The sequence below is a fragment of the Saccharopolyspora soli genome (assembly GCF_022678645.1).
GTDB lineage: Bacteria > Actinomycetota > Actinomycetes > Mycobacteriales > Pseudonocardiaceae > Saccharopolyspora > Saccharopolyspora soli.
The window spans coordinates 56,424-114,094 of the sequence record NZ_JALBWV010000025.1; the positions used below are offsets into that span (position 1 = coordinate 56,424).

The following is a 57,671-nucleotide window of genomic DNA, read 5'->3' on the forward strand; positions in this document are numbered from 1 at the left end:
CCGCCACGAATGCGGCACTGCGCGCGGCAACCGACCACCTCGTGTCCATGACCACCGAAGGAATCGCCCCCGAAACCCTGCACGAACACCGCGAACGCCTCGCCGATGCCCTCCGCCGCGTCACCCGACTACCCACCCGCCGCTAGGCGACGTCCTCGAAGTGGGTGCGGGTGGCGCGCTGATCCTGTTGGCGTGGAAGGCGTCGGCGCTCCGGTGTCTACAGTGGATTTCTGGCGCGCAGCCAGCGGCGCAGGCCCGCCCCGACCGGCGCGACGAGGTTGGCCATGTCAGATCCGCAGTCCCGTCCCGTGCACGCCGTGCTCGTCGATCTGGGACAGCTCCTCCTCCGTCAGCGGCGGGAATTCGAGCGCCTTGACGTTGTGGTCCAACTGCCACACCGAGCTGGCTCCGATGAGCGCCGAGGTCACCTGCGGCTGCCGCAGCACCCACTGCAGCGCCAGCTGCGCCAGCGACTGGCCGCGCTGCTCGGCGATCTGGTTGAGGGCGTTGGCCCGCTGCCGGTAGGTCTCGTCGATGACGTCGGGCGAGAGGAACGTGCTGTTCTGGGCGCGCGCACCCGCCGGGACGCCATTGAGGTACTTGTCCGTCAGCAGTCCCTGCGCCAACGGCGAGTAGACGATCAGGCCGAAACCGTCCTCGGCGGCCAGCTTGAGCAGACCGCCGTTTTCCGGGCCGCGGTCGAAGATCGAGTAACGCGGCTGGTGGATCAGCAGCGGAACCCCCGCCCGGCGCAGCAGGTCGGCCGCTTCGTGCGCCCGCTCCGGTGGGTAGTTGGAGATGCCAGCGTAGAGCGCCTTTCCCTGTGCCACCGCGCTGACGAGCGCGCCGACGGTCTCCTCCAGCGGCGTGGTCGGGTCCGACCTGTGGCTGTAGAAGATGTCGACGTAGTCGGTGCCCAGGTCGCGCAAGCTGCGCTCCAGGGAGACGAGCAGCGACTTTCGCGAGCCGCCCTTCTGGTAGGGGCTGGGGCCGATCGGGTTACCGGCCTTGGTGGACAGGATCAGCTCGTCCCGGTACGGGGCCAGGTCCTTGCTGAGCACTCTCCCGAAGAACTGCTGCGCGGCGCGGTGCGGCGGTCCGTACCGGTCGGCGTTGTCGAAGTGCGTGATGCCCAGGTCGAAGGCGTGCAGCACGATTTCGCGCTGGGTCTCGTACGGGTAGTCGGTGCCGAACTTCTGCCACAGGCCGAAGGAGAACGCGGGCAGGTCGAGACCGGAGTTGCCAGCGCGTCGGTACTCGATCTGGTCGTAGCGGTCTTCGGCCGCCGCGTAGGTCTTCTCGATGGTCATCGGCTCCCTTTCGGTCGTCCAGTGGTTCAGAAGAGCCCGGTCGTCGGCGGTTCCTCGCCGGTCAAGTGGTACGCACCAGCCACCGCGGCTTTCCACCGCCGGGGGTTGTGGTTGGCGACCGTGCGGGCATTGCGCCAGTGCCGGTCGAAACCGAGATCGCGGTTGGTGATCGAGCCTCCCCCGACGTCGAAGAGCAGCTCGGCGGCGCGCAGCGCGGACTCTACGGCGATCACGCCGGTCTGCGCCACGGTGACCGCGGCCTCCGCGCCCACAGCTCGCGCCCTCGGTCCGGTCAAGCCGTGCACGCGAGCCAGCACTTCGGCGGCGAACAGCACCGCCGCGCGGGCCGCCTGCGCACGGGCGGCGATCTCGCCCACGGTCTCGCGCACGTACGGGTCCTCGACGCTCTTGTCGGCTGTGCTGTGCTTGATCGGTCGTGCCTTCTCGCGGGCGAACCAGATCGCGTCGTCGAGCACCGCGGCGGCGATACCCGCTTCCACCGCCGCCAGGTAGAGCTGGGCGAAGGAACCCGGCCACGGGCTGTCCAGCCGGGTGTTGTCGCGGACCTCGACTTCCTCCGCGTCGACCCGCACGTCCACCAGCCGCGTGGTGCCGCTCGCGGTAAGCCGCTGGCCGACCGCGTCGAAGTCGTCGAGCCGCTGCACGCCCTCGCGGTCCACCGGCACCGTGAAGCCCAGCACGGTCCCGTTCTCGTCCTTGGCCGAGCCGGAGAACCACGAGGCGTAGAGCCCACCGGTCGAGTAGTACTTCTCCCCGTTGATGACGTACCCGTCAGCGGCGCGCCGGATGGTGGTGTTGACCGACCCGCTCGCCCCGCCGGTGCGCTCGTTGGCGGTACCGGCGAAGAGATCTCCGTTGCGCAGCCGCCGCAGGGTGACCGCCCGGTTCGGCAGGTCTCGCAAGGTGGCCACCCGGTTGGCGACGAGGAAGCTGCTGCGCAGCGCTTGGGCCACGTTGGAGTCGGCGCGGGCGATGGCCATCACCAGGTCGACCACGTCCCGCAGCGAGCCGCCCGCGCCGCCGTCCTGCTCGGCGATGCCGATCAGCGTGATCCGCTGCTCGGCCAGCGCCCGGACGTCTTCGAAGGCGTACTCGCGGGCGCGTTCCCGCGCACCCGCAGCGGATCCGATGCGCTGCAGGATCGGAGCCACTGCGGCGCGGATGCTTTCGACGGTGTACCGGGCGCGCGTAGGGGGCTCTGCCGTGGTGCTGGTTTGGGTGTCGACGAGTTCTGCGCTCACGTCAGCACCTCCGCGACCTCGCGCAGACCGAACGCGGTCCGCAAGGTGGGTGGGAATGCGGCGGGGTCCACGATCTGCGTGACCAACTGCCGCAGCATGGCCACCACCGCCGCGGCGCCACCCTCGGGAACCAGCTCGAAACCGTTCAGCCGGTGTTCGGCGGCCCAGGCTCGGAGCTCGACAGCTGGGGTGTCCGGGCCGACCTCGACGCGGCCGAGGAGCGCGACGTCCTCCCGCGAACGGCCGACTTGCCGCAGCGCCACCGCGAGCGCGGCGTCGGCACCGGCGGCACGCTCCCGGTCGACCACGACGACATCCGCGGATCGCGCCACCGCGACCGGGTCGAGGGTGCCCAGGTCGGCCACCAGAACCGGGCGTCCCTGCGCCGACGAAGGTCCGTCCAACGGACCCGCGACGCGGTAGAAGGCGGCTTCGTGGTTGATCGGTTCGATGAGCGCGTCGTCGATGACGAGGCCCGCCGCCTGGTCTCCGATCAGCGCCGCACGCGGGAACGACTCCCACAGCCGGGTCAGCACCAGCGCGTACTCCGTCCAGCGCTGGGTCGGATCGGTCGCGCTGGGGTCCGGAACGGTCGCCTCGCTCACCTCGTCGCCGCTGCCCGCGCGCAGGGCGATGCCGGTCCGGCCAGCGGTGGCCCGGTCCAGGGAGAGCACGCGGCGCGCGGTGTTGTAGGGCGCGTTGTGGGTCGTCGGGACCTCGGCGACGTAGCCGACACGGCCGTGGATGCCAGCGAGGTAGGCGCCCACAACCGTCGGGTCGAGCGTGCGGCCCGCTCCACCGTCGACGAGCCGGATCGCCGCGACCCCGACCTCTTCGGCCACCGCCGCGATGGCGGCCGCGTCGGCGAGCTGGACCGGCGACGCGCCGACCGCGAGGGCGAGTTGGATCGCCTTGCTCACGAGGAGATCACTTCTCCTTCTTGGGACTCGGTCAAGCTGGTCACCGGGCCGCTACGAGCTCGTACGCCGCGGCCGGTACTGCGCCGAAGATCGAGCCCGAGGTGCTCGCGCAGCGTCGTCCCGTCGTACTCGGTCCGGAACAGGCCGCGACTCCGCAGTTCGGGAATCACGTGATCGGCGAAGTCGTCGAAGCCCGATGGCAGCACGTCGGGCATCACGTTGAAGCCGTCGGCCGCACCGGCGCGGAACCACGTCTCGATGTCGTCGGCGATCTGCTCCGGTGTCCCCACGACGATCCGGTGGCCACCGCCGCCGGAGAGCTTCTTCAGCAACCGGCCGAGGGGCGGTCTGTCCCGGTCGATGATTTCCCTTACGACTCGGTAGAAGGTCTGCGAACCACCGGCCTCGTCGGGGTCGACGAGCAGTTCGATCGGGATCGGTTCGTCGTCGCGCAGGCCGTCGAGGGAGATTCCGAGCTGCCCCGCCAGCCGGTTGCGGGCGTACGCGTCGGGGAGGACGTCGTCCAACAGCTCGCGTCGGGCCTCGGCTGCCGCCTCGGTGCTGCCCACCACGGTGGAAAGCCCTGGCAGCACCACGATTTCCTCGGGATTGCGCCCGAAGTCGGCCGCACCGTTGCGGATTTCGGCGCGGAAGGCGCGGGCGTGGTCGATGTCCTGATCCGCGGAGAAGATCACCTCGCCGACGCGGGAGGCCAACCGTCGCCCGTCGCTGGAGCCACCGGCCTGGACGACGATCGGCCGCCCCTGCGGGGAGGTGAACTCGCGACGCTGCGCCCAGTCGGCGATGACCCGCTCGGCGAAATCAGCGGCACGGCGGTAGCGCAGCGCGTGCTCGGGCTCTTGGGTCCGGCCGAAGTTGCGCGCCGCCACCGGCCCCGCCGTGGTCACCACGTTCCAGCCGAAGCGGCCGCCGCTGACGTAGTCGAGGTCGCCGAGCCGACGCGCCAGTTCGACCGGATCGTTGTAGGACGACGACAGCGTTGCGATCAGGCCGACCCGGTCGGTCTGGGCGGCGATCCGCGCCAGCACCGTGGTGGGCTCCAGGTCGTTGCCGGTGCGGTACTTGGTGCTCGGGTCGAGCGATGGGCCGTCCGCCAGGAAGACCGCGTCGAGTTTGGCTTCCTCGGCCTTCTTCGCGATCGAGGTGTAGTGCTCGATCCGGTAGCTCGCGGTGCCGTCGGTGTGCGGGAATCGCCACGAGCCACCGAACACGCCCGCGTTGAGGATGTTGACGTTGATGTGCAGTTGACGTGACATGCGCATTCTCCTCAGCGCGCGTCGGCGGGGGCTAGGCGGGCTCCGGGGATCGCCGCCAGCAGTTCCCGGGTGTACTCGTGCCGCGGGGAGCGGAAAACCCGCTCCACCGGGCCGGTTTCCAGCACGGCACCGTCCTTCATCACCGTGACGTCGTGCGCGATCAGGCGGACGACGCCGAGGTCGTGCGTCACGAACACGTAGCTGAGCCCGAACTCGGCCTGCAGGTCGACCAGCAGCTGCAGGATCTGGGCTTGGGCCGAGACGTCGAGCGCGCTCACCGCCTCGTCGAGGACGAGGACCTGCGGGGTGAGCGCGAGCGCTCGCGCGATCGCGACGCGCTGCCGCTGGCCGCCCGAGAGCTGGCTGGGCAGGCGATGCAGGTAGCTCTCGTCCAGGGACACCGCCGTCAGCAGCTCGACCACCCGCGCCGTGCGCTCCCGCCTGTCCTTGGCCAGCCCGAACGCGCGCAGTGGCTCGGCGATGATGCGGTTGACCGTGAACCTGGGATCCAGGGAGGTGAACGGGTTCTGGAACACGAACTGCAGATCCCGGCGGATCTCCCGCAGCTGCTGGCGACGAAGACCGGTCAGCTCCCGGTCACCGATGCGCACCGTGCCGGTATCCGCGGTGGCGAAAGCCGCCAGGATGCTCGCCAGTGTCGACTTGCCCGCACCGGACTCACCGACGATCGCGTGCGTGGTTCCCCCGCGCACCAACAGATTCGCGGAATCCAGTGCACACAGCTCACGGCCGCCCCGCAGGCGGTAGGTCTTGGTCAGCTCGCGCGCCTCCAACACCGTCGGCGCGGCGTCGGGAACCGCGCCCGAGGTCGGTTCGAGCCGACCGAGGTGGCGGGCGGGCGCGGAGTTCAACAGGCGGCGCGTGTAGTCGTCCTCGGTGTTGCCCAGCACCTCGTCCACGGAGCCCGCTTCGACGATTTCGCCCTGCCGCATCACCAGGATCCGATCCGAGCGGTCCAGCGCGACACCGAGATCGTGGGTGACCAGCAGGATCCCGATACCCAGTTCCTCGCGCAGCCGCACCAGGTGGTCGAGGATGACCTTCTGGACGGTGACGTCCAGTGCGCTGGTGGGTTCGTCAGCGAGGATGAGTTTCGGCTTGCCCGCCAAAGCGATCGCGATCAGCGCCCGTTGTTTCATACCGCCGCTGAGCTCGTGGGGATACTGGCCGAACACCCGCTCGGCGTCGGCGAGCCCTGCGGTGCGCAGGCTCACCAACGCGGCTTGTCGGTGCTGCGCGGCGCTTCTCGTCTCCCGTTCGTTGAACCGGACCGCCTCGATCACCTGTTGACCGATCTTCTTGACCGGGTTGAGCGAGGTGTTGGGATCCTGCGGGATGAAGCCCACGTGGTTGCCCCGCACCAGCGCCATCCGCTGGTCGTTCCAGCCGGTGACGTCGACGCCGTCGTAGACGATGGAGCCGGACCGGATCCGTGCGGAGCTCGGCAGCAGGCCGAGCGCACCCTGGACCACGGTGGTCTTGCCCGAGCCGGATTCGCCCACCAGCGAAACGAATTCACCCGGCGCCACGTGCAGGCCGACCCCGCGGACCGCCCGAGTCCACCTGCGGTGCCCGGTGCGGTAGTCGACCGCCAGATCTGTGATCCGCAGCAGCGCCTCGTTGTCCTCAACCGCAGTGGTGGTCATCAGCCGTGGTCCTTCCTGAGCGCGGTGCTGATCCGGTGGGTGGCGAGCACGACTACCGCCAACGCCGCCCCCGGCATGAGCGAGATCCACGGGTAGACCGCCACGAAATCACGCCCTTCCGCGACCAGCAGCCCCCACTCCGGTGTCGGTGGCGGTGCGCCGTAGCCGAGGAAACCGAGACCGGCAACGGCCAAGATCGCCTTGCCGATCTCCAGCGCCGCCAGCGCGAGCACCGAGCTCAGCGAATTCGGCACGATGTGCCGGAGCACCACGCCGAGCCGCCCGACGCCGAGCCCGTACGCCGCGCGCACGTAGTCCCGGGAGACGACGGTGAGCACCTCGGCACGCATGACCCGCGCGAAGGCGGCGATCGAGGAGATTCCCACTGCTAAGGCGATGTTGTTGGTGGAGTAGCCGAGCACCGACACGATCACCATGGCCAGCAGCAGGTTCGGGATGGCCAGGAAGACATCGGCCACCCGCATGATCGCGGTGTCGATCACGCCACCGGCGAATCCAGCGGCCAGCCCCACCCCAGAGCCGATGCCGAACCCGATGAGTACCGCGAACAGCGTCGCGGCCAGCGTGGTCGCCGCACCGAACACGCTGCGCGCGTACAGGTCCCGGCCCAGCCGGTCGGTGCCGAACCAGTGCTCCGCGCTCGGCGGCACGAAGCTGGCGGCCGGATCGCCGACCAAGGGACTGTAGGAGGTGAACGCTGCGGGGAACAGCGCCCAGCCGAGCGCGATTAGCAAGATGATCCACGCGAGCAGCAGTCCCGGCTTGCGGAGGAGCCCACCGAGCCGGGTGACCACACCACGGACGAAGTCGGAGGACCGGCCAGGTGCGGTCAGCGCGTTGGTATCGACGGTCATCACGTTCTTACCTCCGCGGGACGACGGGCGGGGGCGGTGGAGGCGGCGAGGGTGGCGCGCAGCCGCGGATCCAGCAGCGGGTAGATCAGGTCCACGGCCAGGTTGATCAGCGCGAAGCTCGCGGCGACGAACACGACGATTCCTTGCACCAGCGGCAGATCGAGGGTGCTGATCGCAGTCTGCGTCAGCCGTCCGAGCCCCTTGCGGGCGAAGACGGTCTCGGTGATGACCGATTCCACGATGAGGTTGCCGAATGTCACCCCGGCGATGGTCAGCGCGGGCAGGCTGGCGTTGCGGAAGACGTCACCGATGATGACGCGGCCGCGGGTGGCGCCCTTCGCCCAGCTCGTCGTGACGTAGCCGGAGCGGAACTCGGTGGCGAAACAGCGCACCAGCAGTTGCGCGATGGGACCGGAGACCGGGATCGCCAGCGTGATCAGCGGCAGCACCAGGCTCCGCCAACCCTCATCCCCGAACGCGGGGAACCAGCCGAGCTGGAAGGAGAAGACCTGCAACAGCAGAATGCCGGAGAGGAAGACCGGCACCGAGACCGAGGCCGTCGGTAGCGACTCGACCAGGTTGCGCAGCCACGGGTGCCGGGTCGCGGTCGCCACCAGCGCGGTCAGGAACGCGATGATCAGCGCGAGCAGCAGCGCCCCGACGGCGAGTACGAGGGTGTGCGGCAACACGTCGAGGACGGCGGTGCGCACCGATTGGCCCGACTGCACGGAGGTGCCGAAGTCACCCCGCACCGCGTGTCCCAGCCGGTCGAGGTACTGGAGCAGGACCGGCTCGTTGAAGCCGTAGCTGTCCGCGACCTGTTCGCGCACCTCCGGCGGCACGGCGTTGAGCTCGGCCGGATCGAAGAGGAGATCGACCGGATTGGCCGGGAGCACGAACAACAGGATGAAGGTCAGGGTGAACGCCGCCCACACCACGAACACCGCCCGGCCGACCTTCAGCGCGACATAACGCAGCACGACAACTCCTTTCCCGGCGCGCGGTTCACTTCCCGTTGCTCTTCCAGGTGTTCACGAAGTGGTTGCGGGACTGGGCGTCGAAGACGATGCCGTGCACGTACGGCGCCTGCGCGATCACCTGAGCCGGGTTGTAGACCGGGTTCACCAGCGCGTACTTGTCGAGCAGGATGTCTTGCGCCTCCTTGGCGTACCGGGCGCGCAAGGCAGGGTCCAAAGTGGTCTCCAGCTCGCCGAGCACCTGCGTGACGTCGTTCACGTCGACTCCGGTGGAGTCCTTCGTGACGTACGCGCCGTTGCCGCTCTGCGGGCTGTACTGCCAGTTGAGGACCGCCGGATCGTTGCGGGACCGGTTGGCGGCGGTGATGTTCCAGTCGGTCTCCGCCTTGGCCTGCTGGGCGGTGTAGTCCGGGATCGGCACCACGGTGAGTTGCAGGTCGACGCCGATCTTCCGCAGGTCCTGCTGGATGGACTCGTAAGCCGGTTTGTTCACCACCAGGTTGTTGATGCCAAGCAGCTTCACTTCCAGCTTCTTGCCGTCCTTGACCCGGATCCCGTCGGGACCGGCCACCCAACCGGCCGCGTCGAGGATCCGCCTGGCCTGCTCCGGGTCGTACCTCAGCGCCGAACCGCTGTAGTCGACGTGTCCGTGCACCGATGGTTCGAGGATCGAGTCCGCGACCGAGTAGGAGTCGGTCAGGATGGTCCGCTGGACCGTCTGCCGATCCCAGCCGAGCTGGATCGCCTTGCGGACCGCGATGTCGTTGGTCGGGAACAGCGAGCTGTTGAAGTCGAACCGGATCGACGTGCCGGACACGCCGCGGTGGATGATCTGGAAACCCCGGTCTGCCAGCGGCTTCTCATCGGTCGTACCGACGTCGAGGGTCGCGTCGAGAGTGCCGGAGGCCAGCGAACCGGTGCGGACGCTGGCCTCGGGGATCGTGTTGAACACGATCCGATCCAGGTACGCCTCGCCCTGGTGGTGCAGCGCGGGCGGAGCCCAGTTGTAGCCCGAGCGCTTTGCCAGGACTGTCGTGGCCTGCGGCTCCCACGACTCGTACACGAACGGACCGGTGCCGATCACCTTCTTCGGGTCCGTCCGCTGGTTCGCGCTGAGCTTCAGCGTGGACAGCGACAGGAAACCCGGTTGCGCATTGGCCGTGAACGACGATGCCTGGAGGAAGCTCGCGAGCGGCTTCGCGAAGCGGACCACCGCGGTGTGCTCGTCCACCACCCTGGTTTCGAGGTAGCCGGGCAGCAGGGTGGCGCCGTTGGGCAGGATCCCCAGGTTCGGGTCGCCGTGCACGTACTGGTCGAAGTTGGCCTTGACGACCTCGGCGTTGAACGGCGACCCGTCGCTGAAGGTCACGTCCCGCCGCAGGTGGAAGGTGAACTCGGTCAGATCCTGGTTGTATTCCCAAGACTGGGCCAGCCATGGCGTGATCTCACCGGTCTCGGGGTCCTGCCAGGTCAACTTGTCGGTGATGTTGTTGCCGATCAGCGACTCGGCGTAGTTGGTACCCCACTGCGGATCGGGGCTGCGCTGGTAGTCGATCAGCGCGAACTGCAGCGTGCCGCCCCGGACGGGCTCGCCGTCTCCCGCGCCCGCATCGGCGCCGCCGCCCCTGGTCGCGGCGAAACCGATCGCGGCGACCAGGAGGACGGCGAACGCGATCACCGGCCACCGCCACTTCTTGCGCGCGGACGTTGCGCTCTCGATGGAACTGCGAAGGTCGGACATGGACTTCTCCCGTGCTGGGGCAGCGGACGACGGCACGTTGTGATTTCTCCGCCGCTGGGCGGAAGAGGGCGCGCAGCGCCCTCGTGGCTGAACGGGGCTCCGATAGCCCGATGGATTGCGCGGGTTCGCTGCCGGTGCGGGCACTCAGGCGCGAAAGGTGCGGCGCTCGATCAGCCCCGACACCGCGCGCTGGCGAAGAACGCGAGGTCGACCTCGCGCCTGGACCAGAGGAGTGACTCGCGCACGAGGTGAACTCTAGGCCGCGAAACGAGAGTCGCCAACGCATCCCACGTGGCAGGATCGCGCGATCGGGAAATTCCCGGTACCAAACAACCGGATCAGTCCGCATCTCGCTGTCCACAATGAACTCACGGGTGTACCGGAGACACGCCGACTGCCGCCGCGCCCGTCGGTGGGACCGGGACGGGCAGGGCGAAACGACCGCGGATGGTGGGCTCGCGGTACTCCCGCGGGTATGCGCCTTCGGCTTGCAGCAACGGCACGACCTCGGCCACGAATCGTGCCAGGTCGTCGGGCAACACCGGTGGCTGGACGGTGAACCCGTCGACGGTACCGTCCGCCCACCAATCGAGAATGCCGTCGGCGACGTCCCGCGCAGTGCCGACGAGCAACCGGTGCCCGCCCTCGGTCCGCCGCACCAACTGCCGCGCGGTCAGCTTCTCGTCGGCGGTCAGTTCGGCGAGCGACCGCACGAAACCGACTGCGCCGTCCTGCCCCTCGTCCCACGCGAACACCGACGGATCCAACGGCACGTCGGGATCCACGGACATCCCGGTGCGGCGGAACAAGCTCGCCAGCAGCCCATCTTCGCCCGCCGAGCCGTGCAGCGCCTCGTGCCTGCGCAACGCCTCCTCGCGGGTGTCGCCGATGATCGGGACCAGCCCTGGCAGCAGGCGTACCGTCTCGGGGTCACGTCGGTGTGCGATGGCGCGCTCGCGGATCGCAGCGCCGTGCCGCGCGGCGGCCTGTTTGCCCAGCAGCGCGGCGTAGACCAGTTCGGCGTGCTTGCCCGCGAGATCGATGCCCGCCGCCGACGCTCCGGCCTGGGAGATGACCGGGTGTCCCTGCGGCCCGATCGGGACGTTGAGCGGGCCCGCGACGTCGAAGAACTCGCCGTGGTGATCGATGCGTCGCGCGGTTTCGGCGGTCCACAGGAACTCTTCTGGTGCAGGCCCGCCAGGGGTGTCCCAGCTCAGCCACAACTTCTTGACCACGCTGAGAAACTCGTCGGCGCGCCGGTACCGGTCGGCGCGGGCGGGCAGCGGGGCCGACCCGAAGTTCGCGGCGATGTCCGGGTTGAAGCTGGATACGACGTTCCACACCAGCCGTCCGCCGGAAATGGTGTCCAGGCTGGCCAACCGACGTGCCAGGTTGTAGGGCGAGTTGTAGGAGGTCGACGCGGTCAGCACGAAGCCGATGTCGGGTACCGTGGCGGCCAGCGCCGAGAACAGCACCACCGGGTCGAACGAGTGCAGCGGCCTGGAGGTGGCGTCGCGCTGCAGCGCGGTGTGGTCGGACAGGAACACCGCGTCGAAAACCCCGTCCCTGGCCAGTTTCGCCGCGTGCAAGTAGTGCTCGAAGTCGGCGAACCGGTTCCACCGGGTGCCCGGCCAGGCCCAGGACGAAGCCGCGTAACCGGTGCTGTTGATGCCGACGTTGAGGTGCAACCGCCGGGTTGGCATGCTCACCTTTCCTCTCACGTGTGCTGGCCGGGTCTCAAAGCCGTTGGCGGAACAGGTGGTTTTCCTCGCGGCGGTTGGCAGAAAGAAGTTGGGTTGGCTGTTGCGCATCAACTCGCGCAGGTGCGCGGGAGCCTTGTCGAGCCTGGCCAACACCCGCCGTCCCTCGGCCAGCAGCCGCGCGGCTGGCGCGAAAGAGCGAGGGAGAGTTCAGAAAAGGACCGCGGCGCGGAGCTTTCGCGAGATGGTCGCGCGACTCAGCGACAGCGCGCCGCACACATCGACATGTGGTCGATGTAGCGCCGGGAAACCAACGCGGTCCCGATGCCCATGACCCCACTATCACGTAGTTCACCATGCTGTGGAAGAGCATTTCGGTATGTGGACGGCAGGATCACGACGCGACCGCCTGCGGCGCTCCGGACGCCATGGCACGCAGTTCGGCGACCGCGTCCGCCAGCAGCGCGACTCCGTTCGGCTGCAGCCGCCACCGGTCCAGCCGACGCCGAAACCACCTGTCATACAGGAAACATCCGGGTAGCACGGTGCCCGCCTCGTGCGCGAGCATGCGCCCCAGGCCGGTGGCCTGACTGCGCAACGCGCCGAATCCGACGGGCAGTACGGCCTTGTCCTCCACCGCGCTGCGCGGCAGATCCCCCAGCCACGCGCGCAGCGGCGCGCTTCCGGACGGTTCGTAGCGCGGAGTCACCACGACGACCGCGTCAGCGGCGGCGACGGTCTCGAAAGACCGCTGCACATGCGGGTCCGCGCACCCGGTGAGCAGAGCCGAATGCGGAAGCCCATCCATCTCGATCGCCGCCACGCCCGCGTTCACCCCACGCAGTTCGCGGCGGAGCACACGGGCGATCTCGCCGCCCCGGGAACGCTGCGACGGCCTGCCGGTGATCAGTGCAATGTGGACCATTTCTCTCCAGATTAGGAGCCGGGGCCCGCCATCAGGGGGCAGGCCCCGGCTGTCCCAGCCGAACAGCCGGTGTCAGTGACGGATTGCTTCGTGCAGCACCACCGGGCACACGCGGTCACACCGGCGAGCACGTATGCCGTCGAGCGAAAAGGGAACGGCCGGGCCAGCTCAGACCAACGGCCGCGGGTGGCGCGTCAACAGATCGCGCTGCACACCCGCAACAGATCGATGTGGTTGCGCACCACGAGATCGATCAGACTCCGCATGCGGTGCATCGTGACAGCGGAATCCCGCGCTGTAAATGATCGCCATCCGCCATCTCAACCACTGGGCACGGAACCTTCTGTCCGCGGCCGGGACGAGCAGCTTGCCAGCCAGTGCTCCGCTGTTCGGGCCGGTGCTGTTCACGCCGTACGGGATGCGCGGCGAGACGTCGAGCCAGCGGGTCGCACCGGCCTATGTCAAGTTGTCGGGACAGAACCTCGTCGAACTCGGCATCGAGATCATCCTCGTAGCGACACCACCGCCATCGCGAATTGCGGCCGACCGTCAGCTGGACTCAGGTGTTGTCCCAGCACCAAGATCGGTGGCGGTTCCTGAATTTCCGCAGTAGTGGTCGAATCCAGTCCACCGGAGATGACCAAGCGCTCCTCACGCCGAAGTCTGTCCTGCCCAATCGCGGGGCGATCCGGTGCCCACCCGGGGTGGGTCTCTTGGTGCGCACCGTCGGGTTGCGTTGGTCGACGCGGGTGGTGTCACGGACAGTGCCGACGTACTCCTCGACGAGATCTTCTAAAGCGACGACGCCGACCGGAGTGCGGTTGATGTCGACATTGGTGGCGAGGTGGCCGCCTTCGCGGCGCAGGATCGTCATGGCTTCGTCGAGCCGGGCACCGACCGGCACGGTCGGCAGCCGTCGAATGCGAGCAGGAGCGATCGGGGTCGACGAGCGCGGCGACCGCACGACCCGCTTCCATGGAGAATTTACGCATAAGCGGCATTGTTGCCGCCTGGAGGCAGCACACTGCCGTCACCCTGCCCGCGCCCGTCCAAACGGTCACGAGACGGCGCGTTTTCCTGCATCGACCCAGGATTCCGCCACTGCTAGGTGCCAACAACCACTTGTCAGTTGCCTCGTACTCGCAGCTGCAACGTTGTCGCGTGCGCAAGTGAGCACGTATCTTGAGGGTTAGACGACACGAGGCAGGAGTTCCGCTATGAGTCAGCCCTCTACGCACGGGCACGGGCACGGGCACGGGCACGGCGCAACGCGGCGATCGGGACTGTGGGCGCAACTCAAGCACGCGGTCACACCGCACAGCCACGACAGCACCGAGATCGTCGACGATGCGCTCGAAACCAGCCAGCAAGGCATGCGGGCGTTGTGGATTTCCTTCGCCGGTTTGATGGTCACCGCGGTCTTCCAGGTGGTCATCGTCAGCTTCACTGGGTCGGTGGCGTTGCTCGGCGACACCCTGCACAACTTCGCGGACGCGTTGACCGCAGTTCCCTTGGCCATCGCGTTCCTGTTGGGACGCCGGGCAGCGACCCGCCGGTTCACCTACGGCCTGGGCCGCGCCGAGGACATCGCCGGGCTGATCATCCTGGCGATCATGGCCGCATCGGCGGTGTTCGCGGGTTGGGAGGCGATCAACCGCCTGATCGAGCCCCGGGAGATGACAAATATCGGCTGGGTGGCCGCCGCTGGCGTGATCGGGTTCGCCGGGAACGAGATCGTGGCCCGCTACCGGATCGTCGTGGGCCGCAAGATCGGCTCGGCCGCGCTGGTCGCCGACGGTCTCCACGCGCGCACGGACGGGTTCACCAGCCTGGCGGTGCTGCTGTCCGCCGGTGGTGCTTGGCTCGGCTGGCAGTGGGCCGACCCGGTGGTCGGTCTGGCGATCACGGTGGCGATCGTGTCCGTGCTGTGGGGAGCGGCCAAGGAAGTGTTCGCCCGGCTGCTCGACGCGGTTGATCCGGAACTCCTCACCAAGGCCGAGTCCACCCTCGCCGACACCGACGGCGTCTGGGGAGTCAGCGGGCTCCGGATGCGGTGGGTCGGCCACAACCTGACCGCCGAGGCCGAACTCGACGTCGCCCACGACCTCACGTTGTCCCAGGCCCACAACATCGCCCACGACGCCGAACACCGCCTCCTCCACGCAGTGCCCCGCCTGTCACGAGCGCTCATCCACGCGCACCCGCGCGGACATCACGGAGATGCCCAGCACGATCTCGTTCGCCACCACCAAAATCCAGCCACGACGGCCGCCGGATGAGCCGCGCGGGTACCGCTCCTACACGCGCGGGAAGGGCCACGAGTTGGCGACGCAGGTCTTTCCATCGGCAACGACACCGTCGGCTCCGATCCGGGCGAGGTAGTCGTTGGAAGTGCTCCAGGTCTGCTGCATCATGATCGGAGCCAGTTCACCTTCGACGGGGCAACCGATGTGGTCGAAGCCCAAGGCATGCCCGACCTCGTGGTTGACGACGTATTGCTGGTAGGCCGTGATGTTGCCGTCGAAAACGTAGGACCCGCGCTCCAAACGGGCGGTGTTGATCACCACGCGCCTCATGTCCCCGCGCCAGCACGAGCCCTCGAAGGGGATGTCGAACCCGCACAGCGATCGAGTGCTCAGCTGAGATGTCAGGCTCACCCGGATGTCCGCGTCCGCGCTGTTCACCCGACGCAGGGTGTACCGCCCGCTACCCGCCCAACTCTTCGGATGCGCCAGGACGCTGTCGACCATGCGGCTGAAACTGGCGTCACCACCGGGAAGATCGACCTGCTCTTCGATCTCGATGCTGTAGGTGAACTCCTGCGGGCCGCTGCCGACGGTTGCCGCAGCGGCTGGAACGACTCGCCAACGGCCAGCACCGCGCTCGACGAAAGGACCTCCCGGTGGTAACTCCGCTGTTTCGCCGGTTCGGGCTGGGCGCGCCAATGCGTTCGGATTCGGTATCGCTGGTGGCAACCGGTCCGGATCAGCGGCTTCGTCGACACCGCGACCGTGCAGTCGCTGGTCGGTGGCCGCCTCGGTCGTCGGCGCGGGCATTTGGAGGATGCGCACGACACTGACCCCAGTGATCAGCACCATCGCCGCAGTGGCCAAACCTGCCATCGCGCGAGCAACGGACGTCGGCGCGCTGGCGGCGCCTGGGCTGCCGGTGGGCGCCGCGCCGCGACCAGGGGTTCCCGCTTCGAACCGACCCGTCTCCCACCGCCGGACCGTTCGAAACCTGCCCCCAGGTCGGCGGACGACGCGCTGTCCGACTCCCGTGACGGCGTCACGACACCTCCTCGATTGCCCGCGATGAACGGGCGTTGCTAGTTTTCCACCGCTCCCCGGGACGCTGATTGCAATGCGGCCGGGGACACGGCAATGTGTGTGCTCATGTATGCAAGCGACGACCAACAGCAGGAAGGGATGTGGCGAGAGCTGCCTGCCGACGACCACGTCGAGGCCGCCGCGACCGCATTCCGGATGCTGTCGGATCCGACCCGCGTACGTCTGCTGTGGCTGTTGTGCGGAGCCGAATACGACGTGACGAGCTTGGCCGACCGGATCGGCGTCGCCAGACCTGCGGTGTCCCAGCACTTGGCGAAGCTGCGCCTCGCGGGCCTCGTGTCGCTTCGGCGAGAGGGCCGACGTGCCGTGTACCGAGCCAAGGGAGGGCACGTGCGCCGCCTGCTGACCGAGACGGTGGAAGCCGCTGATCACCACATCACCGGCGCCGCCGAACACGACTGACCGCGCGCCCTGCACCACGAGGAGCCGGGGCGGCTCGCCCGGCAAGAACGAGCCGCCACTGTCGATGTCGCTTCGACAGCTCACCAGTTCACCGGGACTTCGCCCCAACGAACTCGTCACGCGTCCGGCGGGCACCGTGCGCACGGCGTCGGCGATGTCCGCGCCGTTTACCTTGACGGGCCGGTCCAGCTTGACCTTGGTGATCTGGACGGTCCAACCGGGCTTTCCTCCACGCGCAGCGAGGAGATCGGATGTTCAGTGGGGAAGGTGAGTTCCAGCTTGACGGTGCCGAACGTGGGCGACTCGTTGGGAACTCGGAAGGAGATTCGGCTCGTGTCACCACGCGACACCTCGCTGGGCTCGGTGCTCACGTGCGCGGATGCCACGCCTGCGGTGACTGCCAGCGCGATCATCGCCACCGAGAACCCGGCTGCGCCGCGCCGGGCAGGTCGTGCGGCCAGGCCAGAACTCCGGTCGCCAACTCGGTCACTGCGCACTGCGGCCGCGCCGAGCTCAGTAACTCCGAACCCATCCACTGGCAGTCACCAGTGCTCGCGTCTGCGGGCTGAACAGCGGGACCACGACGCGCCCAGCTCCCCTCCAGCGGGGAATGGATCGCACCCGGGAAACTATATGAAAATGGTTTTCGTTACCATATAATGGTCCGGGCTCTCCTACGACGTTTGCGAGGCGCGATGAACGAGGCGTTGAGCCTTACCTGCGCGGCGAGCCCTGAGCTCACGAAGCGGCTGAGCGGTGCACCGGAACCGCATCCTCTACAGCACGCGTTGCGAAGCAGACCCGCCGACGCACGGCACGTAGTGATTGCGGGGACCAGCAGGCACCATGACTTCGCTTCCCGATCGAATCGGCATCCAAACACGTCAGCGACGCGATGTGCGCCGAGCTCTCGCGAACGTCCGCGGTTTCGTCAGCGCTCAAACACTGCACCTCACCCTGCGCTCAGCGGGAACCAACATCGGGCTGGCCACTGTGTACCGGGCACTGCACGCATTCGTCGCCGCGGGACAAGCCGAAACCATCCATGACGCCACCGGCACCCAGCTGTACCGCCTGGCTGCTGAGGACGGGCGGTCGTACCGCCTCGTGTGCCGTGATTGCCAACGGCGATTACCGATTGCCGTGACGTTCGTCGAGAACTGGGCGACCGCAGTCGCGACCGCGCACGGCTTCAGCGACGTACATCTCGTCCTGGAGATCGCCGGACGCTGCGCGGCGTGCTCCACCCCACCGCGCAGCCGACGCCAACCACACGGCACCAGCGGCAAGTGCTGCAAGCGATCGGTATGCCGATGCTGATCTCAGTCCAGTACCACAACAACGAGCCACGAATCTGAACTGGTACTTGGTCTGTCCAAAGGGGATCCGGCAGGTCCCGATCACGATTGCGTTCAGGTGATGGGCAGTCCGGTCAGGGCGGCGACAGCTCCGAGTGCGGCGCAAACGGCGAGGACGCGCAGCATCGGCCAGCGCAGGGCGAAGACGAGCACGAGGGCGATTGCGGTGATGGCGGCTGCGACGGGGCGGATGCTGGCCAGCTCGGGAACGCTCAGTTGCAGTGGTCCGAGCTGCCCCAGGTGGGTGCTGGCGAACAGGGTGTGGCCTGCGAAGTAGAGGGCGAGGTTGGCGATCACGCCGACCACGGCGGCGGTGATGCCGGTCAAGGCTGCCGAGAGAGAGCGGTTGTGCCGAAGGCGTTCGACATGTGGTGCGCCGAGGAGGATGAACAAGAAGCAGGGTACGAAGGTGACCCAGGTCGTCAACAGCGCTCCCAGCACGGCGGCAACCCAGGGGTTGAGCGAGCCCGGATTGTGGTAGGCGCCGAGGAAAGCCACGAACTGCACCACCATGATCAGCGGGCCCGGAGTCGTTTCGGCCAATGCGAGGCCGCGAACCATGTCGGAGGCGGACAGCCAGCCGTACACCTCCACAGCGCGCTGCGCGACGAAGGCCAGAACGGCGTACGCGCCCCCGAAGGTGACCAGAGCGGTACCGGAGAAGAACACCCCTTGCGTGGTGAACACGCTGCCCACCCCGGTGAACGCGGCAACCAGCACGACGGGCAGGGCCCAGACGGCAAGCCCGACCGCGAGAATCTGCAGGCTGCGGCGGAGTGTGGGTCTCTCGTGGTGCAGCGACTCGTCGGAAATCAGCGGCGCCGGACCGTCGTCGCCGTTGCCCTCGGCGTGGTGCACCGTGCTCGGCGCGAACCGCGCCAAGATCCAGCCGATCAGTCCGGCGGCGGCGATGACCACGGGGAATGGAACACCGAAAACGGCGATGGCCATGAACGCCCCGACAGCAAGACCGACCAGCGCGGGGTGTCCAAGAGCTCGCCGCCCAACCCGTACCACCGCTTGCGCGACGATGGCCACCACCGCGGGCGCCAGCCCGGCGAAAATCGCGGTGACCGCCGTGGTGTCGCCGAAGGCGACGTAGATCACCGACAGCCCCAACAACGCGATCACACCTGGCAGCACGAACAGGGTTCCGGCGACCAATCCGCCGCGCAGCCCGTTGAGCAACCATCCGATGTAGATGGCCAACTGCTGCGCCTCGGGGCCGGGTAACAGCATGCAGTAGTTCAGGGCGTGCAGGAACCGCCGTTGGCCGATCCAGCGCTTCTGGTCGACCAACGTGCGCTGCATGACCGCGATCTGCCCCGCGGGACCACCGAAGGTTTGCAGCGAAATCGTGAACCAGGTGCGCACGGCCTGCCGAAACGGCACCAGGTCACCGCAGGTTTGGGGCTGCTCCTGCGTCAGGTCCGAGCTTTGATCATCGGCCGGGGTGGAAGTCATCGACACCATTCCTCGAACGGGGTTGTGGTCAGGCGGGTTCGCGGCCGAGCAGGGTGGCACGGCGGTAGTACTCGTAGAGCCCGTCGAAGATCGGACCGGTGTGGGTCAGGACCTGTTCGTCGTCGCAGACCATCGACAGGGCGCGCAGTGCCACGTCGAAGCCGGGGGCTTCCGGTGCGTCGTAGCGTTCGTCGTCGATGTCGGCTTCGTGGATGATCTCGGCGATCCGCCACAGCACGGGGTCGGTGATCTCGTAGCGGCGAAGGATGGTTTCGAAGCTGCAATCACCCTGGTGGTGCGAGAGTTCGACACCGCGCATGTCGAACGGCGTCGCGTCCTCGGGCACGTCGGCGGGGTCGGCGACGAAGACGAATTCCGCCTCGGCGTCGATCGTGCGCCGGATCAACCAGGCGCAGGCCGCCCGATCGATGTGGATGTTCGCTCGGGTGGCCCACTTCATCGCGTCTCCTCCGCCACATCGGCCGCGGCCTGGGCCAGCGTCTCGACGGCCTGGCGGGCTTCGTCCCGCTCGCCGGGCGGGAAGTAGTCGCGGCGGGTCACGCGGCGCAATTCAGCTCGCAGCCGCCGCGCCGCCGAGGCCCGACCACCGTCGCCGAGCTCCGCCGCTGCACCGGCTTCGTCGATGATCGCCCGGTATTCCTCCGCCCGAGCCGACGCCATGCTCCTGGCCAACTCCCGCTCTTGAGCCGTGGTAGCGGGCCGGGCGATCCAGATCCCCGCCGTCCCCCCGGCATCAACGACCTCGTCCGCGAGCCACTCCAGGTGCTCCCGTGTCCGGGCATCGGCGGGCAACGCCACCACACCATCGGCGAGCTGGGCCACGCCCAAGCGTTTGAGCTTGCGCCACACCGCGATCCGCGGAGTGGAGGGCTCCCGCGGCATCCGATACGACAACAACACCCACTCCCCCGGCGAGCGCTCAGCACTGTTCAATGACATGCAACCAGGGTTACATTGAAACCACGGTTACAACAAGACATGAGGGGAATGCGACCACCCAATGGAACAGCCGGAGCTGTTCTCCCTGACCAACGTCACCGTGCGCCGCCGCCACAGCACGGTGCTCAACGAGGTATCCCTGCGGATCACCGCAGGTCGGTGCACCGCCCTACTAGGACCCAGCGGCAGCGGCAAGACGACCTTGCTGCGGCTGCTGACCCGGCTCGAAGAACCCGACCGCGGCCACATCACCGTCGACGGCACTCGCCTCGACGACCTGGATGTGCTCGCGCTGCGGCGTCGCATCCAGTTCATCGCTCAACAGCCCACGCTCCTGACCGACACCGTGCTCGACGAACTCCGGGTCGCGACGCCGCGGATCAGCGAGTCGAGCGCAGCCGAGGTGCTGGAAAAAGCCGCACTCCCGCCCGAGACGTTCCTGCACCGGTCCACCACAGGACTCTCCGGCGGCGAAGCCCAACGCCTCTGCCTGGCACGGGGACTCACCCTGCACCCAGATGCGCTCCTGCTCGACGAACCGACCTCCGCCCTGGACGACACGAGCGCAGACGCGATCGCCGCAACCGTGCGGCGATTCACCGCAACAGGCGGGAGCGTGGTCCTGGTCAGCCACGACAACAGAATCGTCGACCGCCTAGCGGACGAGGTTTTCATCCTGGACAACGGACACGTGGCCGGTCCGAGCAGAACAACCGAAATCGAGTTCCCGAGGAGCGAATCATGACCGGCCTCACCGTCCCCACCTGGACCGCCGTCGCCGCTTCGCTGCTACTGGTCGCGCTCACCGCAGCCCTCGCGCTGCGCCACCGCTTGCACCTGACCAAAGAACTGGTCGTGGCGTCCGTCCGCGCTGGCGTCCAACTCATCGCAGTGGGCGCGGTGCTGGTGGCCCTCTTCGAATACGCAGGGCTGCCCGGCGCTCTGGGCTGGATCGCGTTCATGGTCGCGCTCGGCGGTCAAGTAGCCGGATACCGAGGCCGCGGCCTGCCCTGGGCCCGAACCACAGCCACCGCAGGCGTCGCCACCGCGAGCACCATCACCCTGGGCTCGTTGGTCGCCCTAGGCGCGATCTCCCCTCAGCCTCGCATACTGGTTCCCATCGGGGGAATGATCGTCTCCGGCGCGATGCAAGCCACCGCCGTGGCACTGCGGCGAATTCGGGAACAAGCACAGTCCAGTCGTCCGGCCATCGAGGCCCGCCTGTCCTTGGGACTGTCCGCGCGCGAGGCGTTCCTGCCCTTCCAACGCTCGGCCCTGCGCACCGCGCTGCTGCCCGCCATCGACTCCACCAAGGTCGTCGGGCTGATCAGCTTGCCCGGCGCCATGACCGGCCTGATCCTCGCCGGAGTCGACCCGCTGACCGCGATCCGCTACCAGATCATCGTCATGTACATGCTGCTCGCCGCCACCACCATCGCTGCACTGACCGCAACCCGGCTAGCCGAACGAGCCCTGTTCGACAGCGCCCACCGACTCGCACCGCTCACCACCGGATAGCACCGCATCGCACTCGGCTGCGATCGCCGAGGTCAGGTTCGGACCCTGTTACGAACGAGCAGGACGCGAAAGAGGACCTCGACCCCGCAACGGCGGGTGCCAGCCGAGCTCCGGGCCGAGCGTCGTGGCGATGTCGATGAGGATCTGGACGTAGTCGGCTTGCTAGCAGGTGAACGGCAGGGCGAATGCGACCTCGGTGACTTCTCAGGTGGACCACAATCCACATCGGACACTTGAGCGCCGCTCAGCCTACCGCTCCCGGCGTCCAGCGGTAGATCGGATCGGCACCGTTGATCGCCCAGTCGCCGACGCCGCGCGCCTTGTACAGCACCGCGCCGCCGAGCGGGGGCTCGATCGCGGACTGCAATCAAGCCGAAAGCCGTGTCACCAAAAGAAAGCCAATACCACACGTCGCAGATCGAGGTGCCGACGCATGAAGAGCTTCAGCCCTTCCACGCGGCCGACACTGCCAGCCGCAATCCGGCGCTGGCAATGCCACCGAACCAGCGACCACGTGGTGGGATGGCGCCGCGAATCGCCCGACACTCCCAGATCCTGGACAGGGCTGGCCCACCGGGCGGTCTCGGCACATACTCGCCGCCATGCCCCTCCTGGTCGCCCGCTGCCACGTCGCCGTCACGACCTGACCGGACAGCGGACTTCACCGTCCACATGGAACACCGCCAGCCACCAGCCGGGGAAGCCGTGCCGAATCACCAACGACAGCTGCACCTCGGCGATGACCCGTCCCCGCCACCGATCCACCCCTTCGCGGAGGAACGATGAACGCCACTACCGGAACCGTGAACGCGGACGAGTTCGCCGAGGTCCTGGTCCGCATCGGCGAGCGGGCCGCCGAGCACGATCGCGACGGGTCTTTCCCGCATGAGGCGTTCACCGATCTGCACCGAATCGGCGTGCTGAGCCTGACCGTCCCCGCAGCGATGGGTGGTGGAGCGGCGGCCCTGAGCGAAGTCGTTGGCATCGTCCGGTCCGTCGGCGCCGCCGACCCCTCCGTGGCGCTGGTGCTGGCCATGCACCTGCTCGCACACGCCGAACTGGGATCCCCGGACAACCGGTGGCCAACCGAAGTGCGGCGCGAAGTCCAGTCCAGCTCGCTGACCGACGTGGCACTGATCAACGCGCTGCGCGTCGAGCCGGATCTGGGTTCGCCCGCTCGGGGCGGACGCCCGGCGACCGTCGCGCAGCACCGACCCGGCGGTTGGTCGCTGCGTGGCCACAAGATCTACTCGACCGGTATTCCGGGCCTGCGGTGGCTGCTCGTGTGGGCCCGCACCGACGATCCGGAGCCTTCGGTCGGGACGTTCCTGGTGCCCGCCGACAGCCCCGGCTACCGCGTCGAACGCACCTGGGATCACCTCGGCATGCGCGCGACTCGCAGCGACGACGTGATCTTCGAGGATGTCCGCATACCGGACCAGTACGCAGTAGCCGTGGAACCCGCCCACGCGAATCCGGGGCACCACACAGGACTGCTCGCGGCCTGGAATCCGCTGGTGATCAGCGCGGTCTACGACGGGGTCGCCAGGTCCGCGCGCGACTGGCTGATCGGCTACCTCAACGAGCGCACCCCGGCGAACCTCGGCAAACCACTGGCCAGCCTGCCCCGGTTCCAAAGCACCATCGGCCAGATCGAGGCGCTGCTGTTCACCAACAGATCACTGCTGGACTCCGCAGCCCGCGACATCGACCACGGGCGCCGGCTCGACACCGAGGTCGGACTCGTCAAACATACGGTCACCAGCAACGCCATCCGCGCCGTCGAGCTCGGCGTCGCGCTCATCGGCAACCCCGGCCTGTCCCGCCACAACCCGATCGAACGCCACTACCGCGACGTCCTGTGCAGCCGCATCCACACCCCGCAGGACGACACGATCCTCACCACGACCGGATCCGCGGCCCTGGGCGCGGCGCGTCCTCATCCTTGAGCGCCACCATCAAACCCCGGCGCACCAGACGAGCCGAGGTGATTGGGGTTGCCGACGCCGAGTTCGAGGTAGCGGGTGCGCCTGCTCCACGGCCCGACATCGGGAGTGTCCGTCAGGATGTCGTGCCACGGTTCGCGGTCCGGACGAGCCGCCTCGTCGGGCGGCGGCAGCGGATACGTGGGCTGGTCCGCCCACAATCGCACCCATGACTGCTTGTCCCCCGCGGGGTCCCGAACGACACGCCACGCGCTGGGGTTGAGCACGTCGAACAAGCTGACCACCGTGACCCAGCGGAAGATCGCGGCCTCCGGGTCTTCGCGGTCGGCTATGGAAGTGACGGCCGCCCACAGCATTTCCACGACGCCCAGCGCCGGTCGGAACGTGTACGCGAATCGTTGGACCCTGATGGAGGCGACACGCGGCAGTCGCGTCTCGCTGAGCGAATGAACCTTCCCAGGACTCTTGGCACACATCAGTGTCTGGCGCAGGCCACGGTAGTTGGGCTCGCTGTAGAGCGTGACGCCGAGGCGTTCCTCCCGGTGGAGCTGATAGCGCTGGTGGAGCCCCGCGCCTGCGATGGCGCCCCCGACGGAGGCGATGCCTGCCAGCACGATCCTGGTTCTGCGCTTCACCACGGCACCTCACTTCGGGTACGACGGCCCCAATCATGCGCTGCGGCCAGTCCAGCGATCCACTGCGTACTGGCCGCTAATTGCCAACGGCGGCATCGCCTGCCGCTTGTCGATGCGCCCGCGAGAGCTTGTCACGTCCGTCACGTTCCAACCATAACTTACCATTTGGTTTTCTAGACTGAACCATATAGTTCAATTCGAAAGCAGGCGGGAGATACTCCAGTGATCGTCAACATCCTGCGGTTCAGCTTCAAGGACGAGACGGCGGACGAGGTGAAGGCCGAGGTGTTGGCAGCGATGCGACGCACCGCGTCGGTCGAGTCGGTGTCCTTCTCCACCGTCGGACAGGACCTCGGCGACCCGACCGACGGCTACACCCACGCCTACCTCGCGGGAGTGGAGGACCTGGCAGCGCTGGAGCGGTACTTCTACGACCCGGTGCACCTCGACGGCGACTTCTTGATCCTGCCGCACCTCGCGCGGCTGTCGGCCGTGCGCCTGTCCGACGACCCGGACCCCGAACTCGGCGCGCAGATCTTCGCCATGTTCCAGCGGAAAGTCGCGACATATCCCGAGTGGGCACAACTGCTCGACGCGATCCCCGACGTGCGGGTCTCGGCCGACCGCTGAATGCCCAAAGGCACGTGTCAGCACGGTGATTCTTCCACGACCACTGGGTGTTTTCGGCCATGCACCCGCGAGAACGCCGTCGCACGGCCATCGGTTGCCACACCGTCCTCGCGCAATGTTCGCCCCAGGGCGGGGTTCACAGCTCGAAGAGCAGGCCGCCGTAGTACCACCCGGTGCCGACCGCCGTTGACAGGACCAGATCGCCAGGCTGGAGATCGCCGGACCGGGTCAGCTCGGACAAGGTGCTCGGGACACAGGAGGCGTTGAAGTTGCCGCGCTGCGGATAGTTGGTGCGCAGTTTGCCCGAGTGCTCACCGAGACTGCTGCGGATGCCGTCGATGATCGCACCGTTGCCGGGGTGCGACACCAGCCAATCCACGTCCTCCAGGCTGACGCTGTTGCGCTTCAGCAGCATCTCGGTCGTTTCGTTGTTCGACTCGATGGCCGACTCGATGAGCTCGGGCCGCGGGCGGATCCAGCCCTCCGGGAAAGTCACGTCGACGAGCTCCGATCGTGCCGAGTCGCTGCTGAGCACCGAGTCGCGCAAGCCTCCCGCGGCCCCGGCATCCTTGCTCAGCACCGCCGCACCGGAACCGTCCGCGAAGACCAGTTGCCCCTTCGAGCCAGGACGGGCATGGCGCGATGCGTGGTCGGCCGCCACCACGACCGCGTGCGTCCAATCCGGACGCGACGCCAGCATCGCCGCGGCGATCTGGCTCGCGTGCACGAAGCCAGCGCACGCGGTGCACACGTCGAAGGCGAGCGCCTGCGGCGCGCCGATGGCCGCGCTGATCACCGGAGCCGTCTCGGGGATCCAGTTCCAATCCGTCCAGTTCGTCAGGATCAGCAGGTCCACCTCGCCTGGACCGACTTCGGCCGCGGCCAGGGCATCCAGCGAAGACCGGGCCGCCATGTACGTGATGGTCTCGTCCTGCTCGGCCACGTGCAGGCTGCGAACGCCGAGCTAGCGTGTCGTACCCACCCGTTCGCACCTGGTCGGCTACGGCCCTGGCGCCGAGTACGATCAACCGCTCCTGCTTCGTCGGCGGTCCCTGTGCGGCTCCTGGAACGGGCGCAGCGCGAACCGCATCGGGCCGGTGCTCCAGTTCGGCGCGACGACTGGCGCCGAGCCGCTTGAGGTAGCCGTCGTGGCTTGCGACGTCGACCACCCAGTCCTGGTGCCAGTCGCGGCCCCGCTCCGCGCCCCAACAACTGTCCACTATGTACTCGACGAACTCGTAATCGTCGAGGTAGTCGGTAATTCCCGCCACGTCGGCGGTGCGCAGCGACTGCGGATGCGCGCCGAACGGCGCCTCGCACACGCCGAGCACGCGCTGCCCTGGGATCAGCACGTTCGGCCCGCCGCTCCACCCCGACGAGGTGACGACCGGGGCGGGTTCGGCGGGCGTGGTGGCCCAGTACGCGCACGGGCCGATCTTCGAGAACTGCCCACGGGTGATCGGCCAGCGGTCCCGCTCCTGTTGGAACGCCTGGTGGTTGGCCATCGGATCCCGCTCCCAACCGGCGTCGCCGCAGCGGATCGCGTAGTAGGCCGAGACGGCTTGTTGGAGGCTCTGGCCGCCCGCCAATCCCCCGTCACCGGACCCCGAGTCCGCCCCGAGCCGTCGCAACAGCTCGTCCTCGGTAAGCGCTCCCGGCACTTTCGCGAGGTAGCCGAACGGCATCCGGACGTCCCCGACGAAGACGGCACCGTCCGGGGTGAGCAGCCGCAAGCATCCGGCCAGCACGTCGCTCAGGTAGTCCGCGTCCGGGAAGTACTGCACGACGGAGTTGAGCACGACGACGTCGAAGCGCTCGGAGCCGAACTCCTCGAAGTTCACGGCATCCGCGCGGACCAAGCGCGTTCGCGCGGCGATCTCCGGCTCGTCGGCGAGGCGCTCGCGCAGCCCTTCGATCGCAGCCTCGGAAACGTCCGTACCGCAGTACATCTCGACCTGCGGCGCGATCTTCGCGAGCAGCAACCCGTTGCCGACCCCGATCTCCAGCACCAGCTTCGGGCGCAGGCCGAGGATCCGCGCGACGGTCGTCTCCTGCCACTCCCGCATGTCCCGTTCCGGAATCGGTTCGCCGTCGTAGCTGCTGTGCCAACCGGCGAAGTCCGCGCCGAACTGGCCACCGGGTTGCTGGTAGAGGCTGTCGTAGAAGCTCTGCCACGTGCCGACGACCTCATCAGCCGAACCGCTCGCGACCGCCGCGCTGCCGTTCTCCGGCACCACGTGCGCGACCAGGCGGCGGCGCGCTGCGTCCTCCCCGGCGACGGTCACGACCGCGAGCCGCACGTCCGGGTGGGCCGCGAGCGCGGCCTCCACCTCGCCCAGCTCGATCCGGTTGCCGTGCACCTTCACCTGCCGGTCGGCCCGGCCGACGAAGACCAGATCGCCGGATTCCGCCCGGCGCACCAGGTCCCCGGTCCGGTACAGGCGCTTGCCGGGAACGTGCGGATCGGCGACGAACCGGTGCGCGGTGCGCACTGGTTCACCGAGGTATCCGCGGGCGAGTTGCACGCCGCCGATGTACAGCTCGCCGACCTTGCCGTCGGCGACGTGCCGCAGCGCATCGTCGAGCACGTGCAGGTCGGTGTTGTCGATCGGCTTGCCGATCGGTACTTCCCCGTTCGCCGGGGACCGGCACGACCAAGCGCTGACGTCGACCGCTGCCTCGGTCGGGCCGTAAAGGTTGTGCAGCCCAGCGGTCAGCTTCCCGGTGAACTCATCGACGAGGTCGGACGTCAACTCCTCACCGCTGGCGATGACGCAGCGAGCAGCGCATCCGCGACCGAGACCACCGGACAGCTCAGTGCGAGACCGGCTGGCGGCTCTCCCGAGGCGGTGACGACAGCAGCGGGCCTGGCCTGCGCGAGCACCCGGCTGATCCGCTGCGGCGGGTGGTCGGGATCGATCGGCACGTAGGCGGCACCGGCGTGCACCAGCAGGTAACCGGTCATCACCCATTGCAGAATGTTCAGGCTGGCATTGAAATCGCCGCCGATTGCGGGGTTGGCCACGACCACCGCGGTGCCGTCCAACTGCACCATCATGATGCCGATCCCAACGGGGACCAGGCTCAACCACGGTCGTCTTGCCGCTTCCCCAGTGGTCGCCGACGGCGGGCTGCCGGACTCCGGCCCACGGTCCACATCTTTGGTTGATCCGCTCGATTCATCCGTGCCGAATTCCCGTTGCGAGGAAACCACTTGGCTGCCCGGCGCCGTCCGCTCCGCTCGGCGATCGTCGGGACCGCCGAGTCGTCGGGGTCGCTCAAGCGCACCTCGACAAGGTATCGATGCGATCGCCCGAGCGTGGGCAGAAGTCCCCAACCGCCAAGGCGTTGTTCGTCGTGCCGACCGGCGATGAGATTCGGCTACCCCAGTTTTCATCCCGGATGCGGCGATCGCCGCGGTCACGCGGGGCGGCCCAGCCCCCGAAGGTCTTCAGCCAGTACTGGGCATACCCGCTGATCCTCGACGATTACCTGCTCTGGCGGCGCTATTTCGTCGACTTCGTGCTGAAGCTCGCCGAACCGGAGCCGTCGTCAGCGCACCGCAGCGTTTTGGCCCACGCACAACCAACACAGCGTCAGCAACATCGGGGAATGTCCGCGCTGTGTCGTTGTTCGGGCATCGCAGGATCGGAAATCAGGTGGGCGGCGGGCGATGGCAAACCGTTCGTTGGCTCGGCTGGCGGTGGCTGGCTTTACCATTGGTGCGTGCGCAGTGGTCAACTGGTAGCGGACCGTTACCGACTGGAGGAGTTGATCGGGTCTGGCGGTATGGGGGTGGTGTGGCGGGCCGTCGATACCGAGCTCGGCCGGGTGGTCGCGGTCAAGCACGCCAGTCCAGGTCAGGGCAGACGGGGTGCCGAGTGGTTGCGTCGCGAGGCCAAGAATGCCGCTCGGGTGCATCATCCGAATGCGGTGACGTTGTTCGACGCGGTTCGCGAGGACGCGGATTGTTGGTTGGTCATGGAGTACGTGCCAGCGGAAAGCCTGGCCACGACCCTGGACCGGAATGGGCCGCTGGACCCCCGATCGGCGGCCCGGATCGCCGCGCAGATCGCCGCGGCGCTGGCGGCGATGCACGCCAGCGGAATCGTGCACCGCGATGTAAAGCCGGGCAATGTTCTGGTGACCGAGCACGGCCTGGCCAAGCTGACCGACTTCGGGATCTCCCGTTGGACCGAGGAAACCCTGACCCACACCGGTCCGGAACCTGGAACGCCAGCCTATCGGGCTCCGGAGGTGGCCAGCGGACGGCCAGCGACCTCGGCGTCGGATGTCTATTCGCTGGGGGCCACGCTGTTCGCCATTGTCGAGGGGAAACCGCCGCACGGTGGCGAGTTGGTGTCTGGGACTCCGCTCGTTGAGGTGCCGATGACCGGCCGGGTGGCGTCGTTGGGTGCTGTGTTGGGTGAATTGGTTGCGCTGGATCCGGCGCGGCGGCCGACCGCCGCGGCAGCGCTGACGATGCTCGGCGCGTTCGCCGATGGCACCGCGGTTCCGATGTCCGACCCCGCACCGGCATCGCGCGAACCGCCCGCTCCCGTCCCGATCGTCATCGACCCCGCACCGGCCGGGAGGACGGGGGCAGCCGTGGTACCCCGGCAGTTGCCCGCCGCTCCGAGGCTGTTCGTTGGCCGCCGTGACGAGCTGGACCGCCTGGACGCCACCCTGCACGACGCCTCGGACACGGCGGCCGTGGTGGTGATCTCGGCCATTGCCGGTGCGGGCGGGATCGGCAAGACCTGGCTGGCATTGCACTGGGCCCACCAGCATGCCGACCAGTTTCCCGACGGACAGCTGTACGTGAACTTGCGCGGGTTCGATCCGACCGGGCAGCCGATGTCGTCGGCGGTGGCGGTGCGCGGGTTTCTCGACGGGTTGGGTGTCGATCCCGCTGCCATCCCCGCGGATCCGGATGCCCAGGTCGGGCTGTATCGCAGCCTGGTCGCCGGTCGACGGATGCTGATCATGGTGGACAACGCCGCCGACACCACCCAGGTGGTCCCGCTGTTGCCGGGCAGCTCGTCGAGCACCGTGCTGGTGACCAGCCGCCGCCATCTCACCGGTCTGGTCACCACGCACGGCGCGGGCTTGCTGGATCTGGAAGTGCTCCCGGACGGCGACGCCCGAGACCTGTTGGCCCGCCATCTCGGTCCGGATCGGCTCGCTGCCGAGCCCGAGGCGGTGGACGAGATCCTGGGTTACTGCGCGGGGCTGCCGCTGGCGATCAGCATCGTGGCCGCCCGTGTGGCCACCCACCCCGACCTTCCGCTGGCAGCGCTGGCCGAGGAGTTGCGCGACCGCACCGCCCGCCTGGATGCCTTGGATGCAGGCGAGTTGGCCGCCAACCTGCGGGCGGTGTTCGCCTGCTCCCACCACGCCCTCGACTCCACCACCGCCGCGGTGTTCGGGCTGCTCGGGCTCGCGCTGGGCCCGGACATCAACCTGTCGGCCGCCGCGAGCCTCACCGCCTTGTCCGCCAAGGAAGTTCGGACGGTGCTGCAGACCCTGGAAAGTGCCCATCTCGCCCAGCAGCACCTGCCCGGCCGCTACCGCATGCATGACCTCGTCCGCCTCTACGCGACCGATACCGCCGAGCGCGACTTGGCCGAGGAGGTTCGGGAGGCGGCGCTGCGGCGGCTGGTCGATCACTACCTGCACACCGCGTTCGCCAGCGACCAGTTGCTCGAACCGCTCCGCCCCGCCATCGCGTTGGACCCACCCGTGCCCGGTAGCCACCCCGATCGGCTGGCCGACTCGACCACCGCGCTGGCGTGGTTCGAGACCGAGCATCCCCACCTGCTGGCCAGCCAGCAGGCCGCGGTCGAGCGCGGATGGCACACCGTGGTGTGGCAGCTGGCTTGGACTTTGAACACCTTCCACTTCCGGCGTGGCCACCGGCACGACGAGATGGCCGTGTGGCAGGCCGGGATGGCCGCCGCCGCGCACCTGCCCGATCCCACCGCTCGCATCGCTGCCCACAAATACCTCGGCTACGCCTGCTCGACGCTGGCGCGCCACGAGGAGGCGACCGAACACTTCCAGCAGGGCCTCGCCCTAGCCGAACAGACCGAGGATCTCCTCGGCCAGGCCCACGCCCACCATGCGCTCGCGGCGGCGTGGGCACGGAGCGGGGAGGACCGGCAGGCGCTGGAGCACTCCACCCGCGCCCTGCGCCTGTACCAGGCGCTGGACATGGACTCGCAGGAAGCCCGTGCTCTGAACGCGGTGGGTTGGTTTTCCGCCCACCTGGGGCTGTACGACCAGGCCCGCTCGCACTGCCAAGCTGCGCTGGAGTTGTGCCGCCGCCACCACGACCGCGAAGGGGAGGCGCACACGCTGGACAGCCTGGGCTTCCTCGCCCACCGCACCGGTCAGCACACCGAGGCCGTGGGCCACTACCAGCAGGCCCTCACGCTGTTGCGCGACGTCGGCAACACCTACCAAGAGCCCGGGACGCTTGACAAGCTCGGACATTCGCACGCCGCCCTCGGCCAACACGACCAAGCCCGCGCGGTATGGCAACAAGCGCTGGAGCTGTACCACGACCAAGGACGCCACGACGACGCCGACCGCGTCCAACGACAACGGGACGCCCTCGACCACCCGGACACGACCAGCGACTCCACCGGTATCAGCTAGCGACCGCACATCCCGGAATCAATCCGGGTTGTTGAACGTTGAACCAGGCGTGAAGAAGATCGGGTTCCTGTCCTTCGGGCACTGGTCGCCGTCGCCGCACTCGCAGACGCGCTCCGCGGCGGACTCCCTGCTCCAGGCGATCGACCTCGCGGTCGCCGCGGAGGAACTGGGCGCCGACGGCGCCTACTTCCGCGTGCACCACTTCGCGCGGCAACTCGCCTCGCCGTTCCCGCTGCTCGCGGCCATCGCCGCGCGCACCAGTCGGATCGAGATCGGCACCGGCGTGATCGACATGCGCTACGAGAACCCGCTGTACATGGCCGAAGACGCGGGCGCCGCGGACCTGATCTCCGGCGGTCGTCTCCAGCTCGGCATCAGCCGGGGCTCGCCGGAGCAGGTGATCGACGGCTGGCGGTACTTCGGCTACCAGCTCCCGGAAGGCGAAACCGACGCCGACATGGCCCGCGCACACACCGAGTTGCTGCTCGACGTGCTCAAGGGCGAAGGATTCGCCCAGCCCAACCCTCGGCCGATGTTCGCAAACCCGCCGGGGCTGCTGCGGGTCGAGCCGCACTCCGACGGGCTGCGGGACCGGATCTGGTGGGGATCCAGCTCCAATGCGACCGCGGCCTGGGCCGCCAAGCTCGGCATGAACCTGCAGAGCTCGACGCTCAAAGACGACGAGAGCGGCGAACCGCTGCACGTCCAGCAACGCAAGCAGATCGAGGCATACCGCGAAGCGTGGCGCGCCGAAGGCCACGAACGCGAGCCCAGGGTATCGGTCAGCCGCAGCATCTTCGCGCTGGTCGACGACCGGGACCGCGCCTACTTCGGGCAGGACCGCGACTCCGAAGACCAGATCGGCTACATCGACGCCAACACCCGCGCCATCTTCGGCCGGTCCTACGCCGCCGAACCCGACGTGCTCGCCAAGCAACTCGCCGACGACGAAGCGATCGCCGCCGCCGACACCCTCCTGCTCACCGTGCCCAACCAACTCGGAGTCGACTACAACGCACATGTGATCGACAGCATCCTGACCCACGTCGCCCCGGAACTCGGCTGGCGCTGACACCCGAACCCGCGCGGGACGGCAGCGTCGAGCCTCGCTCCTCGTCGGCCCGTCGACGGGCGATCCCGACCTCCATCTCAGACGACGAGCTTGCTTCTGCTGACGACCAGCAGCACGACGGCCCGGCCAGCTACTGGCGGGCCGTTTCGAGGTCCCGAGTCCACTCGAAATCCGTTCAGTGCGCTTTCGAGCCTCGCCGGGGAAACGATCAGCGGGCGAGGGTTTGGCGAATGGTGTCCACGACCGTGCGGCGGTGCGGGACGAGGTAGAAGTGGTCTCCTGGCAGGACCACTGCGCTGTAGCGGCCCTGGGTCAGGTGCCGCCAACCCTGCACTTCGGACAATGTCGTCTCGGTGTCTTCTTCGGCGCAGAGAGCAGTGATCGGGCAGTCGAGCAGCGGCCGAGTTTCGATCGGGCGGTAGGTTTCGTTGACCCGGTAGTCCGCGCGGACCGCGGGCAGCAGCAGGTCTCGCACCTCCGGATGTGCCAGCACGTCTTCGTGGCCGGGAATGAGCCGGACGAGTTCGGCGCACAGCTCGTCGTCCGATCGCTGGTGGAAGTCGTCGACGTGGTGGTGTTGCGGGGGTTCCTTCGCGGAGACGAACAGGTGGAACGGTTCTCTGCCGAGTTCTCGGCGCAACACCTGCGCGATCTCGTACGCGACCAGGGCACCCAGACTGTGTCCGAATAGGACGAACGGGCGGTCGAGCTGGCCGCGGATGCTCGTGATGATGTCTTCGACCAGTTCCGACATCTCCCCGCAGGGCGGCACGTCCCAGCGGTCTTCGCGTCCCGAGTACTGGATCGCGCAGACCTCGATGTCCGGTGGCAGCAACGACGACCACGCCCGGAAGAAGCTCGCTGCTCCCCCCGCGTGCGGCAGGCAGAACAGCCGCAGGCGGGCCGTCGGCTTCGGCTCGTAGCAACGCAACGCCGACCCAGGCCGCTCCAAACCCGACCTCCCGCAAGCACAATCCGTCACCGTCGATCACAAGTCGTGTTCGACCTTGACATGACCGTAACCCATCCCGACATAATTGAAAACGATTGTCGTTTTACTTGTTCCGCGGATAGCCGTCCACGACTGGGAAAACGGCTTCGTTCCCACTCCCCGAAGGAGGACCATGAGCGCGACCCCGACGGGATCGCCGGTCGACCTCGATGATGTGGCCGCCGCCCTGGCCGAGGTGCTGGACATCCCGGCCACCGCGATCGAGACCGATACGCCTCTCACCGAGCTGGGTCTGGAATCGTTCACCGCCGTCCGGCTGCGGCGTCGGCTTCGGGAGGACTTCGGCCTCGATCTGCCGCTGCCCGCGTTCCTCGGCGCGGCAACGGTGCGTTCGATCGCCGACGGCGTCGCCGTTCCCGACGAGGACGGCGGGTCGTTCCCGCTCACGCCCATCCAGTCGGCTTATTGGGTGGGCCGGGACCCGGCGTTTCCGCTCGGCGGGGTCGCGACCTTCTTCTACCGGGAGTACGACCGCATCCCACCGGCGGACCCGGTATCGGACCTCGAAAGCCTGACCACCGCGTGGAACGAGCTGATCCACCGGCACCCGATGCTGCGCATGGTCGTCGGCGGGGATGCGCACCAGCGTGTGCTGGAAACGGTGCCCCGCTACGAAATCCCCGTCACCGACCTGCGGAACACCAGCTCGGCGGCGGCCGAGCGAACCGCCGCCGAGCTGCGCCGTGGTTGGTCGCACCAAGTCCGGCCAACCGATGCGTGGCCGTTGTTCGACATCCAGGCGATCCTGCTGCCCGATGGCCGAACCCGCTTGTGCATGGGGATCGACGTGCTCGCGCTCGACTTCGCCGGGTGGATGCAGTTGCTGGCCGAATGGGGCGCACTGGCCGAAGACCCCTCGGCCGCGCTGCCGACACCGCGCACGACGTTCGCCGATGTCATTCGGCAGCGCGAAACGGACCCCGGGGAAAAGCACCGGCGCGAGCGCGATCTCGCGTACTGGGCGGAGCGCGCCACCGCGCTGCCGCCGGGCCCAATCCTGCCGTTGACCTGCGAGATCGACCAGGTGCGCAACCATCGATTCACCAGGACGTCGACGGAGTTGCGGCCTGCGGAATGGGCGGCGCTGCGCGACCGCGCGGCTGATCACGGCCTCAGCCCGACCGGATTGTTGCTCGCGGCGTTCGGCCTCACGCTGACCCGTTGGGGCTCGACCGAGCCGTTCTGCCTCAACACCACGCTGTTCGACCGCCCCGACGACCCGGCGTTCGATTCGCTCGTCGGCGACTTCACCTCGACCGTGCTCGTCGAGATGCCGGAGCTCGATCCCTTGCGGTGGCGAGGTTTCGCCGACTACGCGGCCCGTGCGAACCGGCAGTTCTGGGCCGATCTGGACCATCGGTCGGTCTCCGGTATGGAGGCTGGACGAACTGCCGCTGGCGAACCCGCGACCACTCCGAAGTATCCCGTCGTCTTCACCAGTGGGTTGGGTCTCTCCGATGGCGACGCGGACCCGGCGGCGTGGCTCGGCGAGGAGGTCTTCGGCATCTCCCAGACCCCGCAAGTGCTGCTGGACCACATCGTCTACGCCGAAGGTGGCGCGCTGAAGCTCTGCTGCGATTCGGTGGAAGGTGCCTTCCCAACCGGCTTCGTCACCGGGATGCTCGACGCCCACAGCCGGTTGCTGCGCCGCCTGGCCGAGGACGCCGGTGCGTGGACCGACACCGCTTTGGGCTGGGATCCGTCCTTCCTGCCGGAAGAACCGCTTGATCGCACGCCGTTCGGCCCGGTCGGTCCGCTGCTCGACGATCCGCTGCGCGCGGCCGCGGAGCGACGTCCGGACGGGCCAGCGCTGCTCGGCGCCGCGAATTCGGTCAGCCACAAGGAACTCGCGTCCCGGTCCGCGCAGACCGCCGCGGTGCTCGCCAGCGCCGGTGTCGGTCCAGGCGACCTCGTCGCGGTCGCCGTCGAGAAGGGCGTGACGCAGACCATCGCGGTCCTCGGTGTGTGCACCAGCGGAGCGGGATACGTGCCGGTGGAACCGTCCTGGCCGCCGAACCGGATCGCGTCGGTCTGCGCCCAAGCCAGCATCCGGCACGCCGTGGTGGGTCCGGACTCGGAGGGCGAGTGGCCCGACGACATCACGGTGCACCGGTTGCAGCTGGACGGCACGATCCCCGGCGAGGTGGCGGAAGCTGCTGGGCTGCGGCGGCCGGAGCCGGAGGACCTGGCGTACGTCATCTTCACGTCGGGTTCCACCGGGCGCCCGAAGGGCGTCGCGATCGAGCACCGGGCCGCCCGCACCACCATCGACGATCTGGTCGACCGCTTCCCGATCGGCGCCGACGATCGGATGCTGGCGCTGTCGGCGTTCAGCTTCGACCTGTCCGTCCACGACATCTTCGCCGTGCTGGGGGTCGGCGGGGCGCTGGTGGTCCCCGACGCGGCACGGCAGCGCGATCCGGGCCACTGGCTGGAACTGATGCGCAAGCATCGCGTCACGGTGTGGAACACGGCCCCGGCGCTGATGGAAATGCTGGTGGAGTACGCCGAAGTCGACCCCGCACTGGCGCGCGAGGCGTTCGCCCCGCTGCGGTTGGTGTTCCTGTCTGCGGACTGGATCCCGGTCACGCTGCCGGACCGGGTGCGGGCACTGGCGCCGGACGCGCAGGTCGTCAGCCTCGGCGGCGCGACCGAAGCATCGATCTGGTCGATCTGCCATCCCATCGACGCCGTCGATCCCGGCTGGCGCAGCATTCCCTACGGTCGCCCGCTGCGGGGGCAGGTGTTCCACATCCTCGACGAGCACGGCCGCCCGCAGCCGGTCGGCGAACCTGGCGAACTGCACATCGGCGGCGACGGGCTGGCACGCGGCTACGTCGCGGATCCCGAGCAGACCGCCGACCGGTTCGTCACGCACCCGCGGCTGGGCGTTCGGCTCTACCGCACCGGTGACCTGGGGCGCTGGCGGCACGACGGGACCATCGAGTTCCTCGGGCGGTTGGACCGGCAGGTCAAGATCCGGGGACATCGGATCGAGCTGGGCGAGGTCGAATCGGTGTTGGACCGGCTACCCGGCATCCGCAAGTCGGTGGCGTCGTCGGTGCCGGGCCCGGACGACCGGCCCCGCCTGGTGGCCTACGTCGTCCGGCACGGCGGCTCGGCGATGACGGACGAGGATATGCGCACCCGGCTGCGGGAGAACGTTCCCGAGTACATGGTCCCCAGCCGCTTCGTCACCATGCCCGAATTCCCGGTCACCGCCAACGGGAAGATCGACTACAAGGCGTTGACCAATCCATACCAGCGCGCTGCCGCCAACGAGGTCCCAGACGCCCCGCCAGCGGAAGAGTCCTCCGACGCGACCGGTTCGGCAGGCCCGATCGGCAGCCCGCTCGACTCGAACGGCGGGCTCGACTTCGACGCGGCGCTGAACGACGCCGCCACCGGTGGTCTCGACTTCGCGATCACCCTCTCCACCGGTGCCTTGTCCCCTGCCGATGCGCTGATCGCAGCCGGGGATTGCAGCCGACGCCTCTTGTCGGCAGCCGAGGCAGCCGGTCTGCGCTCGACCGAGCGGTTGCGGGACGGCGCCTTGATCGAACTCACCTTCAGCCGGGATCCGAGTTCGCCCGCACAACCCAGCACACCGCCTCCAACTGCCTCGCCGTCTCCTACGCCACGCCCCGCTGCGTCGTCGACGCAGGTTGTCGAAGCCGCTATCCGAAAAGTGTTCCGCGAGTTGTTGCACGACGAAGTGGACGCTGCGACGCCGTTCTTCCAGCTTGGTGCCACGTCGCTCACGCTCGTCCAAGCGCAGCGCAGGCTCAGCGCTGAACTCGACCCGAACCTCACCGTGGTCGACTTCCTGGCCAACCCGACAGTGCGGGACCTCGCCGCAGTGATCGCGCAACGCGCGGAACCGGCCGCAGCGCGACCAGCACCGAAGGCGTCGAGCCGCCGCGAGGCCCGCGCCCGTGCCGCGGAGCTGGCCCGATGATCGCGGTGACCGGCTTGGCCTGTCGTTTTCCGGGCGCACCGGATGCCGCGTCGTTCTGGGACATGCTGGTCGCGGGCCGTGATGGACTCACCCGATTCACCCAGGAAGAACTGGCGGCCCGAGGGGTGCCCCGGCGGCTGCGCACCAACCGGGACTACGTGCCCGTCGGTGGTCTGATCTCCGGTCAGGACCTCTTCGACCCGGAGCCGTTCGGCTTGACCGATGCCGAGGCCGCGCTCCTCGATCCGCAACAACGGCTGTTCCTGGAGGTTGCCTGGCAGGCGTTGGAACAGGCCGGGCACGGTTGCGGTCTCGGTGCTGGTTCGGTCGGTGTCTTCGCGGGCGCCGCGCACAGTTCCTACCTGACCAGCAACCTCTCAGACCGGTGGAGTCCGACCGGTGGCGGCGCGGATCCGGTGGGCAGTCTCCAGACCGCGATGGCCACGCACGCCGACTACCTGCCGTTGCAGGTGGCCTACCGGTTGAACCTGACGGGTCCGGCCATCGCCGTGAACAGCACGTGCTCGACCTCGCTGGTGGCTGTGCACACCGCCGCGCAGTCGCTGCTCAACGAGGAATGCGACACCGCCCTGGCCGGTGGCGTCTCGCTGATCGTGCCGCAGGGACACGGCTACCTGCACGTGGCCGACGGCATCTACTCGGTCGACGGCAGGGTGCGGCCGTTCTCGTCCGACGGCAGTGGCATCGTCTACTCGCAGGGCGTGGGCGCCGTCGTGCTTCGGCGGCTCGAGGACGCGTTGGCCGACGGCGATCCGGTGCTGGCTGTGCTGCGAGGTTCGGCCGTCAACAACGACGGCGCGGACAAGGCCGGTTTCACAGCTCCTTCGCTGCGCGGGCAGGCGCGGGTGATCGCCGAGGCGCAGGCGGTCGCCGGGATCGACCCGCGACAGGTCGGCTACGTCGAGGCGCACGGGACGGCGACCCGGCTCGGTGATCCGGTCGAAACGGCCGCGCTGCGCCGGATCTTCGGCGAAGCGGGCCCGGCTTGGTGCGGGCTGGGGTCGGTGAAGGGCAACATCGGCCACGCCAACACGGCGGCGGGCATCGCTGCGTTCATCAAGACAACACTCGGGGTCCAACACCGGCTGTTGCCCGCTTCACCGCACGCCGAGCCGATCAACGACCTGCTGGAGTTGGACGGTTCGCCGTTCGAGGTGGTCACCGGGACGAAACCCTGGGAGGGCCCGGGGTTCGCGGGTGTCAGTTCGTTCGGCATCGGTGGCACGAACTGCCACGCGGTGCTCGGACCTGCGCCGGACCGTCCGGCACCGGGAATGGACCGCCGACCGCAGATCCTGACGGTGTCCGCGCACAGCCGCGCGGCGGTCGAGCACACGGCGGCCGGCATCGCCGCCGCCGAATCCGTGGACGCCGCTGATCTCGCCCACACCTTGCAATCCGGTCGTCCGGCACTTCCCCATCGGATCGCCACCGCCGCGCGCGACGGCGACATCGCGACCGCGCTGCGCGGTGAGACCGCGGTGCGAGCCCTTCCGGCTCGACCACGTGTGGTCTTCGCCTTTCCCGGTGCCGGAAGCCAGTACCCGGGCATGGGTTCGCGGCTCTATGCCGAGGAACCGGTGTTCCGGAATGCCGTGGACGAATGCGCCGAGCTGCTGCATCCGTTGTTGGGCACGGACATCCGCGAGGCCGTCGTCGGCGAGGCAGCGCAGCAACGCGTCCGCGACGCGGCTTTCGGCCTCCCCGCGCTGTTCGCGGTGTCGTTGGCGACCGCCCGATTGCTCGACTCGTGGGGCGTGCGGCCGGAAGTCGTGCTCGGCCACAGCCTCGGCGAGTACACCGCCGCGGTGGTGGCCGGTGGGCTCACCGTGCGGGAGGCAGCCCGGTTGGTCGCGGTCCGCTGCATCGGAGCCTCCCGCGCTGCTGGCGGCGGGAGCATGCTCGCGGTGCAGCTCGGGGAAGCCGCGGTGGTCGGACTGCTCGCGAAGCATCCCCAAGTGGACCTCGCAGCGGTCAACGCACCCGATTCGTGCGTGGTTTCGGGACCACGGGCCGCCATCGACGAACTCGCCGCCCACCTGACCGATCAGGGCAGCGGAGCGACGCAGCTCCGGGTTGACGCCGCGCTGCACTCGCGCCTGGTCGAACCCGCGATGCCCGCGCTCCGGACGGCCGCCAGCGGTTTGCGGTCTCGGCCCCTGGCGGTCCCGATGGTGACAACCGTGACGGGCGCCTATGCGGACGCGGAGCTGGGCACGGCTGACCATTGGGTTCGTCAGTTGCGGACTACCGTGCGGTTCTCCGAGGCGTTGCAGACGGCCGTCGAATCGGATGCCCCGGCGATCGTGTTGCAGGTTGGGCCGGGTAGCGCGCTCGCCGGACTCGCACGGCGCAACGGGCTCTCCGCTCTGCACACCGCATTGACCACGTTCACCGCCGACGAACCGGACGAAGCAGTCGCCGTGCGGGATGCCGTTGGGAAGCTGTGGGCGCACGGACTCGACGTCGACTTCGCCGCGCAGCACACCGAGCAGCGCCGCCGGATCGCCGCTCCTGGGTACGCGTTCCAGCGGCGACGGCTCTGGACCGACCCACCGGAGCAACGCCAGCGGCAGGCGGCTGAGATCGATGCCACCGAGCCGCTGCAAATCCCGCGCTGGCAACAACTTCTGCCCCTCGACCAGTCGATTCCCCTGTCCGGGCGGTGGATGCTCGTCGGCGATGCGGACGACGGGCTGTTCGCGAGCGCCCGGCAGGAGATGGAGACGCTTGGTGCTAGCTGCGTCAGCTTCGACGAGCTCCGCAACGCGGTCGACGTCCCCTTCGCCGGTGTCGTTGTGCTCACCGCTGATGAGGACGCCGAGGCCGGAGTCCTCCGCCACGCCGAACTGGCCAACGCACTCGCCGGACTGGAATCGCTTCCGCCGCTGTTGCTCCAGGTCACACGCGGCGCCGAACAGATCGACGGCCGTGATCTGGCGCACCCGGCCCAAGCGGCGCTCCGCGTGCTTCCACGAGTGCTGGGCCAGGAACTTCGCGGATTGCGGTGGCGCACCGTCGACCTCCCGCACGGCTGCGACGAGACCGCGGCCGTCGTGGCGGAACTCGCCGACCTCGTCGCCACGCCGGGGTCGTCGGGTGACGAAGTGGCCGTGCGCGGCGAGTCCCGGTGGTTGCGGACAGTTGTGCCGTGGCAGCCGAGCCCAGGTGGGACCCCAGCACCCGCCGACGGAATCGCGCTGATCACTGGCGGGCTTGGCGATGTCGGTCTGACGATGGCCGAGCACCTCGCTGGCGCGGGGTATCGGGTGGTGATCACCTCCCGCACCGGTTTGGTCGCCCACCCCGAGCCCCGCAGCGTCGCCGGGCAACGGCTCAAGGCCGTTCGACGGCTCACCGACGCCGGGGCTGAGGTCGAGGTTCGCGCGCTCGATGCCGCGGATGAGCCCGGGACGGCAGCACTTCTCAAGGAATTGGCGCAGCGCGGCCGCCTTGAGATCGTGATCCACGCGGCAGGCGTCGTGGCGAGCACCGGAGCGACTCCGCTGCGCGAAACCACCGCCGAACACGTCTCCGCACATGTCACCGCGAAAGCCACCGGAGCGCTCGCGCTGCGTGCCGCGATCGACCTGCTCCCGGCCGACCGGCGACCTCGCGCGGTCGTGTTGATGTCGTCGGTGACCACGCTTGTCGGCGGCATCGGCATGGGGCCCTACGCGGCGGCCAACGGTTTCCTCGACGGCCTCGCGATGGCTGCTGGCGGCGGCCCCACCCGCTGGGTCAGCGCGGTGTGGGACGGCTGGCGAGTCGGACCGCTGGGCGCCGAACGCACGGTCGCGCTCGACCACGCGCTGGACGCCGACACCGGCATGGCCGCACTGGACCGGATCCTCGCCGGTGCAACGCCGCCGGTGGTGGCGATCGCCGCCACCGGGCTCGCCGACCGGATGGCACGCTCCGCCACGATCACCGAACCCACCGCAGCGGCACCAGGTCAGTTGGCCGATCCCGTGGAACGGGAGATCGCCGCCCTGTGGAGCGAGCTGTTCGGCTCGCCAGTGACCTCAGCCGAAGCTGACTTCTTCCTGCTCGGCGGCCATTCTCTGCTCGCCACCCGGATGCTGGCCGCGATGCGCGAACGCTTCGGCGTCGAACTACGGCTGCGCGATCTGCTGGCCCAACCGACCGTCGCAGCTCTTGCCACCTACATCTCCACCGGCGAACCCGTGCAGCGCGGCCCCGAACCGGACTCGACGGTGGGGATCGTGACTGCGGCGGACGGCACGTTCCCGCTGACCCGTGTGCAGCACGCCTACTGGGTCGGCCGCGACGGCGGCTACCAGTGGGGCGACGTGCCCTGCCACTTCTACCTGGAGTACGACTGCGAAGACCTCGACATCGGCAGGTACGAACGTGCGTGGAACCGGGTGCTGGCCCGCCATCCGATGCTGCGGGCCGTCATCACGGCGCAGGGGCGCACGAAGGTGCTGGACCACGTGCCCACCTACCGCATCCGCGTGCACGACCTGACCGCGTTGCCGGACGACCGGTGTGCGGCTCGGCTGGAGTCGCTGCGCGAGCGCATCAGCAGGCAGCCCGGACCGGCGGATCGCTGGCCGTTGGCGCAGATCCAGGCCGCGCGCCTGCCCGGCGGTCGGGTGCGGTTGTTCATCGGCGTCGACGTCCTGGTCTGCGACGCCGCGAGCTGGTGGGTCATCGACCGCGAACTGCGCCACTTCTACTGCGCACCGGACCAGCCGTTGCCGGAGGTCGGCATCGACTTCGCCTCGTGCGTCGCGGCGCTGGAGCAGCGGCGCCGAGCCCATCGCGGCGAACAAGCCGCGGCCTACTGGCGCGGCAAGCTCGACTCGTTGCCCGGTGCCCCCGCGTTGCCCGTGCACGAATCCGAGGTCCCAGCCCGGTTCGTCCGACATGCCGCGAAGCTGGATCCGGCCACCTGGAGCGCATTGCAGGCCGAAGCAGCGCGCCGCCGGGTGACACCCACCGCTGTCCTGCTGACTGCCTACGCCGAGACGCTGGCGGCCTGGTCCGGTAGCGACCAGTTCGGGATCGTGCTGACCCTGTTCGACCGCCCGGACATCCATCCCCAGGTGTCCGAAGTGGTCGGCGACTTCACCTCGCTCGTGCTGCACGCGGTGGACCACTCCCGGCCAGGCTCGTTCCTCGAACGGGCGCGGGCCGCGCAGGACACCTTGTTCGCCGACCTGGATCACCGGGACTTCTCCGCCCTCGAAGTGCTGGCCGAGCAGTCGTCCCGGCTCGGTCACCGGGTCTCGGTGCCCGTGGTCTTCACCAGTGCGCTGGGCTTGCAGGACGTCATCGGTGCGGAACACGACCCGGAATGGGTCGGCACGCAGGTGGCCGCGCTCAGCCAAACGCCGCAGACGCTGCTGGACCACCAAGCCCTGGAACAGGGCGGACGGCTGCTGCTGCAATGGGACGCCCTGGAACCGGCGCTGGCACCGGACCAGGTCGACCGGGCTTTCGCCGACTACGTGCGACGAGTCGAAGAACTCGCGATCAATCCGTCCACTTGGGACAGCGGAGAGGTCGCCGACGAGGACATCGCGATGCCGGTCCGCCCGAGCGGCGCCGGGCGGACGCTGTTCCTGATGCACCCCTCCGGCGGGGACGTGGTCTGCTACGCCGAGCTGGCCCGCCTGCTCGACGACCGCGTCAACGTCGTCGCACTCACCGATCCGGAGCTGGTCGATGGCAGCGGCGCCGCCGACATCGCCGGAATGGCCGGACGTTTCCTCGACATCGTCCGCCGATCGCAGCCGCACGGCCCGTACCTGCTCGGTGGCTGGTCGATGGGCGGCGACCTCGCGCAGGAAATGGCCCGCCGACTGCACGCACTGGGTGAGCGGACCGAACTGCTGGTGCTGCTCGACTCCAACGACCCGAGCTACATCACGCACATCGCCGGGACCCCGGACGAGGTGGAACTTGCGGTCATCTGGCGTTTCCTGGGCGCGCTGGAAGGATTCGTCGGCGCCGACCTCGGCGCGGGCCCGGACCTGGGCACTTCGGACATCGTCGAGACGATCCGGGAACTCCCGAACGACCGGCGTTGGGACGAGATCGACCGACGGCTGTGTTCGGCCCGGCTGCTCGGACGGCGAGACAGCGCCCGACGGCGGGTCGCGGTCTTCGCCCGGCACCTGCGAGCCCTGGCCGACCACGAACCCGGACGACTGCCCGACGAGACCACCAGAACTCTGCTGATCCGCGCCGATCGCCCGGCACCGCGCAACTCCGGCGTGGGCATGGGCGTCGACGACACCCCACCGGGCCTGGCCGATCTGGGGTGGGGCCGCTACCTCGCCGGGCCGCTGGACGTGATCGGCGTCGACGCCAACCACTACTCGCTGCTGCACCCACCGGCGATGGCGCAGGTGGCCGCGGCGATCAACGAAGCGCTGAAAACGGCGCTGAATCCCCGCTGATCCGAAAAGGACCTCGATGCAACGACGACGCTTCGTCCTCGGCGCGGCCCTGGTGACCGCGCTGGTGGCCGCTGGTTGTGCCGCGAACAGCACGGCGGGCGCAAGCACCGACACGCTGCGCTACGCGGCTGTCGGCGCGCCCGCCGCAGCCAGCAACGATCCGCACGGTGGGCTCGGCAACGAGTCCGACGCCATGCGCTTCGCGCTGCTCTACGACGTCCTCACCGTTCCCGGCACCGACGGCGGTACCCAACCCCGACTGGCCACCTCGTGGACGCCCGACACCAGCCTGACCCGCTGGCAGGTGGCATTGCGACCAGACGCGACCTTCACCGACGGTCGGCCGGTCCGGGCCGCGGACGTGCTGTTCTCGCTGCGCCGGATGCAGGAGAAAGCAGCCGAGAACTACGGCCGGATGGCGATGTTCGACCTCGGCTCATCCGCCGTGGTCGACGATCACACCCTGGCCCTGGTGACGCACAAGCCGTTCGCGGAGGTCGGCAGAGCGCTGGAATCCGCGACATTCGTGGTCCCGGAGGGAAGCATCGACTTCAGCAACCCGGTCGCCGGGTCCGGACCGTTCCGGATGACAGGCGGCGACGCCGCCAACGCCGTGCTGGAGCGCAACGACCACTGGTGGGGGCCGCGCCCACCGTTGCGCCGAATCGAAATCCGCGCGATCGCGGATCCGCAGGCCCGCGCCAACGCGGTCGCCGCCGGACAGGCCGACGTCGCCGGAAGCGTGCACCCAGCGACCACTCGACAGTCCGAACAGGACGGTCTGCAAGTCGTACACCGACCCGCGGTGACCGTTTACCCGGTGGTCATGCGCCTGGACCGGGCGCCGTTCGACGACCCCCGAGTGCGCGAGGCAATCAAGCTCGCGGTGGATCGGAAGCAGTTGGTGGACACGGTCTTCCTCGGCCAGGGCACGGTCGGCAACGACCTGCTCACCCCCGCCGACCCCACCTCGCCAATGTTGCCGCAGCGGCAACGCGACCTCGGCAGGGCACGCCAATTGCTGACCGCGGCAGGACATCCCGACGGCCTGGACCTCACCTTGCGGACCACGACCGCCTACCCGGGCATGGACACCACCGCGACGCTGCTCGCCGACCAGCTCAAGACCGTCGGCATCCGGATCCAGGTGCGGGTGGAACCGCAGGACACCTTCTGGACCCAGGTCTACTCGCAGGCGGACTTCTACGTCAGCTACCTCGGCGGAATCCCATTCCTCGACGTCGCCCGCGTCGCTCTGCTGTCGAACTCGCCGACCAACGAAACCGCGTGGCACCGGCCGGACTGGGACCTCGGCTTCGACGCCGCACTGGCCACCCTGGACGAGGCCGGGCGCAACGCCCGACTGCGCGGTTTGCAACAGCAGGTGCGCGACGAGGGCGGCTACCTGGTGTGGGGTGTCGGTGACGGCCTCGACCTGGCACGTCCGCAGGTGGCGGGGCTGCCGACCGGGCCGGGATTCCAGCGGTTGTTCATCGACCAGGTCCGGGTCAACGCCACGTGATCCCGCTGTTGATCCGCTCGGCCGCACGCGGCGCGCTGTTGCTGTTCGCGGCCGCTGTCCTGGTCTTCGCCGCGACCGAGCTGCTGCCCGGCGATGCGGCGCAGGCCAGAACCCACGGCCGGGCCAGCGACGCGGAGCTGGCCAGGCTGCGCGCGCAGGCCGGTTTGGACGATCCGGCCTGGCAACGCTTCGGTCGCTGGCTGACCGGTCTCCTGCGCGGTGACGCGGGTCGGTCGCTGATCAGCGACCGACCGGTGTCGGTCCTGATCGGTGAACGGCTGCCCGCGACGCTCGCGCTGACCGGCTGCGCGCTGGCGATGGCGGTGCCGCTGATGCTGCTGCTGGCGTGGTGGGCGGGCAGCACACCGCGCCTGCGCGCTCCTGCTACCGGCGCGATCGCGGCCGCCGCCGCGGTACCGCAGGTCGTGGTCGCCGGGGCGCTGGTCGCGGTCTTCTCCGGGCTGCTGCACTGGCTACCGCAGGCTTCGCTGCTCCCCATCGGACAGTCGCCGTGGCGACAACCAGAACTGCTTGTCCTGCCCGCATTGTCGCTGGCGCTTCCGGCAACCGCGTTCGGCGCGGGGCTGCTCGCGGGCGCGGTGGCGGACGCGCAGCGGCTGCCGCACGTCGAGGACGCGGTCCTGCGCGGGGTGCCCCGCTGGCGGATCGCCGCGGGGCATGTCCTCCCCGTCCTGCTCCCGCCCATCCTCCGCGTCCTCGCGGTCATCGGCGGCGGGCTGATCGCCGCCACCACGGTGGTGGAGACGGTGTTCGGCTACAACGGCCTGGGCGAGCTGCTGGTCAGTTCGGTCGCCGGACGCGACGTGCCGACGGTGCAAGCCGTCGCGTTGCTCGGCGCGGCGGTCGTGCTCGCCGGGTTGTGGCTCGCCGACCTCACGCGAGGCGGAACCACATGAGATGGGCGAGCACAGCTGGTTGCCTGGCGATCGCCGTGCCGGGCCTGGCCATCGTCGGCGAACTGATCGCTCCGCACGTCCCGACCGAGATCATCGGCATGCCCTACGCGTCCCCGGGTGGAACCGCACCGCTGGGCACCGACGGGCTCGGCCGTGACGTGTTGTCGCGGGTGCTGGCCGGAGGCCGCAGCCTCGTCCTGATCGCGCTGGTGGCGGCGCTGCTGGCGACGTTCCTCGGCGTGGCGGGCGGATTGCTGGCCGGTTGGACCGACCGCTGGCCATCGCGACTGCTGACCGCGTTGGCCGACGTTCTGCTCGCCACACCCCTGCTGCTGCTCGCGCTGGTGCTGGCCGTGTCCCTGCCCGGCAACGCGGCGGTCGTGACCTCGACCGTCTGCGGTGGCGCACCGCTGACCCTGCGAGTGGTCCGGGACGCAACCCGACTGTCCCGCCGGTCCGGATATGTCGAAGCCGCCCGCGGCCGGGGCGAACGCGGTTCCGCGATCCTCGTCCGGGAGATCCTGCCGTCGCTGACCGGCTTGATCTCGGCCGATCTGGGCATGCGCTTCGTGGTCGCCGTGCAGATCGCCGCCGCGCTGAGCCTGTTCGGCTTCGGCACCCAACCCCCGGCAGCCGACTGGGCGCTGATGATCCGCGAGAACCTGCCGGGCTCGGGCCTCAACGCCGCGTGCATGATCGCTCCGGCCACGGCATTGGCCGTGCTGACGGCCGCAGTCGCTGGTGCGGCCTCGCTGGCTGACGCGAACCCGGGGTCGGCATGATGCGCACCGGTTTGGCGGTCGACGGCATGACCGTGCACGACCGGCGCGGACGTGCGGTCGTCTCCGATGTCTCGCTGCACGCTGATCCCGGCGAAACCATCGCGATCGTCGGTCCGTCCGGAAGCGGGAAGACCACCCTCCTGCACGCATTGCTGGATGCCCTGCCAACAGGACTGCGACGGATCGGCGGCACAGTCCGCTGGGGCGGGCGGATCATCACGCCCGGCCGCGCTGCCCGGCGCTGGCGGTACCGCACGGCGGGCATCGTCGGCCAACACCCCGCCGCGGCGCTGAATCCCTTGCAGCGGGTGCATTCCCTGGTAGCCGAGGGCACCCCGGACGAGCGACTGATCCGGCGAGCGCTCGACGAACTCGGCCTCGACAGCGCGGAGATGTGGCGACGACGCCCGCACCAGCTCTCCGGCGGCCAAGCACAACGAGTGGCCTTGGCCCGTGCCCTCGTACGCGAACCCGCGCTGCTCGTTCTCGACGAACCGACGACCGGGCTGGATCCCGACGCGCTCGATCTCGTCGGGCAGGCGATCGCCAAGCGACGCGGCGACGGGCGTTCGGTCACCCTGCTGGTCTCGCACGATCGGGACTTCGTGACGCGGGTGAGCGATCGCGTCGTCTCCTTCGGGCAGGAACGAACGTTCCGCGCCGGGCGGGCGATCCGGGCGGAAGCGGACATGGCCGTGTTCTCGGCATCCGGCCTGACCATCGCGCAACCGCCGGGCACCGCGCCGCTGGTCCAGGACAGCACCCTCGAACTTCGCCGGAACGAACTCGTCGCCGTGCTCGGGCCGTCCGGATGTGGCAAGAGCACACTGCTGCGTACGCTGGCGGGGCTGCATGCGGCCGACGAGGGCGAACTCCGGTGGCGGGGCAACATCTTCCCGCACCGCGTCGAGGACCGGACCCGACCCCAGCTTCGAGCGGTGCAACTCGTCTCCCAGGATCCCGCCACCACGCTGAACCCCGCGCACCGCGTCGGCACCGCAGTCGCCCGAGCCGCTCGTGTGCTGCGCGGACTTCCTCCTAGCGCAGCTCGGAAACGAACCGACGATCTGCTGCGCCTGGTCGGTCTCGGCGGTGCCGCGCAACGCTTTCCTCGCGAGCTCTCCGGCGGCCAACGGCAGCGCGTCTCCCTGGCGCGGGCGCTCGCCGCCGAACCCGAAGTGCTCCTCGCCGACGAGATCACCTCCGCGCTCGACGCCGCCACCGCGCATGACGTCCTGGATCTCCTGGACCGACTGCGCACCGACGGCCTCGCCGTCCTGCTGGTCACCCACGACCGGTCGATCGCCGACCGCGCTGACCGCACGCTGCGGCTGTACCGGCGTGGCCTGGCCCGCGCCAATCCCGACAGATCGGAGGAAACCCGTGCCTGGTGACGACGAGTCCGCGCTGCGGCGGGCAGCCGAGCACCTCAGCGCCCACCCCTGGATCGCCGCAGCCGACGTGGCGGAGGACGCCATCCGGCTGGTCCCCGCGCGCGACGCGCTCGCCGTGCGGCCGACTCCCGGCGGCTTGCTCGCCGAGCACCTCGCGCAGTGGAGCGAGGTCTACGACTGGACCTACTCCCAAGCCTCGGGGAGGCACGCCGACGACCTGGACCTGTCGGGGTGGCGGGCCTCGGACACCGGCGAGCCGTTCCCGGTGGAACACATGGCGGACTGGCTGCGGCACGCGGTCCAGCTGGTGCTGCGCGGCAAACCCACCTGGGTGCTCGAACTCGGTTGTGGCACAGGCATGCTCATGCACCGGCTGCACCCCGAGGTCGATGGTTATGTGGGGACCGATGTCGCCACCGATGCCGTTCGGGCACTGTCCGCAGCGGCCCCTGCCGGGGCGATGGTCGTGCAAGCGGCCGCGCACGAGGCGCGAAGCGCGGTCGTGCAGCAGGCCATGACCGCTGTCGGATTCCCGCGGGGACGACCGGACTGCGTGCTGCTGAACTCGGTCACGCAGTGCTTTCCCAGCGTCGAGTACCTGCGAGCGGTCGTGCAGGACGCGATCGGGCTCGTCGCACCGGGCGGCACCGTGGTCATCGGCGACGTCCGGCACGCCGGGCTGCTGCACGACCACCACCGGTGGGTCGAGACCGCCACCAATCCCCCGCTCTCGTCCCGCGAGGTCGAACGACGGGTAGCGGAGCGCGCCGATCGCGACGAGGAACTGCTCTTCGACCCGGCACTGCTGGCCGCGCTGGCCGCCGAGTCGGGCCGCGAGACCCGGATGGTCACCTACGCGAAGACCATGCGCGCCGACACCGAACTGACCCGCTACCGCTTCGACGCGGTGCTCCACGTCGAATCCGGCATTCCGGAGACGATTCCGACGGTGATCCGGTGGCCCGACCTTCCTTCCGACAACCGCCTCGCGGCCCTGCGCGCCCACCTCGACGACTCCCCAGTGCGAATCCAGCAGATCCCCAACCGACTCCTCACGCCCGGTACCGGACCAACCGCTGCCGATCTGCACCGCGAAATCGCCGACCTGGGCGCCGTCGTATCGCTGGACCCCGCCGACCCGCGGCTCCTCGAAGTGATCGCACCCGCCGAGGCAGCCGCTCGACCAGTGAAGGCGATTTCCGGTCCTGAACGTGCGCACGAGCCGTTGCACGGGTTCGTGCGCCGCAGGCTGACCGAGCTCGCGCGGCGCGAACTGCGCCGGACGGGTCACGGATCCATTCCGATCACGGTCGCTTTGGGAGAGCCGGATGCACGCTGAATCGGCCCTGCTGGACCAAGTCGCTGAAGCCGCAGCGGCCTCGATCGAAGACGTCGACACCGCCGCACTCCCCGGTTTCATGCGGCAGCTAGACCAAGCCGCGCTGCTGGCGATGGCCCGAACCCTCGGCCGCAACGGGCTGTTCCGGCCGGGGCTCCGCCACCGCTGCGACCAGGTCGCTGACCGGCTGCGCGTCGCACCCCGGCACCGCTGGATCCTCCGCCGCTGGCTCACCGTCCTGCACGACGAAGGACTGCTGCATCGCGACGACGCCACTGGCTTCCTGCACGACCTGCGTGCCGTGCGGCGATCCGAAGTCGCCGACGCGGCGGCGACGGTGCACGAAGCCGCTCGCGGTCTCGGATATCCCGCCGAGATGGCCCGGTTCTTCCTCGCCGCCTTCGACCAACTCCCCCGCCTGCTCCGGGACGAGGTCGCGGTGCAAACGCTGTTGTTCCCCGACAGCGACCTCTCCACCGCCGAAGGCGCCTACCAGGACAACGTCATCAACCGCTACCTCAACGCGGCGGCGATCGAAATGCTGCGCTGGGAGTGCCAGCACACCGCGGCGCCGCTCCGGGTGCTGGAACTCGGTGCCGGAGTCGGCGGAACCACCGCAGCCGTCGTTCCCGCGCTCGCCGACGAGGCGGTGCACTACCTGTTCACCGACGTCTCCCAGTTCTTCCTGGACGCCGGGCGGCGCAGGTTCGGCGACCGGCTCCACTACCGCATCCTCGACATCAACGCCGACGCCCTGGGCCAGCCAGGCTCGGCGGACGTCGTGCTGGCCGCGAACGTCCTGCACAATTCGGTCCACATCGGACACCTGCTGAATCGGCTGCGCGACCTGCTGGCGCCCGGCGGTCTGCTCGTGATGATCGAGTCGTGCCGGGAGCACTACCAGGCCATGACGTCGATGCAGTTCCTGATGTCCTCGCGCGACGGCGGACCGCAGCCCGGCACGAGCGATGTGCGAGCCGGTACCGATCGCGTCTTCCTGACCCGCGACGAATGGCTCGGCGAACTGACCGCGGCCGACTACGCCCCGCTGCTCGACCTGCCCAACCCTGTGCATCCGCTGGCCGCGCTCGGCCAGCACATCTTCGCCGCGCGGACGCGAACCACCACCGACGACAGGAGTAGCCATGAACGCTGAACTCGACATCAGCACCGAGCTGGCCGAGATCTGGGCGGAACTGCTCGGCCTGGCACCGGACGAGGTGCCGCGGGACACCGGTTTTCTCAACCTCGGCGGCGATTCGGTGCTCGCGGTGCGGATGTCCGCTGTGGTCCGCCGAAAGCTCGGCGTGGCCCTCGCGCTGTCCGACGTCCGCGTGGAGATCACCCTCGCCGAGTTGGCCGACCTCATCACGCGACGCAGCGCCGGAGCCGCTGGCGGTCGCGCCCTGCCCGTCGAGGTGGTACGGCGGACCGATCCGGCCGCGCCGTTCCCGTTGCTTCCGTTGCAGCAGGGCTACTTCGTCGGCCAGCAGGACGGTTGGGAACTGTCCTACGACTCCGCGCACCACTACGTCGACATCGGTCTCACCGAGGTCGATGCCGACGAAGCCCCCGAAGCACTCCAGGACGCGCTGCGACGACTGGTGCGGCACCAGCCCACCCTGCGCGCCCGCGTGCTGCCGGACGGACGGCAGCACCTCCTGGCCGCAGACGATGCCGACGCCGTGCCCACGTTGCAGGTGATCGACTTGCGCGACGCGCCCGAGGCGGAAGCCAAGGCGACGGTGGCCGCCATCCGGTCGCAGATGAGCACGAACGGTCCCGATCCCACGTACGGCCCTGGTGTGGAAATGCGGCTGACGCTGCTGCCCGACGATCGCGCCCGACTGCACACGGCAGTCAGCCTGCTCATCATCGACGGCTGGTCGTCGAACGTCTTCTACCGGGACCTGTTCGGCCTGGTGGCGGACTGGAACGCGGTGCTGCCTCCGTTGGAGGTCGACTACGGCGACTACGTCGAGTCGGTGTCCGACCTGTCCGACACCGACGCGTGGGACGCCGACCGCGACTGGTGGTGGGACCGCCTCGACTCGTTCCCGCTGCCGCCCGCCCTACCGTTGGTCGCCGATCCGCGCGAGGTGCGGCCGGACCTGATGGGCACCCGGCAGACCACCGTGGATGTGGAAACCTGGGCGGCCTTCCGGACGCAGTGCACCGCGCACGGCGTGACGCCCTCGGCTGCGATGTTCACCGCTTACGCGATCGTGTTGGCCCGGCAGGCCGGGCACCGCCGCATGCTGCTGAACTCCTTGCAGCTGAACCGCTTGCCGCTGCATCCCGACGTGCACCGGATCGTCGGGGCGTTCGCGTCGACGATGCTGATCCCGGTCGAACTCGCCGCCGACGCCACCTTCGCCGAGCTGGCCGCCGACAGCCAGCGCCAGTTCAGCGAATCGGCGGCGCACAACCTGATCAGCGGCGTCGAAGTGGCCCGCGAACTGGGCCGCCGCCGCGGCACCCACCGACCAGTGGCGCCCATCGTCTTCCAGAGCACCCTCGGCATGGACGCGGCCATGGGCGAACGCGTCCCGGAGACCGCTGGGCCGATGGGGCGGATCGACATGGCCGACCACCACCAGCAACTCCGGACGCCGCAGGTCGCGCTGGAGGTGCGGATGTTCGAGCTGCGCGACGAGATGTTCCTGGTGTTCTCGCTGGTGGACGAGCTGTTCGACACTTCCGTCGTGGACGGGATGTTCCACGAGCTGACCGGCATCGCGCGCACCCTCGCCGAACCGGAGAGCTGGGACGCCTCGGTGGCTCTGCCTTCGGAATTGGACGCACCGGAGCCCGAGCCGGCAGAACACCTGCGGGTCGGTCGGTACGAACGCCAGGACCGCACCGAGGAGTTGGGGCCACCGCGAACTGACCTGGAACGCACGATCGCGGCGGTGTGGGAGGACATGCTCGGGGTCAGCGGAGTGGACCGAGCAGACGATTTCTTCGCGCTCGGCGGCGATTCCCTGCTCGCGGTGCGGGTACTCGGCAAGCTCGCCCGGGAGTCGGGAATCACCGTCGCGGTCCGCGACTTCCTGGACGCCCCAACAATTTCCGGCCTCGCAGCGCTCACCGCACCGGAACGCTGAATGCTCGTGAGTGGTTATGGCCGCTAGAGCGACCATAACCACTCACGACGTCAGCTCTCCGTCAAGGTGGCGCGGAAGAGACCTTGCTCCAGCCATACCGCAGCCCGCACTCCGTCGGCGGCAGCCTGGCTCACCAGAGTCAGGGCGTCCGGCACGGCCGGGACGCGAGCCATGTCACCGGCCGCCGAGACGCCGGGCACCGTAGTGGCCTGCAACTCGTCGACCTGCACAAGACCGTCCTCCAGGATCGCGCAACCCAGGTCTTCCGCGAACGAAGCACGCTGTCGGGTTGGCGCGCGGTGGAAAACGGCCTGCCGCTCCAGCACCGCCCCGTCCGCGAAGTGCAACTGCAGAGCGTCCAGTTCACCGGTCACCTTCGCCAGCGGGTCGGCGCGCACCTCCACGCCGCGCGCGGCTAGCTTGCCGGTCACCTCGTCGGGCAGCTCGTGCGAGCCATGGGTCACCACTACGACGTCGTCGCTGTAGCGATCGGCCAGGTACAGACCGAGCATCACCTGCGGCATGTCGCGGCCGAGAACCGCCAACGTTTTGCCGGTGGCTTCCCAGCCGTGGCAGAAGGGGCAGTGGAAGATGCTGCGGCCGAAGCGCTCCGGCACGCCTGGGATGTCGTACGGCTCGTCGACCTGCCCGGTCGCCAGGATCAGTCGACGCGCGTGCTCCCGGCTGCCGTCGGCGAATTCCACGGTGAAGTCGTCGATGCCGCCGGAGACCGCGGTGACCTGCTCGGATCGCAGTTCGACGCCGGGGTAGGCGGTCAGCTCGGCACGTCCCAGCGCCAGCAGCTCGTGCGGCGAGAAACCGTCCCGGCTGAGGTACATGTGCATCTCGTCCGCCGGTGCGTTGCGCACCTGGCCACCGTCAGCCACCAACACGCGGCGGCGCTGGCGCCCGAGCACCAGAGCTGCGCTGAGCCCAGCGGGCCCACCGCCGATCACGATCACGTCGAACACGCTGACTCCCTCTGGTCGGAACTAATGGAAACGATTATCGTTGCTATGACCATCCCGCGAAAGGGGTCCGATGGCGGATCAGCTCATCGCCGCACTCGGCGGCTACGGCGCGGTCGGCTCCACGGCCGTCCGTCGACTCGCCGAGCAGGGCTGCACCCACATCCGCGTGGGCGGACGCAACCCGGCCCGGGGCCTCGCCCTGCGCAGCGAGATCCCGAACCTTGAAGTGTCCTATGTAGACATCGACAACCCGGTAAGCCTCAAGGAGTTCTGCTCCGGCGCGGACCTCGTCCTCAACTGCGCCGGACCCTCTTACCGGATCCTCGACGCGGTCGCCCGAGCGGCCTCCGCGGCGGGCGCGCACTACGTTGACGTGGCCGGAGACGTGCCCGCCCGCCGCGCACTGGGCACGACGACGTTCACGGATCGAGCGGCGGTCTTCTCGGCGGGCCTCATGCCAGGTCTGACCGGGCTGCTCCCCCGGCTCGTCGCCACAGCCGGGGACCGGGTGGAAATCCATGTCGGGGGCGCGGTGCGCGTGACACCGGCCTCGGCAGCGGACATCCTCCTCGCCAACGGGCCGGATTTCGGGGAGTCGCTGGCCGCGTGGCGCGGCGGCACCGTGATTCCACGCGCCCTGACGCCGCTGCGCCGCGTCGAACTGCCCGGCTTCCCCGAGCCCGTCGACGCGATGCCGTTCCTGCCAACGGAAAGCACCCGGTTGGCAGCCGAGCTCGATCTGGCGGAGCTGCGGTTCTACACCGTCTACGCCTCCGAGGCCATCCCGAGCGCCCTGGCGATGGCATGGGCGGACGACCCGGAGTTCCAAGCCGACCACGTCAAACCGCTGATCCGAGCGGCCACGTCAGACCTGCGCGGCCGCGACCCGTACTACTCGCTCACCGCCCACGTTCTCACCGACACCGGACAGCCGTCCTCAGTGGCCCTGCACACGGCGGACCCGTACCAGCTCAGCGGAGTGGTGGCGGCGCTGACAGCGGTGGCCGCACTCAGCGGAAAGATCCGCCCAGGGGTGCATTTCGCGGACGAGGTGCTGGACCCCCGGAGCACTGCGGACGCCCTCCGCCACGATCCGCTCGTCCAAGCGCTCACCATCCATGCTGCGACCGGCAGTTCCGCCGACCACATCGCCCACCATGAAATCAACAACGGCAATCGTTGTGGATAGTGTTCGACGAGGGACTGGATGACTCGACAACCACGCCGAAGGACGAAGAAGAACTCCGACACCGGCTTCACCGTCATCCTTTGCGACAGCTGCGGGAACAACGGCCAACTACCGATCCTCGGCGCCCTGCGGGACACGATCCGCCGCTGTCCCAACGCAGTACTCGTACGGGCGCACTGCCCCCTCGGGCGTTTGTGGTGCCACGTCGAGATAACGTCCACACCACGAACGGGTGGACACCTCGTACTGGTGCAGCGGTGCACCGGTACCCGCGAGCCGGTGGGCGCCGTTATGCCAGTAGGACCGGTGCGCACCACCGAAGACCTCACCGCACTGACGCGTTGGCTGGAAACCACACCAGTGAGCATCGACGAACTCCCCCGACGCCTGCACTGGTTCCACCACCACCGACGGCAGGCCACCCGGAACTAGCGCGCGGAAAGGACGAATCCGGGGCTGACGACCAGGGGCAGGACCGCGCCTGCCCCTGGTCCGTTCACTTCAGGCCCTCGGCCCCGCCGAGCGCGGCGACCTGGGCGTCCATCCACTGCACGTAACTCTGTCCGGCTGGCAGGGTTTCAGTCATCGAGACCACCGGAATGCCGGTTTGCTCGGCGTGCACGCGCAGTTGCGCGGTCACCGGGGATTCGGTCTGCGGGTTGAACACCAGGGCGGTGGCCCGTCTCGTGTCGAGGGCGTCCTGGATTTCCGCGATCGCTGCGGCTGGCGGGTCGTTCTCGGCCTCGACCGCATCGACGAAGCTGTCCGGGGTGATGTCGTTGAGGCCGGACTCCTCGATCAGGTAGAAGGCGACCGGCTCGGTCGCGACCACCTCCGCGCCCTGGCGGGCCGCGGCGATCTGCCGGGCCCGGTCGTCCAACTGCCCTACCTGGACTTGGAAGCGCTCCGCGTTCGCGGCGAATTCCGAGGCTTTCGCGGGTTGCAGCCTGCCCAGCTCGGTCGCGACCCGCTCGGCCACCGAATCAACGGCGTGGAAGTCGTACCAGAAGTGTTCGTTGATCGAGTGGTCGTGGGAGTGGCCGTGCCCTTCCTCGGCCTCGGGTGCGGGCGATGGCGGGGTGCGGCCGAACGCGGCGGCTTCGACGGTCGGCGCCTCCCTCGGCTCGGCCGCCAGGATCTTCTCGACGAACCCGTCGTACCCAGCTCCGTTGAACACCACGAGATCGGCGTTGGCGACCTTGGCGGCGTCCTCCGGGACGCTTTCGTAGGCGTGCGGGTTGACGATCGGATTGCTGATCAGCGGCTGCACGTCGACCGCACTCCCGCCGACCTCGGCCACCACGCTCGCCCAGACGTTGGTGGACGTCACCACGGTGATCGTGTCGTCGTCGGCACCGGGTTGTGCGCGGACCGGGCCGCATCCGGCCAGCGCCAGCGCGGCCGCGCTGAGGCTCGCGGCCGTCGCGACGACCTTTGACCGGCGATCTTCGCGGAATGTCATGGCATTGCTCCTCTGGAAACCCAAATCGACGGACCTTGACCCCCGTGAGCATAATCGACAATGATTGTCGTTATCATCTAGGCTTGAGAGGGTTCCGACAGCTGCGAGGTGCGATGAACGAAGCGTTGAGCCGACTGCTCGGTCGGTCGAACCGGCCTGATCTCGACCGCGCCGAACGCGCGGGCGAGATCGCGGAACTGGTGCGGGTCACCCTCGGACTGCCCGAGAACTCGACCGTGACGGTCCAGGAACTCGCCTGCGCCGAGCCCGGCTGCCCGCCGATGGAGACGAAGATCGCCGTGCTCGACCAGACCGCGAGGCGCTGGACCCTGCACGCGCAGCTGTCCGAAGTGGACGACGAGGCCGTCCGCAAGGCCCTGACCACCCAACCTGAAGGGGAGAACGCATCGCGATGACCGACAACTCCGACGACCGCGTACCGGTCACCGTGCTGACCGGGTTCCTGGGTTCCGGCAAGACCACGCTGCTCAACCGGATTCTCACCGAGAACCACGGCATGCGCATCGCCGTGATCGAGAACGAGTTCGGCGAGGTCGGCATCGACGACGGCCTGGTGCTCGACGCCGAAGAAGAAGTCTTCGAGATGAACAACGGCTGCATCTGCTGCACCGTGCGCGGTGATCTCATCCGCATCCTCGGCGCGCTGCTCAAACGCAAGGACCGCTTCGACGCGATCCTCATCGAGACCACCGGCCTGGCTGATCCCGCCCCCGTCGCGCAGACCTTCTTCGTCGACGACGCGCTGCGCACCCAACTGCGCCTGGACGCGATCGTGACGGTGGTCGACGCCAAGCACATCGTCCAACACCTCGACGATCACAAGCCCGAAGGCACCGAGAACGAGGCCGTCGAACAGCTCGCCTTCGCGGACCGCGTCGTGCTGAACAAGACCGACC

General features: G+C 68.9%; 46 protein-coding genes and 2 pseudogenes (2 of these 48 cut by a window edge). 23 read left to right on the plus strand and 25 right to left on the minus strand.

Features of this window, described 5'->3' with window-relative positions:
• On the plus strand, positions 1-146 hold the end of the coding sequence (locus MOQ72_RS20130) for a TetR/AcrR family transcriptional regulator (RefSeq protein WP_308197916.1). The gene continues 499 nt to the left of window position 1, outside the view; only the last 146 of its 645 coding nucleotides appear in the window; the start codon falls outside the window, past its left edge; it ends in the stop codon at positions 144-146.
• A gap of 141 nt (positions 147-287) precedes the next feature.
• On the opposite strand, the gene MOQ72_RS20135 is transcribed toward MOQ72_RS20130, so the two are convergent.
• The 11 genes from MOQ72_RS20135 to MOQ72_RS20185 form a co-directional block, all read right to left on the minus strand.
• Entirely contained in the window at positions 288-1,310 is a 1,023-nt protein-coding gene (locus MOQ72_RS20135; RefSeq protein ID WP_242185433.1) for an aldo/keto reductase, read from the minus strand.
• A gap of 26 nt (positions 1,311-1,336) precedes the next feature.
• Entirely contained in the window at positions 1,337-2,572 is a 1,236-nt protein-coding gene (locus MOQ72_RS20140; RefSeq protein ID WP_242185434.1) for an acyl-CoA dehydrogenase family protein, read from the minus strand.
• Positions 2,569-3,492: an LLM class oxidoreductase gene (locus MOQ72_RS20145; protein ID WP_242185435.1), complete on the minus strand. Its 924-nt coding sequence runs from the start codon at positions 3,490-3,492 to the stop codon at positions 2,569-2,571. Before MOQ72_RS20145 ends, MOQ72_RS20140 begins: the two co-directional genes overlap by 4 nt.
• Positions 3,489-4,769, minus strand: coding sequence for an LLM class flavin-dependent oxidoreductase (locus tag MOQ72_RS20150; protein WP_242185436.1), 1,281 nt, complete (start codon positions 4,767-4,769; stop codon positions 3,489-3,491). The genes MOQ72_RS20145 and MOQ72_RS20150 overlap by 4 nt, the downstream gene beginning before the upstream one ends.
• Positions 4,770-4,780: 11 nt before the next feature.
• A complete protein-coding gene (locus MOQ72_RS20155) occupies positions 4,781-6,436 on the minus strand; it encodes a dipeptide ABC transporter ATP-binding protein (protein ID WP_242185437.1) in 1,656 nt (551 codons plus the stop codon).
• Positions 6,436-7,311 carry an ABC transporter permease gene (locus tag MOQ72_RS20160; RefSeq protein WP_242185439.1) on the minus strand — a complete coding sequence of 292 codons (876 nt, stop codon included), beginning with the start codon at positions 7,309-7,311 and terminating at the stop codon, positions 6,436-6,438. Before MOQ72_RS20160 ends, MOQ72_RS20155 begins: the two co-directional genes overlap by 1 nt.
• On the minus strand, positions 7,311-8,291 hold the full coding sequence (locus tag MOQ72_RS20165) for an ABC transporter permease (RefSeq protein ID WP_242185441.1): 981 nt from the start codon (positions 8,289-8,291) through the stop codon (positions 7,311-7,313). Before MOQ72_RS20165 ends, MOQ72_RS20160 begins: the two co-directional genes overlap by 1 nt.
• A 25-nt stretch (positions 8,292-8,316) precedes the next feature.
• The gene (locus MOQ72_RS20170; RefSeq protein ID WP_242185443.1) at positions 8,317-10,029 is read right to left on the minus strand and encodes an ABC transporter substrate-binding protein; all 1,713 of its coding nucleotides are present in this window, start codon (positions 10,027-10,029) and stop codon (positions 8,317-8,319) included.
• Positions 10,030-10,397: 368 nt separating this feature from the next.
• Positions 10,398-11,732: an NtaA/DmoA family FMN-dependent monooxygenase gene (locus MOQ72_RS20175; RefSeq protein ID WP_242185490.1), complete on the minus strand. Its 1,335-nt coding sequence runs from the start codon at positions 11,730-11,732 to the stop codon at positions 10,398-10,400.
• A gap of 391 nt (positions 11,733-12,123) precedes the next feature.
• Entirely contained in the window at positions 12,124-12,654 is a 531-nt protein-coding gene (locus tag MOQ72_RS20180; RefSeq protein WP_242185445.1) for an NAD(P)H-dependent oxidoreductase, read from the minus strand.
• 559 nt (positions 12,655-13,213) lie between these two features.
• The gene (locus MOQ72_RS20185) at positions 13,214-13,558 is read right to left on the minus strand and encodes a hypothetical protein (RefSeq protein WP_242185446.1); all 345 of its coding nucleotides are present in this window, start codon (positions 13,556-13,558) and stop codon (positions 13,214-13,216) included.
• Between the two features lie 313 nt (positions 13,559-13,871).
• Between MOQ72_RS20185 and MOQ72_RS20190 the strand changes: the two genes are divergently transcribed.
• Positions 13,872-14,933 carry a cation diffusion facilitator family transporter gene (locus tag MOQ72_RS20190; RefSeq protein ID WP_242185448.1) on the plus strand — a complete coding sequence of 354 codons (1,062 nt, stop codon included), beginning with the start codon at positions 13,872-13,874 and terminating at the stop codon, positions 14,931-14,933.
• A gap of 18 nt (positions 14,934-14,951) precedes the next feature.
• Here the strand turns inward: MOQ72_RS20190 and MOQ72_RS20195 are convergent, their stop codons facing one another.
• Positions 14,952-15,776, minus strand: coding sequence for a DUF3152 domain-containing protein (locus tag MOQ72_RS20195; RefSeq protein ID WP_242185449.1), 825 nt, complete (start codon positions 15,774-15,776; stop codon positions 14,952-14,954).
• A 273-nt stretch (positions 15,777-16,049) separates the two neighbouring features.
• Between MOQ72_RS20195 and MOQ72_RS20200 the strand changes: the two genes are divergently transcribed.
• Positions 16,050-16,406 carry an ArsR/SmtB family transcription factor gene (locus MOQ72_RS20200; RefSeq protein WP_242185450.1) on the plus strand — a complete coding sequence of 119 codons (357 nt, stop codon included), beginning with the start codon at positions 16,050-16,052 and terminating at the stop codon, positions 16,404-16,406.
• Positions 16,407-16,573: 167 nt separating this feature from the next.
• On the opposite strand, the gene MOQ72_RS45655 is transcribed toward MOQ72_RS20200, so the two are convergent.
• Positions 16,574-16,819, minus strand: coding sequence for a DUF1775 domain-containing protein (locus tag MOQ72_RS45655; protein WP_372495489.1), 246 nt, complete (start codon positions 16,817-16,819; stop codon positions 16,574-16,576).
• A gap of 433 nt (positions 16,820-17,252) precedes the next feature.
• On the opposite strand from MOQ72_RS45655, the gene MOQ72_RS20205 reads away from it, so the two are divergent.
• Positions 17,253-17,726 (plus strand): Fur family transcriptional regulator, encoded by a 474-nt coding sequence (locus MOQ72_RS20205; RefSeq protein WP_242185451.1) that lies wholly within the window; start codon positions 17,253-17,255, stop codon positions 17,724-17,726.
• Between the two features lie 92 nt (positions 17,727-17,818).
• Here the strand turns inward: MOQ72_RS20205 and chrA are convergent, their stop codons facing one another.
• The 3 genes from chrA to MOQ72_RS20220 are packed head-to-tail and all read right to left on the minus strand — an operon-like array spanning position 17,819 to position 20,188.
• Positions 17,819-19,228, minus strand: a complete 1,410-nt coding sequence (gene chrA / locus MOQ72_RS20210) for a chromate efflux transporter (protein ID WP_242185452.1) — start codon at positions 19,226-19,228, stop codon at positions 17,819-17,821.
• Positions 19,229-19,256: 28 nt separating this feature from the next.
• On the minus strand, positions 19,257-19,688 hold the full coding sequence (locus MOQ72_RS20215; protein ID WP_242185453.1) for a chromate resistance protein ChrB domain-containing protein: 432 nt from the start codon (positions 19,686-19,688) through the stop codon (positions 19,257-19,259).
• Positions 19,685-20,188, minus strand: coding sequence for a Chromate resistance protein ChrB (locus MOQ72_RS20220; RefSeq protein WP_242185454.1), 504 nt, complete (start codon positions 20,186-20,188; stop codon positions 19,685-19,687). Before MOQ72_RS20220 ends, MOQ72_RS20215 begins: the two co-directional genes overlap by 4 nt.
• Positions 20,189-20,249: 61 nt before the next feature.
• Between MOQ72_RS20220 and MOQ72_RS20225 the strand changes: the two genes are divergently transcribed.
• The gene (locus MOQ72_RS20225) at positions 20,250-20,933 is read left to right on the plus strand and encodes an ABC transporter ATP-binding protein (RefSeq protein ID WP_242185456.1); all 684 of its coding nucleotides are present in this window, start codon (positions 20,250-20,252) and stop codon (positions 20,931-20,933) included.
• Positions 20,930-21,706: an ABC transporter permease gene (locus MOQ72_RS20230; protein ID WP_242185457.1), complete on the plus strand. Its 777-nt coding sequence runs from the start codon at positions 20,930-20,932 to the stop codon at positions 21,704-21,706. Before MOQ72_RS20225 ends, MOQ72_RS20230 begins: the two co-directional genes overlap by 4 nt.
• A gap of 244 nt (positions 21,707-21,950) precedes the next feature.
• On the opposite strand, the gene MOQ72_RS44580 is transcribed toward MOQ72_RS20230, so the two are convergent.
• Positions 21,951-22,073: a hypothetical protein gene (locus MOQ72_RS44580; protein WP_277954375.1), complete on the minus strand. Its 123-nt coding sequence runs from the start codon at positions 22,071-22,073 to the stop codon at positions 21,951-21,953.
• Between the two features lie 415 nt (positions 22,074-22,488).
• Here MOQ72_RS44580 and MOQ72_RS20235 point away from each other — a divergent pair, with 415 nt between their 5' ends.
• On the plus strand, positions 22,489-23,655 hold the full coding sequence (locus tag MOQ72_RS20235) for an acyl-CoA dehydrogenase family protein (protein WP_242185458.1): 1,167 nt from the start codon (positions 22,489-22,491) through the stop codon (positions 23,653-23,655).
• Here the strand turns inward: MOQ72_RS20235 and MOQ72_RS20240 are convergent.
• The gene (locus MOQ72_RS20240) at positions 23,646-24,266 is read right to left on the minus strand and encodes a hypothetical protein (protein ID WP_242185459.1); all 621 of its coding nucleotides are present in this window, start codon (positions 24,264-24,266) and stop codon (positions 23,646-23,648) included. The genes MOQ72_RS20235 and MOQ72_RS20240 overlap by 10 nt on opposite strands.
• 243 nt (positions 24,267-24,509) lie before the next feature.
• On the opposite strand from MOQ72_RS20240, the gene MOQ72_RS20245 reads away from it, so the two are divergent.
• Positions 24,510-24,917, plus strand: a complete 408-nt coding sequence (locus tag MOQ72_RS20245) for a Dabb family protein (protein WP_242185460.1) — start codon at positions 24,510-24,512, stop codon at positions 24,915-24,917.
• 136 nt (positions 24,918-25,053) lie between these two features.
• Here the strand turns inward: MOQ72_RS20245 and MOQ72_RS20250 are convergent, their stop codons facing one another.
• From MOQ72_RS20250 to MOQ72_RS20260, 4 genes and pseudogenes are all read right to left on the minus strand, one after another.
• Entirely contained in the window at positions 25,054-25,296 is a 243-nt protein-coding gene (locus tag MOQ72_RS20250; RefSeq protein WP_242185461.1) for a 3-oxoacyl-[acyl-carrier-protein] synthase III C-terminal domain-containing protein, read from the minus strand.
• A gap of 201 nt (positions 25,297-25,497) precedes the next feature.
• Positions 25,498-25,830, minus strand: a pseudogene (locus tag MOQ72_RS45660) (hypothetical protein); the annotation flags it as partial.
• 742 nt (positions 25,831-26,572) lie between these two features.
• Positions 26,573-27,670 (minus strand): annotated as a pseudogene (locus MOQ72_RS45665) (methyltransferase); the annotation flags it as partial.
• Positions 27,667-27,975 carry a hypothetical protein gene (locus MOQ72_RS20260; protein ID WP_242185463.1) on the minus strand — a complete coding sequence of 103 codons (309 nt, stop codon included), beginning with the start codon at positions 27,973-27,975 and terminating at the stop codon, positions 27,667-27,669. The gene MOQ72_RS20260 and the pseudogene MOQ72_RS45665, both read right to left, overlap by 4 nt.
• Before the next feature lie 668 nt (positions 27,976-28,643).
• Between MOQ72_RS20260 and MOQ72_RS44585 the strand changes: the two genes are divergently transcribed.
• Both MOQ72_RS44585 and MOQ72_RS20275 read left to right on the plus strand, forming a co-directional pair.
• Positions 28,644-31,577: a protein kinase domain-containing protein gene (locus MOQ72_RS44585; RefSeq protein ID WP_308197917.1), complete on the plus strand. Its 2,934-nt coding sequence runs from the start codon at positions 28,644-28,646 to the stop codon at positions 31,575-31,577.
• 49 nt (positions 31,578-31,626) lie between these two features.
• A complete protein-coding gene (locus MOQ72_RS20275) occupies positions 31,627-32,649 on the plus strand; it encodes an LLM class flavin-dependent oxidoreductase (protein ID WP_242185493.1) in 1,023 nt (340 codons plus the stop codon).
• A gap of 208 nt (positions 32,650-32,857) precedes the next feature.
• Here the strand turns inward: MOQ72_RS20275 and MOQ72_RS20280 are convergent, their stop codons facing one another.
• Entirely contained in the window at positions 32,858-33,601 is a 744-nt protein-coding gene (locus tag MOQ72_RS20280; RefSeq protein ID WP_242185464.1) for a thioesterase II family protein, read from the minus strand.
• Positions 33,602-33,773: 172 nt separating this feature from the next.
• Between MOQ72_RS20280 and MOQ72_RS20285 the strand changes: the two genes are divergently transcribed.
• The 9 genes from MOQ72_RS20285 to MOQ72_RS20325 are packed head-to-tail and all read left to right on the plus strand — an operon-like array spanning position 33,774 to position 53,132.
• Positions 33,774-37,619, plus strand: a complete 3,846-nt coding sequence (locus MOQ72_RS20285; protein WP_242185466.1) for a non-ribosomal peptide synthetase — start codon at positions 33,774-33,776, stop codon at positions 37,617-37,619.
• A complete protein-coding gene (locus MOQ72_RS20290; RefSeq protein ID WP_242185468.1) occupies positions 37,616-44,071 on the plus strand; it encodes a type I polyketide synthase in 6,456 nt (2,151 codons plus the stop codon). Before MOQ72_RS20285 ends, MOQ72_RS20290 begins: the two co-directional genes overlap by 4 nt.
• A gap of 16 nt (positions 44,072-44,087) precedes the next feature.
• Complete coding sequence (locus MOQ72_RS20295; protein WP_242185470.1) at positions 44,088-45,593, plus strand: ABC transporter substrate-binding protein; 1,506 nt, start codon at positions 44,088-44,090, stop codon at positions 45,591-45,593.
• The gene (locus tag MOQ72_RS20300; RefSeq protein WP_242185472.1) at positions 45,590-46,510 is read left to right on the plus strand and encodes an ABC transporter permease; all 921 of its coding nucleotides are present in this window, start codon (positions 45,590-45,592) and stop codon (positions 46,508-46,510) included. Before MOQ72_RS20295 ends, MOQ72_RS20300 begins: the two co-directional genes overlap by 4 nt.
• A complete protein-coding gene (locus MOQ72_RS20305) occupies positions 46,507-47,292 on the plus strand; it encodes an ABC transporter permease (RefSeq protein ID WP_242185473.1) in 786 nt (261 codons plus the stop codon). The genes MOQ72_RS20300 and MOQ72_RS20305 overlap by 4 nt, the downstream gene beginning before the upstream one ends.
• Positions 47,292-48,686, plus strand: a complete 1,395-nt coding sequence (locus tag MOQ72_RS20310; RefSeq protein WP_242185474.1) for an ABC transporter ATP-binding protein — start codon at positions 47,292-47,294, stop codon at positions 48,684-48,686. The genes MOQ72_RS20305 and MOQ72_RS20310 overlap by 1 nt, the downstream gene beginning before the upstream one ends.
• Complete coding sequence (locus MOQ72_RS20315) at positions 48,676-50,025, plus strand: methyltransferase (protein WP_242185475.1); 1,350 nt, start codon at positions 48,676-48,678, stop codon at positions 50,023-50,025. The genes MOQ72_RS20310 and MOQ72_RS20315 overlap by 11 nt, the downstream gene beginning before the upstream one ends.
• Positions 50,015-51,181: a class I SAM-dependent methyltransferase gene (locus tag MOQ72_RS20320; protein ID WP_242185476.1), complete on the plus strand. Its 1,167-nt coding sequence runs from the start codon at positions 50,015-50,017 to the stop codon at positions 51,179-51,181. Before MOQ72_RS20315 ends, MOQ72_RS20320 begins: the two co-directional genes overlap by 11 nt.
• The gene (locus MOQ72_RS20325) at positions 51,171-53,132 is read left to right on the plus strand and encodes a condensation domain-containing protein (RefSeq protein WP_242185477.1); all 1,962 of its coding nucleotides are present in this window, start codon (positions 51,171-51,173) and stop codon (positions 53,130-53,132) included. Before MOQ72_RS20320 ends, MOQ72_RS20325 begins: the two co-directional genes overlap by 11 nt.
• 50 nt (positions 53,133-53,182) lie before the next feature.
• Here MOQ72_RS20325 and MOQ72_RS20330 read toward each other — a convergent pair whose 3' ends face one another.
• The gene (locus MOQ72_RS20330) at positions 53,183-54,103 is read right to left on the minus strand and encodes an NAD(P)/FAD-dependent oxidoreductase (protein WP_242185478.1); all 921 of its coding nucleotides are present in this window, start codon (positions 54,101-54,103) and stop codon (positions 53,183-53,185) included.
• 70 nt (positions 54,104-54,173) lie between these two features.
• On the opposite strand from MOQ72_RS20330, the gene MOQ72_RS20335 reads away from it, so the two are divergent.
• Together MOQ72_RS20335 and MOQ72_RS20340 are read left to right on the plus strand one after the other, a co-directional pair.
• Positions 54,174-55,292, plus strand: a complete 1,119-nt coding sequence (locus MOQ72_RS20335) for a saccharopine dehydrogenase NADP-binding domain-containing protein (protein WP_242185479.1) — start codon at positions 54,174-54,176, stop codon at positions 55,290-55,292.
• Positions 55,293-55,310: 18 nt separating this feature from the next.
• On the plus strand, positions 55,311-55,724 hold the full coding sequence (locus tag MOQ72_RS20340; RefSeq protein ID WP_242185481.1) for a hypothetical protein: 414 nt from the start codon (positions 55,311-55,313) through the stop codon (positions 55,722-55,724).
• A gap of 64 nt (positions 55,725-55,788) precedes the next feature.
• Here the strand turns inward: MOQ72_RS20340 and MOQ72_RS20345 are convergent, their stop codons facing one another.
• Positions 55,789-56,754 carry a metal ABC transporter solute-binding protein, Zn/Mn family gene (locus MOQ72_RS20345; protein ID WP_242185482.1) on the minus strand — a complete coding sequence of 322 codons (966 nt, stop codon included), beginning with the start codon at positions 56,752-56,754 and terminating at the stop codon, positions 55,789-55,791.
• A 113-nt stretch (positions 56,755-56,867) separates the two neighbouring features.
• Between MOQ72_RS20345 and MOQ72_RS20350 the strand changes: the two genes are divergently transcribed.
• A complete protein-coding gene (locus MOQ72_RS20350) occupies positions 56,868-57,170 on the plus strand; it encodes a hypothetical protein (protein ID WP_242185483.1) in 303 nt (100 codons plus the stop codon).
• On the plus strand, positions 57,167-57,671 hold the 5' portion of the coding sequence (locus MOQ72_RS20355; RefSeq protein ID WP_242185484.1) for a CobW family GTP-binding protein. 509 nt of this gene lie beyond the right edge of the window; only the first 505 of its 1,014 coding nucleotides appear in the window; the start codon lies at positions 57,167-57,169; the stop codon falls past the right edge of the window. The genes MOQ72_RS20350 and MOQ72_RS20355 overlap by 4 nt, the downstream gene beginning before the upstream one ends.

Bases quoted from the DNA above. Each gene is read 5' to 3' on its own strand.
- MOQ72_RS20135 (WP_242185433.1), bottom strand. From the start codon at position 1,310: ATGACCATCGAGAAGACCTACGCGGCGGCCGAAGACCGCTACGACCAG.
- MOQ72_RS20150 (WP_242185436.1), bottom strand. From the start codon at position 4,769: ATGTCACGTCAACTGCACATCAACGTCAACATCCTCAACGCGGGCGTG.
- MOQ72_RS20155 (WP_242185437.1), bottom strand. From the start codon at position 6,436: ATGACCACCACTGCGGTTGAGGACAACGAGGCGCTGCTGCGGATCACA.
- MOQ72_RS20160 (WP_242185439.1), bottom strand. From the start codon at position 7,311: ATGACCGTCGATACCAACGCGCTGACCGCACCTGGCCGGTCCTCCGAC.
- MOQ72_RS20170 (WP_242185443.1), bottom strand. From the start codon at position 10,029: ATGTCCGACCTTCGCAGTTCCATCGAGAGCGCAACGTCCGCGCGCAAG.
- MOQ72_RS20175 (WP_242185490.1), bottom strand. From the start codon at position 11,732: ATGCCAACCCGGCGGTTGCACCTCAACGTCGGCATCAACAGCACCGGT.
- MOQ72_RS20180 (WP_242185445.1), bottom strand. From the start codon at position 12,654: ATGGTCCACATTGCACTGATCACCGGCAGGCCGTCGCAGCGTTCCCGG.
- MOQ72_RS20190 (WP_242185448.1), top strand. From the start codon at position 13,872: ATGAGTCAGCCCTCTACGCACGGGCACGGGCACGGGCACGGGCACGGC.
- MOQ72_RS20195 (WP_242185449.1), bottom strand. From the start codon at position 15,776: ATGGCAGGTTTGGCCACTGCGGCGATGGTGCTGATCACTGGGGTCAGT.
- MOQ72_RS20200 (WP_242185450.1), top strand. From the start codon at position 16,050: ATGTATGCAAGCGACGACCAACAGCAGGAAGGGATGTGGCGAGAGCTG.
- MOQ72_RS45655 (WP_372495489.1), bottom strand. From the start codon at position 16,819: ATGATCGCGCTGGCAGTCACCGCAGGCGTGGCATCCGCGCACGTGAGC.
- MOQ72_RS20205 (WP_242185451.1), top strand. From the start codon at position 17,253: ATGACTTCGCTTCCCGATCGAATCGGCATCCAAACACGTCAGCGACGC.
- chrA (WP_242185452.1), bottom strand. From the start codon at position 19,228: ATGACTTCCACCCCGGCCGATGATCAAAGCTCGGACCTGACGCAGGAG.
- MOQ72_RS20215 (WP_242185453.1), bottom strand. From the start codon at position 19,688: ATGAAGTGGGCCACCCGAGCGAACATCCACATCGATCGGGCGGCCTGC.
- MOQ72_RS20220 (WP_242185454.1), bottom strand. From the start codon at position 20,188: ATGTCATTGAACAGTGCTGAGCGCTCGCCGGGGGAGTGGGTGTTGTTG.
- MOQ72_RS20225 (WP_242185456.1), top strand. From the start codon at position 20,250: ATGGAACAGCCGGAGCTGTTCTCCCTGACCAACGTCACCGTGCGCCGC.
- MOQ72_RS20230 (WP_242185457.1), top strand. From the start codon at position 20,930: ATGACCGGCCTCACCGTCCCCACCTGGACCGCCGTCGCCGCTTCGCTG.
- MOQ72_RS20235 (WP_242185458.1), top strand. From the start codon at position 22,489: ATGAACGCCACTACCGGAACCGTGAACGCGGACGAGTTCGCCGAGGTC.
- MOQ72_RS20260 (WP_242185463.1), bottom strand. From the start codon at position 27,975: ATGATGGTGCAGTTGGACGGCACCGCGGTGGTCGTGGCCAACCCCGCA.
- MOQ72_RS20285 (WP_242185466.1), top strand. From the start codon at position 33,774: ATGAGCGCGACCCCGACGGGATCGCCGGTCGACCTCGATGATGTGGCC.
- MOQ72_RS20290 (WP_242185468.1), top strand. From the start codon at position 37,616: ATGATCGCGGTGACCGGCTTGGCCTGTCGTTTTCCGGGCGCACCGGAT.
- MOQ72_RS20295 (WP_242185470.1), top strand. From the start codon at position 44,088: ATGCAACGACGACGCTTCGTCCTCGGCGCGGCCCTGGTGACCGCGCTG.
- MOQ72_RS20305 (WP_242185473.1), top strand. From the start codon at position 46,507: ATGAGATGGGCGAGCACAGCTGGTTGCCTGGCGATCGCCGTGCCGGGC.
- MOQ72_RS20310 (WP_242185474.1), top strand. From the start codon at position 47,292: ATGCGCACCGGTTTGGCGGTCGACGGCATGACCGTGCACGACCGGCGC.
- MOQ72_RS20320 (WP_242185476.1), top strand. From the start codon at position 50,015: ATGCACGCTGAATCGGCCCTGCTGGACCAAGTCGCTGAAGCCGCAGCG.
- MOQ72_RS20325 (WP_242185477.1), top strand. From the start codon at position 51,171: ATGAACGCTGAACTCGACATCAGCACCGAGCTGGCCGAGATCTGGGCG.
- MOQ72_RS20335 (WP_242185479.1), top strand. From the start codon at position 54,174: ATGGCGGATCAGCTCATCGCCGCACTCGGCGGCTACGGCGCGGTCGGC.
- MOQ72_RS20340 (WP_242185481.1), top strand. From the start codon at position 55,311: ATGACTCGACAACCACGCCGAAGGACGAAGAAGAACTCCGACACCGGC.
- MOQ72_RS20345 (WP_242185482.1), bottom strand. From the start codon at position 56,754: ATGACATTCCGCGAAGATCGCCGGTCAAAGGTCGTCGCGACGGCCGCG.
- MOQ72_RS20350 (WP_242185483.1), top strand. From the start codon at position 56,868: ATGAACGAAGCGTTGAGCCGACTGCTCGGTCGGTCGAACCGGCCTGAT.